The organism is Arenibacter sp. F26102 (assembly GCF_023015865.1).
GTDB lineage: Bacteria > Bacteroidota > Bacteroidia > Flavobacteriales > Flavobacteriaceae > Arenibacter.
In genome coordinates this window covers 173,014-220,427 of record NZ_JALKBC010000008.1, presented here as the reverse complement: position 1 = coordinate 220,427, position 47,414 = coordinate 173,014, and the positions used below count along the sequence as shown (strand labels likewise).

Below are 47,414 nucleotides of genomic sequence, written 5' to 3'. Positions count from 1 at the left end.
TTTGGGCGTGACCACCCCAAGAAAGATAGAATATGTTCGTTTATATTTTATATAGCGAGAAACGTTCACGGTATTACGTAGGTCAGACTACGGATACAATAAAAAGATTGAAAAGACATAACCTCGGGATTGTTCCTTCTACCAAGAGTGGAGCCCCTTGGAAATTAGTTTTGCAACTGGAAGTATTGTCCCGCTCGGAAGCCTTAATTTTAGAGCGGCGAATAAAGAAAAGGGGAGCAAAACGTTTTATAGATGACCATTTCGGGGTGTAGCGTAGCCCGGTTATCGCGCCGCGTTTGGGACGCGGAGGTCGCAGGTTCGAATCCTGCCACCCCGACCAAGAAAATCCGATCACTTATGTGATCGGATTTTTTGTTTTCCACTGCGTAGCACCGATAGGTGCTTAAGCAGTGGAAAACAAAAAAGACGGACAGGCGCTAGCCTGTGCCCGATTTTCATGAGCACCGACCCCACTACAGGTTCACCGAGCGCAGTGAGGTAATCCTGTATGGAGGTCTAATTTTATTTTATTGTCAGCACTGATAGGGGGTCAAGAACAATTTCTGGGTATTTGAATGTTTATGCAAATAATTGAGTTAATCTAAACAGGAAGAATTCTGTATTTCTAACACCTCTGAATTGTGCCCTAAAAGCTTTTATTTTTGCATTGAAGGATTCTGCCGATGCATTTGTACTCCTGTTTAAAAATAGTTCAGGATCGATCTATAATTGAGCGATATCGTATTTGCAATAGCATTGAATGCCCTAAAGCCTGTGTTCTGCTTAACGATACCATAATTTCCAAGTAGTTCAGAGGTGATTGCTCTACCTCTTTATCTATATAGGGTAAAGTTGCCTACGAATTCCCGGGAATCCTGATCTCCATTTAATTTAATAATATACCAATAATCGCCAACCGGAAGATTGGAATCCTGATACGCTCCTTCCCAGGGTGCTGTGTTTTGCAGCATACTGTAAATTTTCCTGCCGTATCTATCAAAGATCGATATGGTAATGTTAGGGAATATTTCGATATTTTTAGGCTTCCAAGTATCGTTTAATCCGTCCCCGTTTGGGGTAAAGAAATTGGAAATTTCGATATCGATAAATTCCACAAATATTTCATGGGTGACGCTACATCCAGTTTCGTCGAAAACCGTAATACTATAGGTGTCCGTTCTTTTTATAAAGAAAGTGTTGTCTTCCGTTACAGGTTCATCATTTATCTGATAGGTATAGTCCGGATTGCCACCCAATGCCTCTGCTTTGATCTCATTGATGTTTTCATTGGTCAATTGAAGGGTCAGTGGTTCAAAGTCTTCCACAACGACATCAAAAGTCCTAATACAACCATTGGCATGGGCAACATAGAGCGTATGGTCACCCGGTGTTAGGTTGGCAAAATCAGGATCCATTACCATATCATTCGGGTCAGTGGAATCTATGGCGTATAGTACATCCGGAACCACGGTTTGGTCCTCAAACTGGATCGACAGATAATTTGTGGGTATAATGCCATTACATTCGTAAACCACTTCAACAGAACCAGCTAGGTTGTATCCAGGTTCAATGGTAAAAACACTATTTGCCGTACAACCGTTGGCGTCTTTAATGAATATCACATAGGTGCCACTGGCCAAATCTCCATAGCTCATTATTCCTTCTGCAAAATCACTATCTGCATTGGAATTTATACTGGTGCTATATGGCGCCGTTCCGCCTTGAATATCAATAGTTACCAGACCATCCTCACTACCAAAACAAATCTCATCCTCAGTTGTTAGGGTTAATGATAGTTCTTCGGGCTCCTGTATGGTTATTTCAAGGATTTCAAAACATCCGTTGGCATCCTGTGCAATTATGGTATAATCTCCTGCAGCCAGATCAGTAAAGGTACTTTCATCATCAAACTTGTTAAGGTTGGGCGAAATGGCATATTGGTAGTCTTCGGTTCCTCCGGTTACCGATAAAACAATGCTGCCATCATCAGCGCCCATACAGCTTACATCGGTAATTTCAGTGGTTATTACAAGTGGGTCAGGTTCGGATATAACAATACTAGTTGAGATCCATTCGCAATCCCTACTGGTAATTCCAACATAATATGTACCCTGGGGCAAGCTTTCAAAATAACCCTCGGTATTGGTAGGTGCAGCAGATAGGGTCATGTCGCTATCGTAATACAGACCATAAATATAAGCTCCAAGTCCACCGGAAGCTTTCGCCGAGATTGATGCCGTGCTATCCCCATTACAATTAATAAAGGCTGCATTCAGATCCACTGCTGCGGTCAAAGGAGTAATATCGTTAATGGTAATGGCATTGGAAACTACTGGCGTACAACCATTGGCATCCTGAACATAGTATTGATATGGTGTGCTGTTCGGAGCCACGTCCAACACCTGGGTGTTACCGCCGGACATATTTGTAAACGGTCCCGTTTCGGAGGTACTCCATTGATATACATTTCCCGTAAAAGGGGTTCCTCCAGTTACGGATAGTGTTAATTGGGCCTCTACATCACAGGTCAGGGATCTGGACATTACCAGACTTCCTACTACCGGTTCTGGATCGTTAACCAATACTTCCGATGTGGTATAGGAACATCCTGCATCATCGGTGATATTGATGCTGTAGGTTCCTGAGTTCAAACCGCTAAATGTGGCCGAAGTCTGTGTAGTGGAGGTTGCCACTACTGTTCCGTTTTCTAGGGTATTAAGACTGTACAATACGGTACCGACACCACCCGAAGAAAGCGTTGCATAGATACTTCCGTCGGCATCGCCAATACAGTCCAAGGTCTGGGTAGCTGGATCAATATCCGCCACTAATGGATCTATAGTTTGTATGCTGCCGCTCAAGGTACTATTGGTACATCCTGCGGCATCGGTAATGGTAATGGTGTAATTTCCGTCGGATAAATTGGTGAACACATAACTGTATACAGCACTTTGGGTCAAGCCCAGTGATGGGATGGAAATGGTATAGGGAGCTATGCCGCCAGTAGGCTCCACGGATAATCTTCCTTGATCATTGGAACAGGAAGCGTTTCCAATTTCGGTTATATTGGCGTCCAAGGGGGTGTCGGCACCTCCAATGGTTACCATAGTTTCTTCGGTACAATATGGGAAATCGGTTTGTTCCACAATGATGCGATAGGAGCCCTTGGGCAAGTCTATGTTGCCGCTTAATGTTGCATTTCCACTACCATTCACGACATGGGTATCATCACTACTATCGGATAAAGTTCCATTGGCATCGTAAGCCGTCCAATTAAAATTACCCGTATATCCAGAGGTAATCTCTATATGGTTTTGACTGTAGTCACCAGCGCATACTATGGGGCTATCTTCAATGACATTGATATCAAAATCTTCAATTTCTTCCACCGTATGGGTTACGGTAATGGAACAACCGGTAACCGTATTGGTCACACTAAAGGCATGCATCCCTACTTGAAGCCCATTAAAAGTTCCAGTGTTGTTAGTATCGCCTGTGGCCAAATACTCAAAACTATAATCATGTCCAGTAGTGGATGAATTCGTCAGGGAACCATTGGCAGTAATGCTAATGGTCTCCCCGCTGTTGGCACATGAAATAGCATCGTCTATCACAATATTGGCATCCTGTAATTCATCGAAAGGACTTATGGTTACGGTAGTTGTTCCCATACAACCGGTATTGTCATATACATTTACGGTATAGATGCCTCCGGAATGGTCTGTAACAATTAATTTGTTGTTAGATCCGTCTTGTACCTCTGTACTGGATGGGTTTATGAACTGGTAACGTACATAGTTTCCGGTACCTCCTGTTAAGGAAGCTGAGGAGACCTCAATAGAGGCGTTATCCGGATTATTGCCAACCGCACAACCAAATTGTTCAATATCTGTAGCCGGAATAGTAACAATTATGGGTGTGGGTTCATCAATAGTGATTGTTGTAGAATCTGATGTACAACCATTGGTTCCAGTCGCCCTAACCAGATAATCGCCCGGAGCCAAGCCTTCAAAAGTTCTTGAAGCAGCAACATAGGTATAATCTCCAGATGGGATAGGGTTCCAAGCACTGTCAAAAAGCTCATAGGACAATGGCGATATTCCGGTGTCCGTTTGAGTCAATGCAATACTACCATCATTCGCACCATTACAACTAACATGTGTTGGTGAGGCCTCAAACACGGGTTCTATGCTTTCGGGAACCTCAACCGTAAATGTTCTTTCACAGGCAGCGTGATCACCAGTGGCATCCACATACACCTTAATTTCATAGGTTCCAGCCACTGTTGGATGGTATTCAATATAATCACCTCCCATTGATGTCTTAGCAACCTCCGTCGAAGCGGTAGTTAAATTCTCCACGGAATACTGATAGGTACCAGACCCTTGAAGTGCTTCAATTTCAATTGTCGCGTCTACGGAACTTGAACAATCGAGCAATTTGGTCAATTGTGCCTTTGCCTGCAGTGATGGGTGAACTGTAATAGATTGGGTTGTGGAACATCCGTTGCTGTCGATAATACCAACAGTATAGTTACCAGCAACAATGCCTTTAAATATACCTCCGTTGTCCAAGTAAGTGTTGCCGCCATCTATGGAGTAGAAAATATTCGCAGCAGCAAGGCTGGAAGCACTGATTGTTACCGTTGCTTGTGTCGAACAGTTATCATAAATAATGTTATCAATTGTCGGATTTGGAGACAAATCTAAATGTATTGATCCCAAATCCATAGGGCATCCATATTGGTCCTCCATGATAACCGCATAATTTCCCGAAGGTGAATTGGATGGAATCTCAATAGGGTTGTCCGAGGTATCTGTAATCATTGTAAACGAGCTAGGTCCGGTTATCGTATAGGTGTACAATCCACCTCCGCCAATAGGATTTTGCACTTCAATAAGTCCTGGATTATTACAACTTATATCTTGAAGTATATTTAATGTTCCATTCAATGGATCAAGTTCTTCCAATAACTCATTTTCTGAAGCACTGACGCAGCCAGATGATGCTCCATTCTTTTTAGTTATTTCTAGGTAATAATTTCCTGCTCCCAATAATTCAAACTCCAAGGTCTGTCCAGATGTGAAGGAAGTATTTCCGATACTTTGCTCAACTACCATTGGAGTACCTGATGAAATATCATAAAAAGACCATTCCATTTCTGACCCTGGTGAAACTACATTTTCAATTATTTCATAGGTTATACTTCCATTGTTACTTCCATTACAAGAAGGAACAATTGTCGAGGTAATACCTATAGGTTCGGTGATAAGGTCATTTACATTCACGTTACTTTGCCTTACGCATCCGTTTGTATCTCTCACATAGAAAACATACGTTCTACCAGGAATTAAATCTTCCCATCTATGCATACCTTCATTAGTGGGGACTGGGTTGCCTAAATTGTCCTCATTTCCGCCTAAAACCCATGTCGCTGTCAAAGGATCAAAGTTAGATGGGTCATCACTGTAAGCATATTCGTAAGGAGCAACGCCTTCGGAACCTTGCACTGTTACCTGTAGTTCAGAGCAATTTACCACAACTGCATCAATGGTGATATCTAAATCATCCAAGGGGTAAGGAATAATAAATGGAGGGAAATCTGTTTGGCACAAATTATTTCCAAAACCATCTACAGTTCTCATAGAAGGATAAACGGTTTCACCGGAATTATATCCAGTTAATTCATCCGATGTTCCAGGAACCGAGTTATCAGAAATCCAAGTAGTTCCTCCATCATCACTAAACTCTATTGTACCTAAAGTTGTAGGGTATCCTGAAAAACGAAAACCAAAATCATTCACATCCCCTGTACAGTTAGAAGGTGTAATACCTGTTATGGTCGCGGTCAATTCATCAGGATTATTTATAGTCTGATTATCAGTAATGGTACACCCTGTCGCATCAGTAATATTAATTGTATAATCCCCTGGTAATAAGTTATAATATGTTTTGCTCGTCGCCAATACGTTGGTATCTGTCTGATTGGAAGCTCCTCCATTATCTATATCAACTATTTGAACAGTATAAGGACTTATTCCTGTTGTGATATTGATGGAAATGTTACCATTTCCATCATGGCATTGAGGTGCCGTTGGAGTAGCTGTCATGGTTAATGGAGTAGCTGGATTTATGGTGAACGTTTCCATATACTCACAATATGGAATGCCAGCTGAGTTATCACGTACATATACATCATAATCGCCTTCATCTCCAGCAGCAACAGGAAATATATTTGTTGTTGAAAAATCACCTGCAGCAGGTGTGCTTCCGTTGGAAACAAAAGCATACACAAGTGTGCCATTACCTCCAGATGCCGTAACTTCTATAGATCCATCTGCACAAGTGCTAACATCTGTGGTGGTTATATTGACTACAAGTTGGGCATCAATGGTCACAATTTCCTCACCACCATCACATCCGTAGGAATCTTTTACATTAACGGTATAGGTTTGGTTTGACAAACCGGAAAAAGTAAAGGTGTTTCCTGTTGAGGGGGATGGTGCTTGCCATGGATTTCCACTTCCACCTATTTGGAAAAGATAGCCTCCATTGCCCGTATTGGCCGTAAGTGTAATAGTAGCATTGTTTCCGCCATCGTAGCAACTGGTAGCGGCAACACTATAGGTAAGTGCCTCCGGACCTTCCAGTACAACTGCGGCGCTTTTTTGTGTACATCCATTGATATCCCTCACTATGATCACGTAATTCCCAATGGTTAATCCGGTAAATGTATCGCCATTTGGGTTGGGAAAGGCGACAACCGTATTGCCCAAGTCATCTTCCAGGGCGTATTCGTAGGTTGGGGTTCCCCCATTGGCAGTTGCCTTTATGGTCCCGGTGGGATCACCGCAACTAAGTTCTTTTACAATACTACCTGATACCAGAATAGGATCCGGTTCCGAAATAAGCTGATCTAAGCTAGTCGTACAGCCGTTATCATCCGCTTTGCGCACCAAAATGCTTTGGGTTCCTGCTGTAAGTACGGTGGCGGTAGTTACCGGTGAGGTTGTAGAGGCAATCCAATTACTTCCACCATCATTGGAATACTCAAAACCTGCACTGGGGTCAAAGTTCTCTACTTCAAAGGAAATGCTTCCATCATTGGCGCCCTTACAGCTAATGTCGGTATAGCCAACAACATTGGCTTCAAAGCTTTCTCCTGCCTCAATTACCACGGGAATTTCCATTGTGCGGGGACAGGATTGAGGAATCTGTTCTACCTTAATATCATCTATAGCTACATCATTACCGCTATTTCCGAATTTTTTGGAAATAATGACAAAATCCAATTCGGTATAGGTGCCTGGATTCATTGGGAATTCGTAAACGTTCCAAATTTTATTCTTCGGGATATCGCTGGTTTGTACCTCACCCACAGCGGTTTCCGTTCCGGGAATACGCATCTGAACAAATAGATTTGGATCCAATTGACTACCACTCTTTAGCAGATTGATGGCTGCGAAGGATACTCTCATATCTTGATTTGGAGTAATATCCTGAATAGGTTTTTTATATATGACCTGTCCTGGAGATGGCGAGCCCACATTGATTACCAAGTAGCGGCCACTAGTATCGGTACCACCTGTGGTGTTGTCTTCAGGGATAAGCCAAGATCCATAAGGGGATACAATGGAACTTGTTACCGAGTATTCAAAATCATTGATGTAGGTATTGCTGCCCACTTGGTCTTCATACGTATAGCCATATACGTAATCACTATCCACTGTGGGTCCACTTCCGAAATCCTCGTGCAGTAGCACACTTGGATTAGGAGGATTGTTTTCCGTATATTCTGCAGTGACGGAATATGATCCTGGGGCTATACCGGTAAATTCTCCATCTGTGACCGAAATATTCGGTGTAGTGTCTATGGTATATACATAATTGTAAATGGTTTGATTTGTGGTAATGCTGATGTTTCCATTGCCGTCACAATCATAATCCAGATTTGCATCAAACACCGGAATTGGAGGTACCGGATCAATGGTAATGGGCAGGGATATTTCACATCCCCTAGCATCTTTGGCGATAAGGATATGGCTACCGGACGGTAATTGACTGGTTCTAACACTTGGATCCATGGGGTCGTCCGTAATGAACGTGCTTCCCCCATCAAAACTGAACTGATATGGTTGCGTACCACCTTCAACATTGGTAAAACGCACTTCGGAATATTCGTTAACATCACAGGTTCCCGTACTTGAAACACCGGCATTGGCCTTAAAGGTTTCCGGATCGTTCAACGTAAATATTACTTCTTCTTCACACCCATCGGCACTTTGCACCTTTATGGTATAGGTGCCTGAGGTAAGGTTTACAAATGTCGGGTCGCTCTGTTGGGTGGCCCAATCATCAATGGTAAAGGTATAGGGTGTTTGTCCTCCGGAAACATTCATGGTCACCTTTCCTGTGCCAGAACCTTCGCACTTCACCTCGGAGTCTATGGTCGGTGCCAAAACGGTAAGGCTTCCCAGATCCTCAATGGTTACCACATTGGATATGGACCAGCAGTTATTTCCATCAACCACAACAAAGCGATAGCTGCCTTCTTCCCCTGAAGGAAAATTAAAAACTCCGGGCGCTATGGTGTCGCGCTGAAACTCGGTGGTCGGAATATCGGAAATATCGGTATACGATGTTGAACCATCTTTTTCCCAAATGGCGTATAGGTAAGAGGGGTCCGGATATCCTTCAGATGCACTCAAAGTGATGGTGCCGTCCGTACAAGTAATTTGTTTCGTAGTTACCGCAGTAACTTCGGGGTCCGGGATTTCTTCTACGGTAACAGTTTTAGCAACCTCACAATTATCGTCAGTTTTTACCACCACTACATAATCTCCGGCATTCAAGCCGCTAAAAGTATAATCACTGGTTGTTTGTGCCGGTTCATTGTCAATTAGTGTACCTGGGTTACCTGAACCATCATCGGTATAAAGTTCGTAATGGTAATTTGCCCTTCCCTGGCCAACTTGAATACGAACACTGCCTTTGTCCGTACAATTGACGGCCTTGGTGGTCAGGTTTAGCGTAAGTTCTTTTCTGCTGATTCCGATATCTTCCGTACTGAATACGCAAGTATCCTCAAGGGGAATACCACTGCCATCCAATTGGGTAAACTCCACACGATAGGTACCAACTGTGCTTATAGTGAAGTTGGGGCCATTTCCGGCAGAATAAGGAACCAGTACGGTTTCTGTAGTAGTGTCTACCAATTGGTAGCCATAACCTGAGCCGACTCCGGAAATCCTTATAAACCCATCTGTGGAACAGTAAATATCTTGGCTGTCGGATTCAAAGTCCAGGTTGTTCTTGTACACATCAAAATAAAACCTGCTGCTACATCCCCCGGAGTAGGTAAGGACCAAACGGAACCTACCTTCCTCGTTGGCGGTATAACTGTTGCCACTGGCCACCTGGTTCCAAGTACAAGCTATCTGGTTGGTAGCACAATCGGAATTTGTTATTGAACAACTGGTCTCATCCAGCTTTTCCCATGCAATACTGGCCGCATCGGTTATATTAAGGATTAGCTCTTGGGTATCATTTACACCACAGAGGAATATTTTAGGAAGTTCGGATCCGTCATTGGAACATTGAACGATTTCTCCTTGTATGTCATTGGTTGGGTCACTGTCTCCGTTTAAAGTATTGAAGTATGTGATGATAGGGTTGACCTGGGTATTGCCAAACCGGGTCACTTCCATAGACTCAATTGCTTCACCACAGCTTGCTGATTCTTTGCGAACCAGGTAGAATCCCGTTTCCTGAACCACCACGGTGGATGGATCTAAATCTGGGTCATTATCGTCATAAACCGTGTCCGAACCATCTATTACTCGGTTTTCATTTAAATCTTTATACCACGTATATGTTTGATAACCGGACCCCGCAGTAATCTCTGCATTATCCCCGCATATTTGGATTTCGCTTTTAAACACACAGTCCGTAAGGTCATCCAATAAAAAGTTGGTTACACCAGGGGTTAGAAATCCGCAACTACTTACGTTGGACACACTGGGGTCGTTGGTAATTGTATTGCCACTTGTTTCACCTTCGTAGGTGGAAAAGGCAATATTATCTATTGTGGAACTACAGGCAGCTACAAAATCGTTACAATTGTTGGAGACCTTTACCCGGATACGTATCTCATAGGTATTGCTCCCTTCGGTAACAAGGTTATCAGGTACATCGAATGTCAATTCTGTTGGGTCGGTTCCCGAGGTTGTCCAAGTGGTACCCAGCGCATTGTCAAGATCTACGCTTTCCAACTCAACATTATTGGGTAGAACATCCCTAATAGTTAAATTCTGGGCATCATCGTTGCCCCGGTTCCAAAAACGAAGAACGTATTCTAAAGACTGGCCTAGATTAACACCAGCACCTGTAATGTCGTTTTCGGCCAGGTCTTCCACTTTTTTCTCAACTATGATCTCTGGGTCAATGATTTCTACAGAAACTGTAGTCAAGAAGAGGATTACCCCTTCGCTTGAGGTACTTATCTTTATTTCTCCACTGTCGTGGTCATTTGGAAGAACGTTGTTACTTGGGTTGGGCAACTCTAAAAGATCGGCGTCCCACCCCAAGGTATTGCGGCTTGCAGGTGTACGGGTGTCTACCCAACTGCCTAAATTACTTATGGTACTGTTGAAAACATTGTTGCTTGGATTTATACCATCGCTCAAATAAGTCCAGCTGTCCGTGGTGTTGGCCCTAAATGCCATACTTGGCCCGGTACTTCTATCACCATCCATGGTACTGGCACCTAAAATTGCATTAACCGGTAGGGGAGAAGGTACTGTTTTAAAACCACTAAAGTCGAATTCGACAGATTTGTACGTACTTCCCATGGCAGCGTAGCCATCAAAGGTTGATATATACTTACTTGTTGAATTCAGGTTTTCATAAATGACCACCATGGTCCAACCCGCACTAACATTTTTTTCGTTGGTCGAGGCTACAATATTGGCCACGGTATACTCACCATTAGGGTCGCTTAATCCAGACATCAGATGGGTCACATTGGCGTAATTGAGATAAGAGGTCATATTGACCCCGCTTAAATAATCCACGTCAACGACCCCAGGGTCCGTGATACCATCCCCATCAAGGTCCCCATCCTTATCATAAATTTGTTCGTATTCAAATAAGGAGCTGCTACTTGGTCCAATATCCACATATGACCCACCGGGAATCTTGAATTTTACCGATTTGTGTTGGCCGTCCCTATTGGTATCCCTATATATTCCACCCCAATACAAACCTGCATATATCACCGCCGAACAGGAAGGTGCGTTTAGTTCTGCACTACTGGAGCTAAATGTACTAGAATCCCCATCAATATCAATATAGTCCATATAGACATCCTGGTTACTGGAATTACCACTATAGTCAGAATTTGGGTTACTTCTAATACTAACAATATTGTTGGCAACATAAACAAGGTCCCCTTTAACTTTAATGTTGTCCTCTGGTAAACGAGGTTCAAAGGGAACTGAAAGCTGCGCATACGAAATGGATATGGTACACAGGAATAGTAATAAGGTTAATATAGCTATAAGATTGTACTTTAGAGACTTAGGGTGTTTAGTTAATGGCATTTTAGTGTCAATTCAGGTAGTTATGTATGGTGCAACCAAATGTATTTAACACCTGTTAATTGTTAAAAAGAATGTTGTGAATATGGTAAGTTTTGTGGTGTAACTTTTTGTAGACGATGTTGTAGTCTTCCCAAAAAATAGGACGGTATAAAGGGAGGAGGTCAGAGACCAGTAACTAAAAATAAATTATAATACATGAGATAGAAATAAGGCTAGCTTAAACTATGGACCTTTCAGTCCATAGTAGCTGATTTTTTATGGATCGAATAACATTAACTTTAAGTATTTCTTAGAAATACAAGTTATTACTTAGGGAATTGAAGGAAACCAATTGCCATTTCGTTAAGTGTACCGTAAATATTGAAAGAGGCTAACTGCCTATAAAAACAACATTTTGAATGGTGTATAGCTGACAGAGGATGTTCTTCATGAGGTTTTTGCCAAAATCTGAATCAGGAGGGATGTGTTGGGTTCCATACCGCTCAAGGCCAAAAAAGCTAACGAATCGTTAGCTTTTTGCCTGTATTTTGCATATTCGTATTTTGTAATGTTAAAATTTATTAAATCTACAATATACACAGCCTATATTGCGATATATTTAATAAGTTTGAATAGTAATAGTAAAAAAACAAATTAAAATAATCCTAAAAATATGAAAAAGTCAGTATTTATCTTAATGGCTGCAATGTTATTGAACGTGGTTCAAGTATTCGCCAGCGATCCACAAAAAGGCGAGGCAAAACCGGCGAAAGCGGTTACGACCCAGATTTTCCAATTGTTGAGCGATAATGTTATTCCCGATGAGATTCGTGGCGCAACAGCCGAGGTACGCGTTGCATTGGATAATGGGGATTATTTACGGGTTCTGAGTGTTAAAACAGAAAACGAAGCGTTGGAGACCTATATTCGCAACAGTATAGATTTTCAGAAAGTTTCCAAAGGAACTTTCGAGCAGGGAGTTATATATCGTATTCCATTGGAAGTAAGTAAAAAGGGAAGTATCCTCTAAGCTGATCCAATCAAATAATAATAACAAAAGGCCCCTGAAATAAATTCAGGGGCCTTTTGATTTTTGCGGAGAACTATAATTCTTTTTTGAAAGCTACAACTACCATGGGTCGAGTCTTATTTAACAATTTTATCGACACTGCATAGCGCTATAATACAGCTATAAGGTGGCTTGTGACCTTTAATTGAGTATTAATGATTTTCCGATGAATGTGCATTGGTATTTATTCCAAAAAAAGTATTGTAATTAACAACTTCCTCGGATTTATTACTCCTTTTCAATTTCGTGATCAAATAAGGAATGTAGGTTACAGCCATCATAATAATTCCTGTAACCACTAGAACCACTGGGTTCACGAAAAATTCGCTGAAAGAAAAAATACTAATGATCAAAATGGTGGAAAACGGCATGGAGCAAGCCAAAATATTAACAGCAAAGTTAATATCGAATGTGGGCTTTTTCTGTTCGTCCTTATCCTCCAAGGTGCTTACGGCACTCATGTGGGCAAACGGCCAAAAGCTGCATGCACTCTGTGGGAATACCACAATAAATAAAATCATTGGGGCGGCCAAGGCTGGGAACAAGGAAATAAAAATAGCCGATAGCAAAAAAGTGATACCAGCGCGCCTCATTAAAAGTGAAAAGATGAATCCAAATTCCCTAAATTTTATTCGTACCGCCATACCAATAAAAAGGAGTACCAAAGGTGTCATGATTAAGCTCATTTTAACTATGGTATTCTCCAAGAACTCAGGAAAAGAATTAAGGGTTAGTCCTAACCCCAATAACACCATGGCTATTATTATAACCAGGTTAATAGGTTCATTCAGCATTGAAAGAAACAGGCCTTTTAACTTGCTTGATGTAGTTGCAACCAAATCTTTGACTGCCCTGGCATGATACCAGTGCATCCCCAACATATACAATAGAATAAGGACAAAGATTTTATTCCCAACGTCTGCCAATGCGGCCAGAGCCAAATATTCGTCGCCCAAGTAGACTATGATAAATGGAAAACAGGAGAGTCCAGGAGCCAAAGAGGGGAGGAGCATTGTTAATGTTCTTTTTTTTGCTCCTTCATTTTTAGGTAGCGACGATGCCAATAGATACTTAGTGGCTATAGCCATTATAAAATTAAACACTAAAGCCATTAGGGGAAAGATCAATAATGACCCTTTGAGCTCTATTTTTAATAGGGCTACAAAGATTGTAGCAGGCAATGCAACACTCAGTATCAAAGTTTTTATCCCCTTTAGGTCTTCCTTAGCTACCTTTTTTTGTAGCAATAGACCCAAACCTATGATCAGTAGGAGTTCTAAGGTTTTTTGTAAAGCATAATTCATATTATATGTTCTTAATAATTCACTATTCCGTTTGGATTTTTCGGTAATAAGGAACCCAACAAAAGTTGGATCAAAGAAACATCGAGACAACGTTCCTATAGATCCAACTCGTGGGCAAACTCAACTTAAACCAATACTTTTTCGAGGGCTTTTGTAAAAAGCTTCATCTCGTCCATGGTGCCCATACTTACACGGCACCAATTTTTACCCATAATCTCGAAGGCGCGAACACCTACTTTTTGGGCTGTCATTTTTTCAAGAAAAGCTTTTCCTTCCATTTCTATGGGGAAGATTATGAAGCTCGTGTATGATGGAATGTACTCAAAGCCCATTTTATCCAAGCTTTGGTAGACATATTCGCGACATTCAGCGTTAAGCTTTCTGGATTTGTCCTGAAAGGCTACATCATCCATACTGGCAATTGCTGCAAAAATGGAAGTGTAAGCAATGCCCATACCCCCACGGGTAACTTTTTCAAGTTTGGCCAGAGTCGATTCCTGCGCCACTATGTATCCTACCCTTAGGCCGGCCATACCGTGTATTTTTGAGAATGTACGGGCAATTATTACGTCTTTACCCTCATTTATTAGAGACACCATACTATTCTTGTCAGCATCCTCTAAAAAGCCCATATAGGCCTCATCAACAAAAACAGGGACTTTTTCTGAAACCCTGGAACAGAAATCTATCAATTCTGCACTATCTGTCATTGCTCCTGTAGGATTGTTGGGATTACAGATGTAAACCAATTTTGTATCTGCGTCAATGGCAGCTTCCATGGCTTTTAGGTCATGGGACCAATCTGCCTTACAAGGAACGGCTTTCCAAGAAGCACCTGTTGCTTCCGCTACACGAATCAATGACATATAAGTAGGATCTGCGGATACTACATTACCACCATTGGCAAAAAGGACCATTGCTGTTTTTTCCAATAGATCGGATGATCCAGGTCCCATCATAATGTTCTTGATGTCCACACCTTCTTCCTTGGCTATTTTCCCCATTAGGTCAAAAAGCTCGTACCAGGCATATCGATTGCCTTTAAATGCTACTTTCTGTAAGGCAGAAATTGCCTTAGGAGATGGACCGTATGGATTTTCGTTAGCGTTCAATTTGGCATCCAATACCGGCATTTCACGACTATAGTCTGGTAAAAATTCCTTAAAAAATGGAGTGTAAATAGCATTGCCCTGGGCATCAAGTGCCAAAGGTGCTTTGGGCATCTCAGAGATTCCAAAACTCAATTGAGGCATTACCATTGCGCCTGCTGCTGTCAAGGCACCCCTTTTTAACCATGCTCTTCTGTCTAATGTTTTCATAATGTTATTGTATTTAAGTTTTTGAGTTTAAATTTTTAGTTACTTTCAACTGGGTCGGAATTTCCGCCTATATTTCCTGAAGCTACTATAGTATTATCCGTTTCACTTAGGTAAATATTGATGTGCGCATCCAAGTCTAGGAGCCCATCATAAAAGGAGGTGTCGCTAATGACGTAGAACTTGTTGTCATTTAGCTCGCCCGTATCTCCAGAAACGGTATCCAGTGTTAGTAGGGTGGTTGTTTCCACTCCTGTAGCACCTTCTAAAATGAGTGCAGGATGCTGCTGGCCTTCAATGGTGTTATAGAGTGAAACCTGAACAAGTGTTTTGTTTAGGGTTCCTTTCCAAAAAACCACGCGACCATATACGTTGGACCCGCTAGGATCGGCAGCATCTATGGTATAGGAAGTGTAATTTCTTAAAGTACCTCCGCCTTCGGCGACTTCTAATGCAGCTTCTGGCATTTCTTGCTCACAGGAAGCAGTGAAGAAAACAAGAAATAGCAAACTAATTATTTTTATAGATGTATGTGTCATATCTTTTATTTTTTATAGCGTTAACAGATTAGAATCCAAAAGTTAGCCTAGCGAAATAATATGCTCCGTTAGAACCTTGCTGATAATTGGAGTAGAGGTAGAACCCTCTTTCCTCAGCTCTTAGAATATCTGGGTATTTATTAAGGATGTTATTGCCCCCTACAGTTAATGCAAGCTTATCCGTAAAGTTGTGGGTAACTCCTATATCGGTAACAAATTGAGCAGAGAAGGTTTGATCGGAATATCCTTCAGAACCATCATTAAGAGTTCGGAAAGTGTTGTCCAATGAAGTTACTTCCCCAAAATAGGATCCCCTTAGCATTCCTGACCATTTACCCCAAGAATAGGTTCCAGAACCAATAAAGGTAGTATTTGGTGTACCTGATTCGAATTGACCTATGGAAGACCTATTTACGTATTTTGTTTCCAATTCCTCATTGGATAATATGGTATTAAGATCGGGAACACTTGCTCCTTCAAAAGTGTTCTCACGTAATACACCTGAAAGTGTTAGGCCTAACATGCCTTCACCCACTTTTTCTCTATAGTTGGCCACTATTTCAACACCTTTTGTGCTTATGTCGCCACCATTAATTCTAAAACTTGCCAATCCGGAACCAATAATAGGTGCCAATACAGGAGCTTCGCTAGCATCAAAATTATCGGTTTCAAAGATGCGATCTTTTATATCAATTTTATAGGCATCTACTGTTAGGTCTATTTTGTTGAAGAGACGGGTAGTGAAACCTATACTTATATTGGTGGACTGTTCCTGTCTTAGGGTTTCTATACCAATAGCTCTTGCGGCACTACTTGTATTTGGATAAAGAGTACCATCAAAAGGATCAAGACCTACAAAGAAGGTAAAGGTGTGTGAATAATTCAATTCTTGTAGAGAAGGAGCCCTAAAGCCCGTGCTCAAAGACCCTCTCAAAGCAAAGTTGTCCAAGATGGAGTATCTAGTAGCTATTTTCCCAGTATAGACATCTCCAAAATCTGAATAGTTCTCTGTACGCAGAGCACCTGTTAACAGCCATTTTTCGGTAACATCAAGTTCTGCATCCAAATAAGCAGCGGTAACGGAGCGAAATTCGTTGGCCTCATTCTCAGGGGCAAAGCCTCTAAAACACTGACAGTTGGGGCTGTAGAACTTATTTATGTTAGTACTTGCTTCACCATAAGGAAGAACTACCGGGCTGCCATCTGCATTTAAAATAGGCTCGGAGTTAAGATCTTCCAAGGGAAAACCATCAGGACCTAATAATGCTTCGTTGTCTGTTGTTGCCGTATATATCCCTGCATCACCAATGGCGTAGCTTTCTGGCTGGCCAGCCTCAATTTGATAATTTTCAACCCTTAATTCTACTCCTATAGCAACGTTTAGTCCAGATAATACATCATCAAAATATTTGGATACATCAAAGTTGGTGGTGTTCTGGTAGAAACTATGTGTTCCCAAATCCATTGTAGTGGGAGACTCGGATTGTAAACTCGCGTTGAAGGTATTGAACATGTCATAATTCATTTTGTTTCGTCCAAATGTATTGCTGAAATCAAAATTGAAATCGCCTAGGGTACCATCAATTCCACCTGTAAAGGCTATGTTGGTCTGGGTACTGGCAATCTGGGGCCTAAATCCATTCGGGAAAAGGTCAAAATTGGCACGATCCGCCTGTGCAGCTCTACGGTAAAAGCAGCTGTACCCAGCTGTGTATTTATAGCCAAAATCGCCAAAAGAATAGAAATCTAGATCTTCATTGATGGGAAGTTCCAAATTGTAGGCCACGACTCCTAGATTGGATGCCGCGGTACCTGCATAGGAGGAAAAATCCTTGGCAGTAAGGCCTCTCGCATCCGAAAGTCCGGCATCAGTCCTAAGTTCATCGGCTAGTGCGGTATTGCCAGCAGCCTGTGCCGCCACTAGTTCTGGGTTGGTTATGATAATATTCCCTTGAGCATCTGTACGCTCGTTGTTAAGGTATGCATCCCCATAAGGAGAGGCATTACTTATATTGGGGCGAATTGTTGCTTCTGCCTGGCGGTAAAGTCCTGTAAGGTTTAAGTAGCCACCTTCTTCAAAGGATACCCCATAATTTCCTGCTAATTGATAATTGATTCCATCTGGTTCTGTATCTTTCAACAAAGCCTGATTATCTTCACTTATATCCGATCCGCTAAGATCTGGGGCGGAATTTGGGAATCCGCCCACAGTAAAATTTCCGGTAAACTCTCCAGTACCCTTTTTTAGTACAACGTTCATTACACCGGCAATGGCATCGGAACCGTATTGTGCCGAGGCACCATCCCTTAAAATTTCGACCCTGTCGATTGCATCTGGGACTATGAAGCTCATATCGGTAGCGTTCGCTGCTGATCCCGTTTGTGAACCTGCCAAAAGTGCCGAGGTATGTCTTCTCTTACCATTTATGAGTACCAGCATTTGGTTTGGGGCAAGCCCACGAAGGGTAGGGGGGTCGACAGCAGATGAAAGGTCACCACCCTGGGAGCGAAAGGCACTGAAAGAGGGAGCTGAAGCAACCAGCATTTGCGCCAGGTCCATTTGAGGCATATTAATAGCCTGTTCCTTTATACTTATAACATCAACGGGGGCTGTAGTTTCCAATTTGGTCCTGCCCTTACTTCTAGAGCCTATAACAATGGTTTCCATTAACATTTCCGCAGCTTCGGGAAGGGTTACGGTAATATTGCTTCTTCCACCGATAAGAATTTCCTTATTGGCGTAACCTAAAGAGGATAATAATAAAACTGCGTCGGATTCCGCGTCAATGGAAAAATTTCCGTCAAAATCCGAGATACTTCCTTTAGTGGTACCCTTGATTACTACATTCACGCCTGGTAGGGGGGTACCGACTTCATCTGTAACTATTCCAGATACAGTAATTTGTTGGGCGTTCATCGCAAGCATACTGAATAGTGCGAGTGATAGTATTAGAGCTTTCTTCATATACAATAGTTTAAGGTAGTTAGTAAACAATGTTTTAGGCATACCAATTTCAATCGTTTCCATGGCCATGGAAAAATCAATAGTACACTGGGCAAAAGGAAAGTTCCGGATACTTAACTATCATAAAACAGCTAGTTGTTGTTGTTAAATGACTTCACAAATTTAACGATACATTATGATAAACAAAAGTTCGAATCTATTCTAAGACCCTGTATTATAGCTAGTTATAGAGATAAAGTTGAACGGAAAAGTATTTTTAAACTATTTTTCTACCGATATGTCAGGTTTTTGAAATCTAGAAGAATAAAAGCTACCAATATGATCAATTATCCAAATAATTCATTTTTATCATTATGATAAAAAGCCTCTTGTCTAAAATGTATTAAAATCAGTATTTGATCATTTTTCTTTTCATATTATTGGTGTTTTCTGCAAAACGATAAATTAAATTTGTTAAAATTGGCATCAAAAAGGATTTTATTGAATATAATTCATCTACAATTATGTAAAAACTGACTTATATGTTTATTATGATCAAAAAAGTGTCGAAACAATGGAAGTTGATCTTGAATGGATGTTTTTTCAAGTTTAGTTTAGCGGTAAGTCTTATACTCTATATACAATGGTTATTATTATACCCGTGTCCTAAGAGATGCCAGTAAGATCGGGTTCTATAATATGATTCAAGGCTACATATATATAAATAAAACAAAAGGACTAGCTTTTAATCCCTGGCCTTCGGAGTGAATACCAAGTTCACTCGCTAAGTAGGATTTGAATACTTAGAAATACGTGTCCAAATGTTATCGGTAGTTTCCTTCCTACGTCTCATGGGCTTTCCCTGGGGGAATTGACGCCAAAAGCTGCATTGTCTTTATTGCTTTAAAAGGATATTGACATTGTTTCTTATTCAAAAGGTGTTATTGGAATTCCAAAATGTTTTAAAGTTAGTTTTGACTAATGAGGGAATGGGTAAGTATCCTCCATTATATATGGATAATATTAAATTACAACTATATCAATATTGGGAAATGTATACCTATTATATATAGTAGTCGATATTTTATATTGAACAACAGCTTTGGCCAATGCCAAAAGTACCAAAAGCCGATTGAGAAAAGTCCTTTTAGTTATTGTCAATTATTCTGATAAAGTAATGGAATAAAAGTACCGCCTCTACAAAACTATCTTAGTCTTCAGTTGAATGTTGCTAAATTCATATTTAGAATAAGTATATGCTCCAATTTACCGCTAAGCGAGGGTTCCATAAATTTATTATATAAGAGAAGCGGTAGTTAGAAGTTAATGATCCCAAGAATTGGCCAAAAGATTTCAATAAGGGTTATGGTTGTTATCCAAATCTAAATAATTGACATTTTTAATAATATTTATGTGTCATATAAACATATTACACCATTTTTTTTTAATGATTTTTTAAAATTTTAAGTGCAATATTCAATGGCGTTGCTAGGAGCAAAAAAAAAGAATAAATGATTTTTAATAATATGAAAAATCCTACTTCTGAAAAATAACATAAAATTATTTTTGCATCATTTTATTATCATATTATTAGTGTTTTTCATTAAATGATGAATTAAATTTACTGAAATCATTATTTATCAGAATAAAACACAGTATTCTGTCATAATTATTCTAATAGCAACAGATTTATAATGGTCTTGATAATCTAAAATTGAGCAATATGAAGGACAGAGTAGATGAAATGGATTTCAAAATTTTAAGTTTACTGGCAGACAATGCACAGATGCCTTATACAGAGGTAGCTAAGAAGGCAGGCATTTCCCCTGGTACAGTTCATGCCCGGACCAAGAAAATGATAAATTTGGGGCTTATAAAAGGTGCAACCCTTAATCTCGACTACAGTAAGATAGGTTGGAAAATGACCATTTTTTTAGGGGTTTACCTGCGGGAAAGTTTTATGTACAAACAAGTAATTGAAGCACTACAAAAGGTACCAGAGGTAGTTAAAATTCACCATAGTACTGGCAAGTATGATATATTTCTTAAAATGCATGCTAAGGACAGTATGCACTATAGGGATATATATCAAGATACTATTTTAACCATAGACGGGATAAAGGGTGTGGAATCGTTTATGTCCGTTGAGGAAAATATGAGCCGACATATTTCTTTTGAATAATATGTATTTTTCCAACTCTCGTGTATCCTCCTAAGCTAAAATTAGGTGTGTTTTGGCACTAATCGTTTGAATTGTCCTTATTGAAATGGACCGCAGCAAGAGATTAGCGGTAAAGATTATTTATTTCAAGAAGGACCAAGGCGTGCACGAAAACCTTGAACCCTTAGTATTGTATTTACAAAGTCAAAATCGGAGTCGAAATCTCTAAAAATATAACGCTCCATAAAATTAAGCTGCTATACCCAAATGGATTATTACATGTTTTTCAATTCGGCAACCAAATCTGTCAATGCTACCTTTGCGTCACCGAAAAGCATAGAGGTTTTGGAATTATAGAACAATTCATTTTCTATTCCGGCATAACCTGCGTTCATACTTCTTTTGTTTACGATGATATGTTTGGCATTTTCCACATCCAATATTGGCATTCCGTAAATGGGACTCGCTGGATTGTTGTGTGCTGCAGGGTTAACAACATCGTTCGCTCCAACAACCAGTACTATATCGGTATTGCTAAACTGGGGATTAATATCTTCCATTTCGACCAACATATTGTACTCCACATTGGATTCGGCCAATAATACATTCATATGGCCAGGCATACGTCCCGCTACGGGATGGATCGCATACTTTACATTTACCCCTTTTTTTGTCAACATCTCTTCCAGCTCATGAATAACATGTTGCGCCTGTGCAACTGCTAAGCCATAGCCGGGAACTATGACCACCTTGTTTGCGTAATTCATCATAATGGCAGCATCGCTGGGGTTAGTACTCTTTATTGATCCTAAAGCCTTATTCTCACCAGGAGTTATAGCCGCTCCCCCAAAAGCACCAAAAATTACAGAACCCAAAGTCCTATTCATGGCCTTGCACATGGCTACCGTTAGAATAATACCGGCAGAACCTACCAGAATACCCCCTACGAGCATCACCATATTATTATACAAAATCCCGGTTATTGCAGCCGCAATACCTGTCAAAGAATTCAACAAAGAGATTACCACTGGCATATCTGCTCCCCCAATGGGAAGGACAAATAATATTCCATAGATTAGACCAATGGCCAATAGTGCATACAATAACAACTGACTATCTACGCCAGCACCGACCATAAATGCGGCAAAAATGACAATTCCAATAATTACTAGGTTGTTTATAATGTTGTAGTAGGGTATCCTTATCACACTTTTTAACGAGCCGTTTAATTTGCCCCAGGCAATTAAACTACCGGAAAAAGTAATGGCCCCGATTATTATGCCAGAAACTATGGTGGTGGACTGGGTAGCGTTGTTTACATTTTTACTGTATTCCACCAACCCTATAAGTGCTGCACTGGCACCCCCAAAGCCATTGAACAAAGAGACCAATTCTGGCATTTTCGTCATTTCCACCTTTATCGCTATCAGCCAGCCAATTATGGAGCCTATGAGAATGGCCGCGCCAATAAGGATATAAATAAGAGGCGAAACCTGCTGTCCATGAACAAAAATGGTTCCTACAATGGCCAATCCCATACCGGTGGCCGCAATTAAGTTGCCCTTTTTAGCCGTTTCTGGATGCCCCAGCATTTTTAGACCCACAATAAAGGTAATGGTAGCGATCAGGTATATAATATTCAATAAAATCCCCATTATTTTTTTCTTTTAAACATTTGTAACATTCTATCGGTGACGGCAAAGCCACCTACTACATTTAAGACCCCCAAGACCACCGCAACGAAGCCCAAGGACAAGGCCACATAATCGGTTGGGTCGGCATGCAACATCACTAAAATAGCTCCAACTATTACAACACCGCTTAAGGCGTTTGCGCCCGACATCAATGGTGTGTGCAAAACAGCCGGAATGCTCTTTATTACCTCTACACCAACAAATACGGCAAGGATAAGGATATATGTAATCTGTAGGTTGTTCTCAATAAATTCCAAAAACTCATTCATCATTTATTTTTTTAATTTTTTCTAATAGTTCCATTTTGCACAATTAGGGTCTCATCCGTAATTTCTTCATCCAGATCCCATTTAAAATTGGTGCCTTCTGTTAAATGCATAATATAGTTGTAGATATTCTTCGCGTACAGATCACTGGCATTTGTGGAAACGCTTCTTGGATCAATACTGGTACCAATAACCTTTACTCCATTTTTGACTATGGTCTTATTTATCTGGCTTACTTCGCAGTTTCCTCCTTGGGCAGCGGCCAAATCTATGATTACTGCTCCATTTTTCATTTGCATAACCTGATCTTCCGTAATTAAAACTGGAGCTTTTCTGCCGGGGATGTTGGCCGTGGTAATAACCAGGTCTGCCTGGAACAATGATTTATTTACAGCCTCTTTTTGTCTTTTTTGGTAATCTGCCGACGCTTCCTTGGCATAACCCCCTTCTGATTCCTCCCCCTCATTATCCACCAAAATAAATTTCGCCCCAAGGGATTCCGCTTGCTCCTTGGTTTCGGATCTTATATCCGTAGCCTCTACTACGGCCCCTAGCCGTTTGGCAGTCGCTATGGCTTGTAAGCCGGCAACACCAATACCGTAAATCAATACTCTTGAGGGGGCTATGGTTCCTGCAGAGGTCATCATTAGTGGAAAGATTTTGGTCATTTCAATGGCTCCCAAAATCACGGCTTTATAGCCTGCTAGATTGTTTTGCGAACTCAACACATCCATATCCTGGGCCCTTGATATTCTAGGGATAGCATCCATGGAAAATGCTGTAACCCCCTTATTGGCAATCGCTTTGATTAGTTCAGGGTTGGACTTATGGTACAATTTACTGATCAAAATCTGCCCTTCGTCCACCAATTTTAGATCTTCTTCATCAAAGGGGTTTATTTTTAGGAGTACCTGAGCTTCATGGAAAATGACGGCTCTTTTTTCAACGGCCACCCCAACATTTTTATAATCCGAATCCAAAAAGGAAGAATACTCACCTGCACCTTCCTCTACAAGAAGTTCAAAACCTGAGGCAATTAATTGTTTTGCAATGATCGGCGTAATGGCAACACGTCTTTCACCATCCAAGGTTTCTTTTAATATGCCTATTTTCATATTGGTTAATGGTTTGGTTAAAACTGATGTGTGTTAACTTAATGGTGATAAATTATTAAAAAGCCTCAAAACTAGTGAATCAATAAAATTATTGGGATGTTTTAAAAGAAAGATTACAATTTTATTAATAAATGTTGAATTATTTGCAATAAAGCCTTTCGTTATTACAGCTCACTATTAAGCTTTATTCTTTTATTAATGTTTATTGTTACCGTTTTGAACATCAATATTAAGCATGATTTGATATAAGCCATCCTGTAATGTCTACCTCTTATGAATATGGGAGTAAATAGACTAATCGTTTAAATAGGGCTGGTATTTTAGTAAATGAACTATTCCTCTTTTGTATTCCTTACAGACTGGTAACATAGCCTTATAATATGCATTATTCCTTGGTTTCGCTAGGGATGCAGTTGGTATTGAGATAAAGGAAATGCATTGCCATAAATATTTGCTAAGTGGATAATTGTTTCTATGACTTTGTATGGGTTTTACCATTACTATTATGTTAATTGGATCATCGGAAAGTATTGCAACTTGAGAACCGTTGGTAATTCTATTATTGTAAACTTGATTTTTATAATGCAGGCTGTTGTTCCAAGTCAGAGGAAAAAGTTGGAATCGCGTTAAATTAAATCAATAACATTATTTATAGCCTTTTTTGAATTCCAGCGGAGTTGTATTTGTTTTTATTTTAAACAATCTGGAGAAATAGGCATAATCCTGATATCCCAAAATCTCTGAAATAGCGGATAAAGAATTACCAGAATGAACTATTAATCGTTTGGATTCCAATATTACGCGATCTGTAATCAGATCTGTTGTGGTTTTACCTAAAGTCGTTTTAACAATTCTGTTTAAATGTTTGGATGTAATATTTAATTCATTCGCGTAAAATTGGGCGGACTTTTCAGTTTTGAAATTCTTTTCTATGTTTTTCTCCAATAACCGCAGAGTTTCTGAATAGGTGTTGGAAGTTATTTCTTTAGTGTTTTCTTTCGTTATGTATTGTCTTGCCAAATCGATGTACACCAAATTTATAAGACTTGCCATTTTTTGACTCTTATATGGCTTGTCTGTCTTATATTCATCATTAAGTTCCTTAAACCTGGATTCCAGAAAATTAACCCCGATCGATGTTAATTGTAGTAAGGGCTCATTGTCATAGGAATAGTAGAACGGAAACTGTTCCAGTTTACTCCTTGAAAAATGAAGCTCATAAAAATTTTGGGTATGAAAGAAGATATAACCCTCCGGGGCACTTTCAAACTTCCAAAAATGGGTCTGACCCGGTCTTAAAAAAAACACAGTCCCAGGGGATATATTATAGCAGTTAAAATCGATTTCATGTACACCTGTACCCTTAGAAAATAGGACACATAGAAAAAAATTGTGCTTATGTGGTTTGTGAAAGTGATTCCTATTTCTTTCCAAATGCTGTTTTATATCGTTGCTGTAAAAATTGGAAAGGGGTATATCAGGCTCAAATTCTTGGATGTTTAAAATGGGGATGACCTTCATACATTTGGTATATGTCCTAAAAGTACAAAAAATGGCGATTTGGCTACAAGTGATATGTAACCTTTTTGGATTAAATTTGCGTAGTCAATAATTTTAATTATATGCAGATATTATCCATTTTGAAGGGTGAATGCCCAAATTGTAAGAAAACGAAAATTTTTGGTTCAAAAGGAAACTTATTGCTTTTTCAAATTCCAAAAATAAATGATAAGTGTAATAACTGCAATTTTAAGTTTGAAAGGGAACCAGGTTTTTTCTTTGGGGCCATGTTTGTTAGCTATGCCCTTACGGCCGCTGAATTTATTGCCTTTTCGGTTATTTCTTATTTTATTTTTGGGATGTCGCTGTCCGTGATATTCTTTGGAGTTGTAATACTGGCAATTGTCCTGAGTACATTAAATTTTAGGATGTCTAGAATAATTTGGATATATATTTTTGCCAATACCAAGAACACCAAAATTCCTGTTTCAAGAAGAATCTAGACTCAATGTGCAGTTAGGTTTTAAACCATACACAAGCACTTGGTGAGTACTTCATATTCAAAAAAGAGGGTTGTTTTAATTAAATGGTCTTTCATTGTAGGTCTGTCAAGAAGCTAATGTCTTTGGATGAAAGAATATATATATGGGAATTATCATTGACCCTCTTATGATTTCAAAATGGTTTATTCCTTCTCGGGCAGTTTATGGGCTGCCTTCATTTGTTCGCTATCCCAGTGGTTATCATATTCAATAATACCTCTTTGTAGGTCTTCCTCTAACTGTTTCTCTTGTTGTTTGATTTCTTGTTTTGCCTTAAAAATATATTCGTCCCTAGTTTTGGGTTTAACGGATAATCTTCTCAGGCCTTCTTCATCATATTGGATAAATTTTTGCGCTTGCCTGTGAACAGTGTACCTTCTAAAACCTAAATGCTGAAGTACGTCACCGGCCATCTTAACGGAAGTTTCCAAAGATTCCCTGTACACATTTTCTAGGCCCATGTTTAATAATTCATAAGCGTCATATCTATTTTTGGCACGTACCATCAACTTTACCTTTGGATATTTTTCTTTAACCATTTTCGACAATTTGATTGTGGTATCCGGATCATCTATAGCAGATATCAGAATCTTGGCTTCGGCTATTCCAGCCGATTCCAATAAATCCATTCTACTGGCGTCGCCATAATATACTTCAAACCCCATTTTTCTTAAAAGATCCACCCTGTTGGAATCACTATCCAAGATAGTGGCTTCAATACCATTAGATCTGAGGAACCTCCCTATGGTACTCCCGAAATGGCCGAAACCTACTAAAATAACCTTATGGGTTTTTGCTATATGATCTACCGATCTGGTTTCAGCTTTTTTGGTCCCAAATCTGGGTAAGATAAGTCGCTCATTAAGTATTCCAAGTATCGGTGTTAGGGTCATAGTTAGCGCGGTTACCACTAACATTATATCCAATTCAAACCGATTTAAAATATTAAGTTGAAAGGCGAATGATAGGAGTACAAAAGCAAACTCCCCAATTTGTGCCAGGCCTATGGTTAGTAGAAGTCTTTGGTCTACCTTGAGCTTGAAAATGACAGCCACCAAGAATAAGATTACAGCTTTTAATAGGATTACAGCAACAACCAAACCACTTATCATTAATGGGTTTTCTCCAAGAACAATAAAATTGATAGAGGCACCGACCGCCATAAAGAACAGGCCTAGCAGTAGGCCTTTGAAAGGTTCCAGATTACTTTCCAATTCATGTTTAAACTCACTGGTAGCCAACACCACGCCTCCCAGAAAAGCTCCCAAAGCCGGACTTAGTCCAACCAATTCCATTAGATAGGCAAGGGCAAAAACAATTAGTAAAGCGGAGGCCGACAATAACTCCCGTACCCTAGTTTTGGCTACAAGGCGTAACATGGGTACGAAAATATAACGTCCAGCCAGAATCACTAAAACAACCGAAAGGAAAATAGCCATGGCCTGAAATCCAAGTGGTAGATTTTCAAGCAAATAAATATGATCTGCTTGTTCAGCGGCAACTGCGGTTTTTTCGGTATCGGTCAGTAGTGGAATTACCGCCAACATAAGTATGACTATAATGTCTTGAAAAAGAAGAATGGAAAACGAAGAAGCCCCATAGGTAGTGTTCATTAATCCATTTTCCTTAATGGTCTGCAGCGTAATGGCAGTGGAGGAGAGGGACACTGCCATGGATATGATCAAGGAGACTTTCCAGTCAAATCCAATAAAGATAAATAGCAGGTAGGAAACCATCATGGTACCTAGTACCTGGGCTCCGCCCATCCCGACTATGGTTTTTCTCATTTGCCAAAAGTTCTTGGGTTCTATTTCAAGACCTATCAGGAAAAGCATCATTACAACACCAAATTCGGCAAAATGAAGAATGTCCTGGCCTTCATCCCCAACAAAACCCAAAATATAGGGGCCAATTAGTATACCTGCCAGCAAATAACCAAGAACAGAACTCAATCCTAACTTCTTGGCAATTGGTACGCAAATAATGGCACCGGCAAGAAATACAATCGCTGCGAAAAGAAAGCTACCACTCATTAGGATTCGACTTTATTTAGTTGGGGGGTATCATTTAAGAATTCACAATCACTTACCGTTCCCAAAGGCATGTTTTTCCGCAGGCAACCTATCAATTGCCGGTATTGGAGGGTATGTTTCTGCAACTCTTGATCGCTTATATTATGGGTTCCCATGACGGTGAATGGAGGCATATATTCCATCCCACAGAGTCTGGCGGTTTGCTCAAAGGGTCGTAAAAATTCATTTACCGAGTAGTTATTAGAACCTGTTGGGCAATAGACTTCCCTAGTACCACCTGTGGTGATTACATTTAAACACTTTTTTGTGTGCAGTGCACTTGCGTTGGGGCCATATGCCCAACCAAATTCAAGAACAACATCCATCCATTGTTTCATTAAGGGTGGACAACTGTACCAATAAAAGGGGTGGTGCCAAACTATGACATCATGTTCTTCCAATAATTTTTTCTCACCAATTACATCTATATTAAAATCTGGATAGCGCTCATAAAGGTCATGAAAGGTAACACCCTCCAAATTTTCAATTGTTGAGACAAGAGCTTTATTTGCCCTGGATTGTTCAAATTTTGGGTGGGCAAATAAAATTAATACACGTTTCATATTTCTAATTTAATGGAAAAAATTTATGTTAGGTGAATCTGGGTGGTTATTTGCTAATCAATAAAGCCTTATTCGCCCTTTTCATTTCTTACCTTGTCCAAATAAACCTCCATGGAGGTTGGCAGTTCAAAGACTTCTAACTCAAAATACGGAAGTGCCGCCAACAAATGGTCAAAAATATCGGCCATAATATATTCGTAGTTCTCCCACCGCTTATCATTGCTAAAGGCATATATTTCCATTGGTATACCCTCGCTAGTAGGGGGCAATTGCCTAGTCATTAGTGTCATGGTCTGGTTAATAGCAGAATGGTTCTTTAGGTATGTTTCTACATATTTTCTAAAAACGCCCAGATTAGTAAGGTTTCTTCCGTTTATGGCTATTTTTTTGTCAATGCCATGTTCCTTGTTGTAGGTGTCTATATTGGTATTTCTTGTCTCCATGTATTTGGAAATTAGCTGTATACCTTTAAGGGTTTCAATATTTTCTGCAGTCAGGAATTTTATACTTTTTTGTTTTAGAAGTAGGGCACGTTTGATCCGACGACCGCCGGATGCCTCCATACCTCTCCAGTTTTTGAACGAATCCGAAATCAGGGAATAAGTAGGAATAGTAGTGATTGTCTTGTCAAAATTCTGGACCTTAACAGTGGCAAGGGAAATTTCGGTAACATTGCCATCTGCCCCAAATTTTTCAAAGGTTATCCAGTCGCCAATACGGACCATGTCGTTGATGCTTACCTGTATGCTGGCCACAAGGCCTAATATGGTATCTTTAAAAATCAAAAGGATTACTGCCGAGGCTGCGCCCAAGGCAGTGAAGAATTTCCAAATGGTAGTGTCGGTCAGGACAGCAAAAAGGGTTAAGAGGCCCCCGATCCAAGCAAATATCATAAATACCTGTGTATAACTATCCAGGGGTTTGTCCTTCAAATGGGGCAGGGTCTTCAGATAATCCTTTATGCTCCGCAGCAGGCTTCTTATCAACAATAGCACCACTATAACCGCTAGTATTTCAATAGCCTTTAATACAACGCCTTCTGCATATTCAAAATCTAGAAAGGCAAGCGGAAGTAATTCATATAGTAATAATAAGGGAAAGATATGTGCGACATATCGAGGTACTTTATTAACAACTAAGAAATTGTCAAAATTGGTGGAGGAACGTCTTGCGAAGTTTACCGAAGCAAACCTCAATACTTTCCAAATAATATAATCCAACAAAACAACGACTAAAACTATTCCAACGAAAAGTAATAGTGCATTTAAATAGGAGGCGGTATTGGCGTCCATTCCGGTTTGTATTAGGTAATCGTACACTATTCGTATTAAACCATTGTTCATGAACAGAATTCTATTATTAATATTTGACAAAAATAAGAATTGAGGTTCAGTTGTGGCAGCAGATAGTTAAAAAGTGTCGCAGTCTTAGATCAAAATGATATTTTGTAATAACTTTAGTCACTTTCCAAGCTAGTTTCCAATAGCTCTTATACTAAAAGTATGGATGTAACACCAGCTTTTTAATTTCATCTATGGCGCTTTACGTAGTAATATTAAAGGACAGAGTGTTTAATTGGTCAATTTTGCCCTACAGGTGTTTTTGCCATTGTTACAAATATTTCTGAAGGTTGGTTTTAAAATATTTGGCACTGTCAGCGGCACTTTTCATTGGATTGGTTTTAAAATTGCCTCCTTGTTCCAGATAATAGAATTCCAATCCAGATTCTTCTGGATCGGGAAGAATTTCCTTGTAATCAATGGATCCGTTGCCCACTTCGGAATAATCCCGGCTTACTTTATCCATGTCCTTTATATGCCACATGACATAGCGGCCAGGTTGTTTCCTAATTAATTCCTTTGGAGTAAATTTAGAGGAGTGCATAACCCAATACATGTCCATCTGAAGTTTTACCAGTGAAGCATCGGTTTCATTAACTATGATATCAAAACCATTCTGACCGCCGTAATCCTCAAACTCATATCCGTGATTGTGATATGCAAAGCCCAATCCGGCCGAATTTACCTGTTCACCTATAAGGTTAAGTTTACGGGACATCAGTTTAAAATTATCTAAGTTGCGCTGTTCGGGAGCTATATAAGGCCATGTGATATATTTGCTATCCAGGGTCTTTGCCGCCCTAATGCATTTATCTACAAAACGTTTTAACTCATCATCGGATTTTTCCAAATAAGGAGAAAAACCGTAATGACCACTGGTGATCGATAGTTGCAGGTCGTCCAAAATATTCTTTAATTCCAATGGCGAAAATCCGTAAATAAGGTTCTTGTCCGCATCAAAACCGTAGAATTCAAAGTCTTCATAGCCCATTTCCTTTAAGGCCTCTAGGGTTGCAAGTGGGTCTTTCGCCATATCGGTACGTACCGAAAATAGCTGATAGCCCATCTTGTATTTCGGTTGCCCCAATAGGGAAAATGAACTTAGGGGTAATAAAGTCGAGGCACTTAGGACTGCTGTTCTCCCTATAAATTTTCTCCTGTTCATTTAGCAATATTTTAAGTCGTAGGGTGTAGAATGGCTTAATAATGTTTGAAGTTAGTTAATTTTTTACCTACTTATGGTTTCCTTGTTCACAATATTGCCATCAACATCATAGTGAATAAACTCTATCACAGGGGTATTCCCTTTCCAGATCAATTTAATTTCATAGTTGGCAATGGCATCCATAGAATGGAAGTCTGGCACCAAAGCCAATCCATTATCATTGCTCGGACATCTGATAATTGAAGTTATACATGGCAAAATAAATATTGAAAACTGTTAAAAAAAGCCCTATATTGAATGAGAAAAAGAGAGTTTATAAAACCAACCATTAAAAGGATCTTTATGAAATTTACCAAATTATTCCTTACAATCGCCATAGCAATTGGTGTCTTCCTATCCAGTGACAAGATTTTTTCACAGACTACAGAAATTGCTGTAGTGGATAGCACTTCCAAAACGGAAAATAGATTGAAATTTGGCTGTGGGTTTGGACTTAGTTTTGTTGGAGGAACCAATATTAGCTTAGCTCCCAATTTAATATATGCGGTAAGCAATAAAGTTAGTCTAGGTGGTGGAATCCAGGGCAGTTATACCTCTATCAAGGATTTGCAGAATACCACCACTTTTGGAGCCAACATCATAACCCAATATAGGCCGATCAAACAATTGACCACCTTGTTGGAATTCGCCGAGCTCAAGGTGAATACCAAAACAGAGACGCCCACCGGAAAAGTTACCGATGATTATTGGGACTCGGCTTTATTTGTTGGAGTAGGGTGGAATATTAATGAGAAAATATCTATCGGGGCTAAATACAATTTACTTTATAAGGAAGATGAAAGTGTCTACACTAGCCCTATACTTCCTTTTGTAAATATTACTTTTTAGAGAATTGCTAATATCAGGGAGCGATACAATACCCAGCTTTGGTTAATTGTTAAGCCTAGGGTTAGGCCGGCATTATCTCTATTCTATAATTATTCGAAATCGTAAGATAATCTTTGCTATTTGGATTGGATTTTGAATGTTTTGGATAAGAGCAAACATATTTAGCCTCTTAGGTTATAATTAAACCTGGGTACTCAATATTAACATTTGTTTAAGATTCATTTTGATTCCAAGGATAAAATAACACATAAATTGGAAAATCCTCTTGTTTTATGAGTAGATGCTTCCCCATAATTTTGTACCTGTATTCTTTAAAATACATCGTTATGAAAAATATTAATTTTTATCCCAAGACTTGGCAAGTGGTTCCTCTTTTATCCGATAGGTATCAATTGGATTCAGATGGAAAATGCATAAAGGATCTGGTATTACGTAACATCTACGCCACGGATATGAAAGTGTCCGAAATGGATTTGAACATAAATAAGTTTTCGGCTATAGATAATAATGGGCAAGAGCATTTTATTAGTGACTTCCCTGGTCAAAATTCAATACCCATTAAAGGGATGCACACAGGTCTATTTTTAAAATCTAAAAGTGTGCTTACTTTGACCCCTGGTAATTATAGTGTTTTCAGATTTTATCTTGGCAAATCCGGTAACAGTATTATATATAGTGATCGCTTGGAAGAACGTGCGGACGGAATCAAATTTTTGGATTTTGAGATTGTGGACGGACTTACCATAAAAGGTGAGGAGTCGCCGGAAGCTATTCTCCGATTTGATTTTGTACCCTATAATACAAGTGGACTTTTCAAATGGTTCGGGCAATTATTTAAAGGGCCCACTGTTTTTGGAGGAAAGCTAGTCAACTCCTTAAGTCATTAAAAAATAAGTTCAGCTTTGTGATTTTTGGTCGGAGTAGTTCATGGATCTTCAAAATCTGGTTGAATGAAGGGGTTTGATTGTCAGAAGTGAGAAGGCAGACGATAACAAAATTGAAAAAAACATTATAAAGTTCCCTCCTGTAATCCATTTTCAGCCTTATATTTCATGAGCAAGACTTAGTTCTATAAATTGCAGGATATAGAAAATAAGGACTACATAAAATAACCCTCAAAACAAAGTTATAAAGTTTTGAGGGTTTATTCATATTAGGTATTACGAATGGATTAGAATTCCATATCTACTAGATTAGTCACTTGACAAAAATCAATTGCTTTTATGGTAAGTAAAACTATTCTACTTCAGCTATCGTTACTACAGTGCCAAATAATCGGATTGGAGATGTTAAGGTTGGGATTTTATTTTTATTAAATAAACCTGCTAGGTTTCAAAAATAAATAGGTCAAAGCCATTATGGTTCAATTGTTCCCGGCCTTCACCTTAGGACATCTGATTTAAAAACCGCTGCCGAATTGCCTTGCGATCTATTTTTCCGGTATCATTTTTGGGAATTTCGTTCACAAAATTAAATTGGGAAGGGATTTTGAATTTAGCTAAATGGGACTTGCAATGGGATATTAGTTCCTGTTGGGTCAATTCTTTTTCGGTTACCAAAAAGGCTATGCCGCATTCTCCCCATTTAGGGTGTGGTGCAGAAATTACTACCGCCTCTTTTATGGCGGGGTGATGTAACAATGCCCGTTCCACTTCAGCGGGATATACATTTTCGGCACCACTGATATACATATTTTTTTTGCGATCTAGTATATAGATAAAACCATCTTCATCTATCCTCCCAATATCTCCTGTGCGCAACCATCGGTCCAATTTGGCTTGCCTTGTGGCCTCTTCATTCCGCCAGTATTCGGGCATTACCATAGGACCTCCTATTAAAATCTCACCTGGCTCATTTGGTCGCACATCCTTATTGTCCTTGTTTAATATCCGTATTTCCACATAAAAGTTGGGCTTGCCAATAGATCCCTGTTTACGTTGTGCATCATTTTGGTGCAAGGATGTGAGATTGGGACCTGCCTCGGTAAGACCATATCCTTGTCGAATCGGAACTTTCTTATGGTGAAAGGTTTCGATGAGTGTCAGGGGCATACTCTCTCCTCCCACAATAATATAATTTAAACAACTAATATCGGCTTGTGCAAATTGGGGTAATTCCACCATCATTTTCAGCATGGTAGGAACCGCCATAAAAAGATCTAATTTTTCTTCGATGATACAATTGAGAACAGCCAATGGATCAAATTTTCTGAACATTATCACCGTCCCGCCGCGATGTAGAACAGGGGTCAACAAAACATTCCATCCCCCGGTGTGAAAAAGTGGCATGCAGTTAAGTGTAATTGTATTATTGGTGATCAAAAGACTTTGGGAGGTATTGACGCTGTTCCAAAAAAGCATTTTATGCGTGTATACCGTTCCCTTGGGCAATCCGGTAGTTCCACTGGTATAGAGGATGAATATAGGGGAGTCTTCAGTTAATTTTGGTGGTTGTATTTCATTTGTCTCCTTTCCGATAAAATCATATACGGAAAAAAGATTCTCATATTTCGTATTGTATTCAAGGTTATCTGCTGCTATGGTACCATCGGTATACGCTAATTTACATTGGGAGTCGCTTAAGAGTGCATCTATTTCTTTCGGGGCCAACCTAAAATTTATCGGGACCAATATGATACCACTTTTTTGCGCCGCTGCAAATAGGATCACCTGCGCCAAATGATTTTCGGCGATGATTGCCACCCGGTCCCCAACAGTTAAACCGTGCTTTTCAATAAAATGGTTGGCCAAAGCGTCCCCTGCAGTATGAATAACATTATAGGACAGGCTATTTCCAGAATCTGCGTCTTTTACAGCAATTTTATTCGGGGTATAGCCTGCCCATTTTTTAAACCAATCAAAGATATTTATCATAGTATAAAAGCATTTGCCGCAAACGCCAGTCCGCCTCCTGATCCAATAAAAAAAAGAGTATCCCCTTCCTTTATCTTTTGTTGTTCCCAAGCCTCATGGAAGGCCATAGGAATACAGGCCGACCCTGTATAACCATAATGTTTCATAACGGTATGGGCCTTGTCTTTGTCAACTTCCAAGATACGAAGGGTTTCGTAAATAGCATTGATATTGATTTGCGTAATAAAGAATTGATCAACTTCCGATGCATCAATTTTCATATTATTGGCCAATTCCTTGGCCAAACCGCTCCACATTTTCGGATTTAATTCCGGAGGAAATTTCTTTACGAACTTTAATTTATGGTCTTTTTGATCAAGCACTTTTTGACTTAAAGGTGTTTTTGTAGCTCCTGCATATATGCCCATCCAATCCGCATATTGCCCTTGAGAGATCAATTTTCCCGTCTGGTGGCCCTTGTTTTTTTCTTCGGTCGCAGTAAGGACTACCGCTCCGGCACCGTCTGCAAAAAGGGTTACCGTTTTTTTGTCTGTTTTATCCAGATATTTGCTCATGGCATAGGCACCAACTACCAGAACATTGTTCACTGATCCACTGCGAATATAATGTGTGGCAGTTTCCGTGGCCGTAACAAATCCAGCGCAGGCTGAGTTAAGGTCGAACGTCCCCGCGTTTTTCGCCCCGATACGGTGCTGTAGGACAGCTGCTGTTGAGGGGGATATATATTCTGGAGTATCCGTAGCCACAATGATCAGATCTATATCTTCTGGCCCCAAACTGGCATTTTGTAAGGCATCCTTGGAGGCGGCCATGCACAGATCGGCAGTAGATTCGTTATCCCGGCACCAATGGCGCTCGTATATATTTACATTTTCCCGTAACCATGTATCTACATCCTCACCCAACAATTCGTTAAAATAGGAGTTGGGCAAAGATAGCTCAGGGACATACATCCCTGAGGCAATTATTTTAGCATTCTTCATAAATGATATTTTCCGTTCTTTTAGTCCAAGTGAATTTTAGTTTCCAAAACATACAATCCTCTTGTTGGGGGGGCTGCGGTAAACTCACGTAAATCTTGGTTGAAGAGGTTGGTAGCCGCTAAGGAAATGGTGACCTTATCGCTTACCTTATAACCAATATTCAGGTCCATGGTTACAAATCCGCCCAAAGGGCCGTAGTTGTAAGAATCACCACTAGGCGCGTCTTCTACAATTGGACGCCCTCTATAGTTCATCCCCGGAATGGTTTCTGATGCGATCTGAAAACTGGAGAAGTAGTTATACTTTTGTACCGTTCTTCCAAAAACGGAACCAAAAAAGCGTGATCCGTGGTAATTGATTCCAAGACCTCCTTTGTTTTTTGGAGCATTTACCAAGAAATCCAAGAAATTTACTTCGCCGTTCTTATCAAAGTCATTTTCCATATTGTTTTCATCAAAGGAATAATCAAAATAGGAATAATTGGCCGTCATGTTCCATTGTGGGGAAAGTACATAGGTAAGGCTAAGGTCTGCACCATAGGTGTTTACCTCGCCAAAATTGACGTAAGTAGCCACCAATCCGTTGTAGATGGCGTAGCCGGACTGTACCTCCTGGATAGGCGTATCGCCGCGATGGGTGGTTACGCCAATGACGGTTACAGGGCTTAGAAAGTCCTTGTTAATGTTGTAATAGGCATTGACATCCGTATATAATTTTTTGGCTAAGGCACCTCGGTAACCAACTTCGTAGGTACTTACTTTTTCGACATCCTGAGGTGCTATTTTTGAGCCATCGGCCAATGTAAAGCCTTCCGCATTTCCAAGAATTAGACCGGAAAACAGATCACCGTACATATTTAGGATGGTTGGGGAGGCAATACCTTGTCCGTAGGTCAGCCTAAAACTGCCTTTTTCCAGTTCCTTGACCACTCCCAATTTAGGGATGAAGTTGGTCCCGTAGATTTCGTGATGGTCTACCCTAGCAGCTGCAAGAGCTTTAATTCCACTTCCAAAATTATAGTCCAATTGAAGGTACCCACCCAATTGTGTTACGTCTATGGTATCATCATCAGTCTGGTCCAACAAATAGGTGCTCTTACTATTGGCCATATCCTTTTGGTATTGCAGACCGGTAATCAGCTCCATGTCTTCAAATAGGGTATTGTTATATTGTATTTCAGCATTCCATCTTTTGGAATCGTCCTTAAATAACGCCCCACTGGCATAAGAAAAATCTCCTGCAGCTTCCTCGGGAGTCATTCCGGCATCGATTCCTCGGTAATATTGCTTGGTACGATCATCTATAGAGTATGTATCATCGGTCTTACTGGTAGTAAAATAGGTTTGTGCAAAAAAGTTTTTTGTATTAAACCTTAACTGGTAGAAACTTATTCTCCAATCTATGATCTGATTCCGTCCCACATTGGTAGGGGAGAGGTAGGTGCTATTGCTATGGCCATAAGTGGCTATTATATCTGTACCCGCTGTTGGCGTGAAATACGCACTGGCTTCCGTTTTAAAGAATTCTACCTTGGGATCCAGTTCAAATTCCGGATAACCTTCCTTAACACCATCGGCTCCTGGACTTCCGTCCGCTGCCTTACGATCTATATAAACTGTATCTGCATAGTGAAATTCAGTAGCCTTGGTATATTCCCCAGTTGCTTTAAATGCCCATTTTTCATTGAATTTTTTGGCGAAGCGAAGTCTTCCCGAATAATAGGCGTCCCCATCCCCGGTAACTCCAAGATTACCAGCTATGGTAGTTCCCTCATATTTACGGGGGTCTTTGGTAATGGTATTGATCAGTCCGTTATGGGCATTGGGACCGTAAAGGGTGGCATTCGGGCCCAATATCAATTCTACCTGCTCTATGTCTTCCTTGATGGTGGTCGTTAAAGGCCCCATGGGAAGTCCGGTGGCAATAAGGGAAGAAAATCTATTATCCACTACCTGCAGGTTTTTAGAGTTGAAGTTGGAATTAAAACCTCTAATATTAAATGCAGGTGCCGCGATACCTGCCCTAAAATAGTCGATTCCTTTTTCTCTTGCCAGCAGTTCTGCAGGATTACCGGCGTACTCACTAATTTCGCGAGCGCTAATGGTAATGATGGTAGCAGTAGAACTTGTGAGTTTTTCGGCTTTTTTGGAGCCTGAATATATAACTACCTCGTCTAGGGCACTACCTTCTGTTAGGGTGAAATTTAGGATAGTTCCTTCGGTGACATCAACTTTCTGCGAGGAAGTGGAATAACCTACATAGGAGGCCTCAATTATATGTCGGCCAGCAGGAACTGTGAATTGGTAATTACCATCCATATCAGCTGTGGCCCCGGCCCCTACTTCCACTGCGTAGACATTTGCTCCGGATAGGCCGGCACCTTCCTCATCGGTCACCTTTCCGGTAATCGTTACTTGTTGTGCGTTCATTGCTAACAAGCCTGCAAAGAATAACACTGCTACTGCTAATTGTTTCATTTTAGTTGAATTTAGTGGTTAATTTAATTTTGTGATTTCCATTTATTTACTGCCAATGGGCACTCGTTTTTATTCGGTAATCTTTTTTAGGATGATATTATTTACTGAATCGCTTTGGTCCCAATGCACAAAATGTCCGGCCTGGTCCAATTGAATGATACTAACTTGCGGATAATCTGTGTTGAGGACTTCTAAGAGGTTGTCAATACTTAGCTGCGGGTGTAATATTTTATTGGGAATCAACTTGTCATCTTTCCCGTATATGACCGTTATAGGTACTTTGATTTTGCTGATTTTATCGTATACCGGTTCGTTCAACATGGCATAAATGCTTTTGACCACTGTAGCGATATAGGTCTTATATATTTCCAGGTCTTCTTTTATGACCAGGCGATCCTCCAACATAAACTGGGCATCTTGTGGAAGTTGCCCCCCATAAAAGTTAAGGTCGAAATTCTGCTTTATCTGAGCATCGGTTAAGTTGAGATAGAGTTGTTCGTTCACTACTGCATAAAACCAATTCTTTTCGGTATCAGTAAATTTCTCCACTCCGGCAGGGGCCAGCAATATCAATTGATAAAGCCATTCGGGATTATTTTTGGCCGCCAATTGCATGGCTAACTGTCCGCCCATGCTATGGCCTATCAAAGTAACCCTAGTATATTTTTTAAGGGTGATAAATTCTGCTATGGCTTCTGCATAATTCTCTATTCCAGGTACAAATTCGCCAAGTTCCGTATCTCCAAAACCAGGAAGGTCCACGGCAATGACCAATGCTTTTTTGGACAGCTCTTTAAAGTTTTTATCAAAAGCTTTGGAATTACTACCCAAGCCATGTATCAATACAATGGTCCGGTCTCCCATTCCTGCCTGGGTATAGCTAAGAGACACTTGGCTTTGGGGTAGGAATAATTCCGATTTTTCAACATCCTGACTCATTAGCGTCGTTAGGGTTAGAATAAATGTCCAGAAGGGAATTAATTTAAGTTGCATAGGCTTCTGATTTCATTGGTTTAGTATAATATATTAGGGTACCCGCTGCAGTGGATGCCAATATGGCAAAAGCCGATGCAATTGCCGGATTCTTTACCGTGGCACCGTCCATGTAAGGGGTGAGTTCCAAATAATAGATTCCAAAATGTGTCAGTACGGCGACTAAAGAGGCTACAATGGGCACATATACATTGGTTGTTTTGGTGAAAATGCCGAAAAATACGGGTACAAAGGCAGCTGAGAAAAAGGCGTAGACTCCATTTTGCGCAAAAATACCCACACTAAGGCTTGGACTTACCAATTGTTGGTACGATAGGAGGATAGAGGCAACGGCAACAAAAAAGGTGATTGCCCAATTGATCTGTATTGCAGTTATGCCTTTTTTATATTTTCCTAAAATTGGTATAATAAGATCATTGGTCAAAGTAGTTGGTATAGCCTGAATAAGTCCTTCCAAGGTTGATAGTCCGGCTGCAATTAAGCCCAAGATTACCAATATGCCTATATAGATAGGAAACCTATCCACTACATAAGCAGGGATAATGCCGTCCATTTTAAGCAGTTCACCGCTGTATATAAGGTCGGGGAAATTTAAACGAGCATAGAACCCGGTGATAACAACGGAAAAGAAAACAATTAAAATTAGAATGGAATAGGTCAAAAATTTATTGACCTGCTCATTTTTCTTAATGAGGAGCGACTTTGTAAGGATATGTGGTTGACAAACAATAGCGATACCAACAATGGCATTACAGACCACTACCTCAAAAAAGTCCCGGAAAAGTGGACTTTTGGAATTGAAGGTCGTTGTCAAGTTGGGGTCTATGGCAGCAAGTCTTTCAAAAATTCCTTCACCGCCGCTACTAATTAAATACTCTACCCCAGAACCTAATAATATAATAGCCACCACGATCATCATCACTGCTTGTAGGGAATTGGTATACACCATGGAGTTGGTCCCTCCAGCTAGCATATAGGAGAATACCACTACTACCAGTACAATGAGAATAGTGAGTTCATCGGCGTTCAGCGCTTTGGACAAAACCTTGGTAATCCCTACACAGATGAGTACAATAAAAGTAATCAAGAGAGTACTCAGCAACCCGAAAAATATTTTTAAGAAAGTAGAACCGTATCTTTTTCCTACCCAATCCGCAATGGTGAGCGACTTTACATTAATGCCGTATTGACGGAAGCGTTTCATTAACACTACCAGTGCTACAAATATGGACAAAGGCATTACTACACCAAAGGCCAAATAGGCACTTAGACCGTATAAAGCAATAAAGCCGGGATTAATAATAAAGGTCGCCGCACTGGTGAGAGAGGCGGCTAAGGATAGTGCTACGGAAAAAGAGGAAAAGCTCTTGCTTCCTAAAGCGTAGGTTTCTATACTTTCGTTTTTTATTCTTGACTTTAGAACCAAATAGAACAATATACCCATAAATAGCATGAGGGAGATAAGTGTCAGTAAGGGGTAGTGTTCATTCATATTTTATGGAATGGCTAAAATTATAGTATAATAAATCTGATATCCGTATTAATTATTATAAATGGTTTTAATTATTGCACCCTCCAATATAGAAACAAAGAAATCAGAAACTACATCCATTCGCAAAAATTATGGCATGGACTTTTTTTGGATTAAATGTTGATTTTACTAGCGAATATTGAAGGATGGCCAAATGAATATTCTGTATTTTTATCTATTTTTTTCTATATTACAACAATAAAGACAGTAGTTTGGAAGTGTATTGTCTTTTTTATTATTATAACATTCTATTACTCACTAAAGCGTATTTGTGTGGGGTAAGCAATATAATTTATAATATGGTATACTAAAATGGACAATAGTCCATGGTAATTTAAATTTATTTAATATACTTATAATCAATTAGTTATAATATGCATAATATGTATTATATATATTAGTCTATAGTTAATATTTGATTTTACTTATTTTCTCTGACCAAATAAACAATAGATTTGAGGTAAAACTTCAAAGATGAACAGATTAAAGGGTAAAATAGCCGTGATTACGGGAGGTGCAAATGGTATCGGTAAAGTAACCGTGAACAAATTTTTAAAGGAAGGGGCGACAGTTATATGTTGGGATATCAACATGGAGGCTGGCAATAGGTTATTGGAAGAAAATAAAGGTAAAAACTTACAATTTAATAAAGTCAACACCGTAAAAATAGCGGAAGTGGAAAAAGCTGTTGCCAAAATTATTGAGGAGTTTGGCAGTATAGATGTACTTATCAATAACGCTGGGATTACAAGGGATGCCACCTTAAAAAAGATGACCCAGGAACAATGGCAGTCTGTGTTGGATGTTAACCTCACGGGGGTTTTCAATTGTACCCAGGTAATTTCTGGACATATGATAGAAAAAGGAAGTGGGAAGATTGTTAACGCATCGTCCGTTGTAGGGTTATACGGAAATTTTGGGCAGAGCAATTATGTGGCAACAAAGGCAGGTGTAATTGGGCTTACCAAGGTATGGGCTAGGGAATTGGGTAGAAAGGGCATCAATGTAAATGCCGTAGCACCCGGATTTATTGCTACCGAAATGGTAGAAACCATTCCCGAAAAGGTAATTGCCGATCTAGAGGCCAAAACCCCGCTGGGACGTTTAGGGAAACCTGAGGACATAGCCAATGCCTATGTGTTTCTATCATCGGAAGAGGCCAGTTTTATAAATGGCACCACCCTAAGCGTGGATGGGGGATTGGTGATGTAGGCTCTAGGAGGCAGCAGAGTTTTTTTAAGGGCCTTGTGAGCTATGTTGGTTGTTGGCCATGGGATATTTGGCAGTGTAATAAAATGGCAATTAAGTTTACACCAAACTGCCGGGAATTGGCAAATCCAATTTTATCCCGCATTAGGTTTTTTTAGTTGATAATTGAAACATTATAATGTCCAAACGTAAATGAAACTAAAGAAATTTTCGGATTACGTAGGTACCCTGTTACCCCATGAAGTGCTTCTGTTGGAACGTTCTGGTCGGTTTCAGGATGTTGACCGTACCCGTATCTTTAAAATTGTAAAGTACAACGTACTAAGTAAGGAACAGCCAAAGGATTATATTGCTGATATAGATAAACGAAAATATTCCCACCTGATGAACTGGATGCAGTTGCGTTTAGATGAATACTGTACAGATAACTACTATAAGAGGCTTAACTATTTTGATAATAAGATAAAGACAGATACCGTTTCCTCCGAGGAGGAAAGAGAACTTTTAAAGCATATAAAAAACTACGCTCCACATCACTTTCATTTTATTCGATTTTATGAAGTGGTGAAAAATTATCTTCATTTTTTATTGGTCCGGGTTAGGCTCAACGATTACGAATTAATCAACAAGTTCGTCCATAACTACCATGACGATTATATTCGTTGTAAGGATATCAATAACCGGATGACACAGGCCACTTCCGATATTGTTACCGATTACCACAGTACAAAATTGACGCAGAACGCAGAAAAGTGGGTGCCTTGGTTAAAGCGATTGTACCGTGCCGATGACCTGGATGGATATAATCGTTACCAGGCTTTGATATTACTGTCCTATTTGGCACTGTTAAAGAACGAACTTTTAGAGGAGACCATAGCCTGTTACGATGATCTGGAAGAACAATTGAAGGATGGTTCTTATTATTCCCGTAAGTTGCTGCTCAACTTTTACGGTAATCGTCAACTGATACTTATGAAGCTACATAAATATGACCTGGCCTTGTATTACGGTCGACTTTCCATAAGTGAACAGGGGCATGATTATATTATGTACCTGAACAATTATTGCTTTAATCTTTTAAAATTGGGGAGACCCCAACTAGCCTTACAATTACTGAAAGAGGCCCATCCCTTTGCTAGGCAGATGTCCAATAAATATAACAAATCTCTTTTTATTTCCTCTCTGATGAAATGCTATAACGATAACGGGGAATATAAGAATGCCAAGCAGTATGCCGAAAATCAAATTGCACTAAACGAAAAAGATATTTTGGAACATAATTGGAACCGTTTTTTTAGGACTTATCTAGAAACGCTTCTCCACTTGGGTGAATATAAGCAGGCAAAAAAGACATTAAACCGTTTTAATCTGTTGGAAAAGGAAAACACCATCCTTAAAACCTATGAATCCTTTCCATACTTCAAGTGGTTTATGGCACTGATTGATTTTAAAGAGGGCAATATCAGCGGCAACCGGTTTAAGAACCTTATCAATAAGGAAAGGGAGCGATTGGCCATTACGAATAATGCCGAACCATCAGAAAGTGTCATGGTACTTATTAAAGCGGCATTGGACGAAACCTCCTAGTCCCACTACACCACGAACCTTGGGAAATATAGGACACAAAAGCCCCAATTCTTTGCAATAAACTGATAAATATCATAGTTATACCCTCACGATTTCCGAACTTTGATAATTGGACTTATCCTCCAATGTCAACTAAAAAGGAAGCATGTGGACTGCAGTTTTTCTTAGTTTTTATTTACTTATTGCCTTAGCCATTATCATAAGTATTCTTTTACACGGTGCCAAACCTTCAAAAAGTTTAGCTTGGCTATTAGCTATTTTTACCATTCCGGTAGGTGGGATGTTCCTTTATCTTCTTTTGGGAAGAAATCGCAGAAAGAATAAACTGTTGAAATTAAAGAAGAAGGCGTTTCTAAACTTGCCGGAGCCCTTAATGCAACATATGACATCCATGAGCGGGAAGTACCGCAAGCTTATGACCTTGGTTTATCGAAATGCACATTTCCCTCCCACACAGTACAACGAATTACGATTGTTAAAAGACGGAAAAACAACCTTCGAATCCATCTTCGAGGCTTTGGAAAATGCCCAGAACCGAATAAACCTTCAATATTATATTTTTGAAGAAGGGGAACTCACCAATAGGTTAATACTTCTTTTTGAACGTAAAATTGCGCAGGGAGTCCAGATAAGAATGATTTACGATGGTATTGGCAGCTTTTCATTAAGCAAGGCCTATTTAAAGAAATTAATGGCAATTGGAGTAGAGGTATATCCTTTTCTCCCTTTCAAATTTGGTCGTTTTTTTTCATCCTTGAATTATCGAAATCACAGAAAAATAATTGTGGTCGATGGCAAGGTGGCATTTACCGGAGGAATAAACGTATCGGATAAATACTTGAAAGGCGATGTTGAATTAGGCAACTGGCACGATATGCACTTAAGATTGGAGGGTACGGCAGCGAGTCATTTGGACTTTGTTTTTGCAATGGATTGGTATTTGGTTTGTCAAAAGACAATTCCTTTACTACCCTTGGATAGTGATAAAGGCGTCATTGAGAATAGTGAAGGTAAACTTGTACAAATCGTCTCTGGGGGCCCGGATGATGATTTTCCTTCTTTGGAACAGACTTATTTCACCATTATTAATAAGGCGAAAGATTATCTGTACATAACCAACCCTTATATTATCCCAGGGCAGGCCATTATGCAAGCCTTACAGACTGCAGCACTTGGTGGTGTGGATATACGATTAATGGTGTCCGAAAATGCGGACAACAAAATAGTAAGCTGGAGTGTGAGATCCTATTTTGAGCCTATGCTTAAATCGGGTATAAAAATCTATCTATTTCCTGATGGATTTTTGCACAGTAAAATTATTGTTAGTGATGATGCCATTGCAACAATAGGTACGGCCAATTTGGACGATAGAAGTTTTGAACAGAACTATGAAGTGAATGCCATTGTTTACGATGAGCCATTTGCTAAATTGTTGAAGGAAGATTTTCTAAAGGATGCCAATCTTAGTAGGATGCTCTCCTATGAAGAATACCTTAAAAGACCATGGGCCGAAAAACTAAAGGAAGGTTTTGGTAAAGTTTTTAGTCCGTTGTTATGAACGGTTCGTAGCAAGACCTAATTCATTTTTACATGGTTTACCTTCTTCCCAGCTATTTAGATTCTCAAAAGTAACTTCGGCTATATTGGTCAATGCTTCTTTGGTTATAAACCCCTGATGGGGTGTAAGCAATACATTTGGAAACGACAATAATTTCTTTAGTTGCCCGTCTTTAATGCCTTTGGCGGAATTATCCTTAAAGAAGGTCCCTTTTTCCTTTTCATATACATCTGTACAGTAGCCCCCGATCTTCTTGTTCTCCAAGGCAATTATCAATTCTTTGGTTTCTACCAAGGCTCCCCTTGCCGTGTTGATTAAAATGGCTTCTGGTTTCATTAAGTTCAGTTTCTGCCTATTGATCATATAGTGGTTTTCCTGGGTAAGTGGAATATGAAGGCTTATAACATCCGATTTTTGACATAAGTTGTCCAATGAAGTATAGGTAAGATCATACATTTGGACCAATTTGTAATCCGGTTTTAAATCGTTGGCCAATATTTTACAACCAAATCCGGCCATAATTTTGGCCATAACACTGCCGATCCTGCCTGTTCCAATGATGCCTACGGTCTTACCATTTAAATTGAAGCCCATAAGATTATTTTGCAAAAAATTATAGGTGCGTACCTGCTTATCTGCCAGTATAATTTTTCTGTTAAGCGCCTGTAATTGGGCAACGGCATGCTCAGCAATGGAGTGGGGGGAATAATCGGGAACATTTGCCACCTTAAAACCGAATTTATTTGCCATTTTTAGATGCACGTTGTTATGTCCGGCCGAACGCAGTGTAATGAAGCGTACCCCCAAATCCCATAATTTTTCCAGAACAACGGAAGAAGCATCATCCCCTGAAAATATGGAAATCGCCTTATATCCTACCGCTTGGATTGCAGTTTCTGTATCCAGGGCATCTTTGGTATAGGTTACCTTGTGTGCGTTTTTGTTGGCGTTGCTTAAAAAAGGGACTTCGAACTCTTTTGCACTATAGACCAGTAATTTCATTTTTTCCTTCTTTGATAAAGATTAGATCTTGATCTTCCATGGCCAATACAACCAATTTTATATAATCTTTTATGGTTTTTTGAATGTTTTTGGGATCGGCGATGTCTATACTTCCCCTCCAGATCATGGCCCTTTCCTTGCCCTCGCAAATACAGTAAAGAGTGGTCTCCGCGTGGTAGACGGTAAACTTATCATAATATCCTTGGTCATAATAAATGTCCTGGTTGTTTAGATAATCATCATTGAATCTTCCCTGGTAATTGTTCCACTTGGAAATGGATTTTAAAAAGCTCTCCCTATCCTCCGAACCGGTAACTTTAGTGAACAGAATGGCATCAAAATCTTTATCCAATAGACTTTGTTCCACATCGTCCAGTTCTTTTTCCGTTTTTCTGGTATCGGTAAAGGAGACGTCAAAAACATCTAGGCTTCGCATAGCTTCCACATTTCTTTTGCTGAACTCCTTCTGTAGGCTTGTTTCGAATTCGGTTCTGGCTTCCTCGTTTTGTGCCATGCCTACAATTAATACTTTATTGGCATGGAACAATACAATATCAGGATTTTTCCAGTTTTCTACCAAACTTATAGAAGAGCATCCCGTTAGTAGTACTGCGAATAAAATAAATACTTTTTTCATGTTATAATTTTTATTGAAATAATTGACTAATGACTGTACATCATAAAACATCATTAAGATTTTGTTGTGGCAGGCGCTCTGCTATGGGGAACAAGTTCAAAAGCCTTTGGCCATTCTCCCCAATTAAATCATGAAATTAATTTATGTCAACAGTTTTTTCAATTAATCATTATTGTTTGGAACGGTGGTCAAGTTACCCCATGCTCTGAAGAAATAATATGACGATGGTCAGTTAAACAATTATTTCCTTTCTGGGTTATTATTTAAAAGAATGCCACCAGTATAATTAAAAATTTCGGATTTCAAGTTTTGAAAATCACCCAAGCATGCATCAACTTCTACCTGAATTTGATCATTTTTTTTATTAATGTTTAAACCACTTGAACTCTCCGACTTATCCGATATGCCGCCCAAATTGTTTTCATGTGTTGAAATTTGAGTTCTTATTGTTTCACTTCTACTATTTATTTTTTCCAAACGGGTTTTGTAATCCATTAGGTGTTCAAA

At 39.7% G+C, this 47,414-nt stretch carries 31 protein-coding genes, 1 tRNA gene and 1 pseudogene (1 of these 33 running past the window's edge); 10 read left to right on the top strand and 23 right to left on the bottom strand.

The window, feature by feature from the left end; translation table 11 throughout:
• Positions 1-32 precede the first annotated feature (32 nt).
• The gene (locus MWU78_RS13650; protein WP_246998612.1) at positions 33-272 is read left to right on the top strand and encodes a GIY-YIG nuclease family protein; all 240 of its coding nucleotides are present in this window, start codon (positions 33-35) and stop codon (positions 270-272) included.
• A tRNA-Pro gene (locus tag MWU78_RS13645) sits at positions 263-340 on the top strand. The genes MWU78_RS13650 and MWU78_RS13645 overlap by 10 nt, the downstream gene beginning before the upstream one ends.
• Before the next feature lie 239 nt (positions 341-579).
• On the opposite strand, the pseudogene MWU78_RS22580 reads toward MWU78_RS13645, so the two are convergent.
• Positions 580-767 (bottom strand): annotated as a pseudogene (locus MWU78_RS22580) (transposase); the annotation flags it as partial.
• Between the two features lie 66 nt (positions 768-833).
• Entirely contained in the window at positions 834-11,600 is a 10,767-nt protein-coding gene (locus MWU78_RS13635) for a T9SS type B sorting domain-containing protein (protein WP_246998609.1), read from the bottom strand.
• 652 nt (positions 11,601-12,252) lie between these two features.
• On the opposite strand from MWU78_RS13635, the gene MWU78_RS13630 reads away from it, so the two are divergent.
• Positions 12,253-12,609: a hypothetical protein gene (locus MWU78_RS13630; protein ID WP_246998607.1), complete on the top strand. Its 357-nt coding sequence runs from the start codon at positions 12,253-12,255 to the stop codon at positions 12,607-12,609.
• Between the two features lie 191 nt (positions 12,610-12,800).
• On the opposite strand, the gene MWU78_RS13625 is transcribed toward MWU78_RS13630, so the two are convergent.
• From MWU78_RS13625 to MWU78_RS13610, 4 genes are all read right to left on the bottom strand, one after another.
• The gene (locus MWU78_RS13625; protein WP_246998605.1) at positions 12,801-13,952 is read right to left on the bottom strand and encodes a permease; all 1,152 of its coding nucleotides are present in this window, start codon (positions 13,950-13,952) and stop codon (positions 12,801-12,803) included.
• Positions 13,953-14,077: 125 nt separating this feature from the next.
• Positions 14,078-15,271 (bottom strand): histidinol-phosphate transaminase, encoded by a 1,194-nt coding sequence (locus tag MWU78_RS13620; RefSeq protein ID WP_246998603.1) that lies wholly within the window; start codon positions 15,269-15,271, stop codon positions 14,078-14,080.
• Positions 15,272-15,306: 35 nt separating this feature from the next.
• Positions 15,307-15,807 carry a hypothetical protein gene (locus MWU78_RS13615; protein ID WP_246998602.1) on the bottom strand — a complete coding sequence of 167 codons (501 nt, stop codon included), beginning with the start codon at positions 15,805-15,807 and terminating at the stop codon, positions 15,307-15,309.
• A 28-nt stretch (positions 15,808-15,835) separates the two neighbouring features.
• Positions 15,836-18,772 carry a TonB-dependent receptor gene (locus tag MWU78_RS13610; protein WP_246998601.1) on the bottom strand — a complete coding sequence of 979 codons (2,937 nt, stop codon included), beginning with the start codon at positions 18,770-18,772 and terminating at the stop codon, positions 15,836-15,838.
• A 1,702-nt stretch (positions 18,773-20,474) separates the two neighbouring features.
• Between MWU78_RS13610 and MWU78_RS13605 the strand changes: the two genes are divergently transcribed.
• Positions 20,475-20,933, top strand: a complete 459-nt coding sequence (locus tag MWU78_RS13605; protein WP_187584808.1) for an Lrp/AsnC family transcriptional regulator — start codon at positions 20,475-20,477, stop codon at positions 20,931-20,933.
• A 254-nt stretch (positions 20,934-21,187) separates the two neighbouring features.
• Here MWU78_RS13605 and MWU78_RS13600 read toward each other — a convergent pair whose 3' ends face one another.
• From MWU78_RS13600 to MWU78_RS13585, 4 genes are all read right to left on the bottom strand, one after another.
• Positions 21,188-22,567, bottom strand: a complete 1,380-nt coding sequence (locus MWU78_RS13600) for an NAD(P)(+) transhydrogenase (Re/Si-specific) subunit beta (protein WP_246998600.1) — start codon at positions 22,565-22,567, stop codon at positions 21,188-21,190.
• Positions 22,567-22,875, bottom strand: a complete 309-nt coding sequence (locus MWU78_RS13595; protein ID WP_348647090.1) for an NAD(P) transhydrogenase subunit alpha — start codon at positions 22,873-22,875, stop codon at positions 22,567-22,569. The genes MWU78_RS13600 and MWU78_RS13595 overlap by 1 nt, the downstream gene beginning before the upstream one ends.
• An 11-nt stretch (positions 22,876-22,886) precedes the next feature.
• Positions 22,887-23,987, bottom strand: a complete 1,101-nt coding sequence (locus MWU78_RS13590) for a Re/Si-specific NAD(P)(+) transhydrogenase subunit alpha (RefSeq protein ID WP_246998598.1) — start codon at positions 23,985-23,987, stop codon at positions 22,887-22,889.
• Between the two features lie 645 nt (positions 23,988-24,632).
• Positions 24,633-25,508, bottom strand: coding sequence for a helix-turn-helix domain-containing protein (locus tag MWU78_RS13585; protein WP_246998596.1), 876 nt, complete (start codon positions 25,506-25,508; stop codon positions 24,633-24,635).
• Between the two features lie 101 nt (positions 25,509-25,609).
• On the opposite strand from MWU78_RS13585, the gene MWU78_RS13580 reads away from it, so the two are divergent.
• Positions 25,610-25,990 (top strand): DUF983 domain-containing protein, encoded by a 381-nt coding sequence (locus tag MWU78_RS13580; RefSeq protein ID WP_246998594.1) that lies wholly within the window; start codon positions 25,610-25,612, stop codon positions 25,988-25,990.
• 182 nt (positions 25,991-26,172) lie between these two features.
• On the opposite strand, the gene MWU78_RS13575 is transcribed toward MWU78_RS13580, so the two are convergent.
• From MWU78_RS13575 to MWU78_RS13555, 5 genes are all read right to left on the bottom strand, one after another.
• Positions 26,173-28,062 (bottom strand): monovalent cation:proton antiporter-2 (CPA2) family protein, encoded by a 1,890-nt coding sequence (locus MWU78_RS13575; protein ID WP_246998593.1) that lies wholly within the window; start codon positions 28,060-28,062, stop codon positions 26,173-26,175.
• Positions 28,062-28,664: an NAD(P)H-dependent oxidoreductase gene (locus MWU78_RS13570; protein WP_246998591.1), complete on the bottom strand. Its 603-nt coding sequence runs from the start codon at positions 28,662-28,664 to the stop codon at positions 28,062-28,064. The genes MWU78_RS13575 and MWU78_RS13570 overlap by 1 nt, the downstream gene beginning before the upstream one ends.
• Positions 28,665-28,732: 68 nt before the next feature.
• Positions 28,733-30,007, bottom strand: a complete 1,275-nt coding sequence (locus MWU78_RS13565; protein WP_246998589.1) for a mechanosensitive ion channel domain-containing protein — start codon at positions 30,005-30,007, stop codon at positions 28,733-28,735.
• A 268-nt stretch (positions 30,008-30,275) separates the two neighbouring features.
• A complete protein-coding gene (locus MWU78_RS13560) occupies positions 30,276-31,169 on the bottom strand; it encodes a sugar phosphate isomerase/epimerase (protein ID WP_246998587.1) in 894 nt (297 codons plus the stop codon).
• 63 nt (positions 31,170-31,232) lie between these two features.
• Positions 31,233-31,427, bottom strand: coding sequence for a hypothetical protein (locus MWU78_RS13555; RefSeq protein ID WP_246998585.1), 195 nt, complete (start codon positions 31,425-31,427; stop codon positions 31,233-31,235).
• Positions 31,428-31,511: 84 nt separating this feature from the next.
• Here MWU78_RS13555 and MWU78_RS13550 point away from each other — a divergent pair, with 84 nt between their 5' ends.
• On the top strand, positions 31,512-32,057 hold the full coding sequence (locus MWU78_RS13550; RefSeq protein ID WP_246998583.1) for a hypothetical protein: 546 nt from the start codon (positions 31,512-31,514) through the stop codon (positions 32,055-32,057).
• A gap of 326 nt (positions 32,058-32,383) precedes the next feature.
• Positions 32,384-32,944: a hypothetical protein gene (locus MWU78_RS13545; RefSeq protein ID WP_246998581.1), complete on the top strand. Its 561-nt coding sequence runs from the start codon at positions 32,384-32,386 to the stop codon at positions 32,942-32,944.
• 498 nt (positions 32,945-33,442) lie between these two features.
• Here the strand turns inward: MWU78_RS13545 and menE are convergent, their stop codons facing one another.
• From menE to MWU78_RS13520, 5 genes are all read right to left on the bottom strand, one after another.
• Positions 33,443-34,930 (bottom strand): o-succinylbenzoate--CoA ligase, encoded by a 1,488-nt coding sequence (gene menE, locus MWU78_RS13540; RefSeq protein ID WP_246998579.1) that lies wholly within the window; start codon positions 34,928-34,930, stop codon positions 33,443-33,445.
• Positions 34,927-35,913 carry a ketoacyl-ACP synthase III gene (locus MWU78_RS13535; protein ID WP_246998577.1) on the bottom strand — a complete coding sequence of 329 codons (987 nt, stop codon included), beginning with the start codon at positions 35,911-35,913 and terminating at the stop codon, positions 34,927-34,929. The genes menE and MWU78_RS13535 overlap by 4 nt, the downstream gene beginning before the upstream one ends.
• 20 nt (positions 35,914-35,933) lie before the next feature.
• Positions 35,934-38,390, bottom strand: a complete 2,457-nt coding sequence (locus MWU78_RS13530) for a TonB-dependent receptor (RefSeq protein ID WP_246998575.1) — start codon at positions 38,388-38,390, stop codon at positions 35,934-35,936.
• Positions 38,391-38,459: 69 nt separating this feature from the next.
• Entirely contained in the window at positions 38,460-39,383 is a 924-nt protein-coding gene (locus MWU78_RS13525; RefSeq protein ID WP_246998573.1) for an alpha/beta hydrolase, read from the bottom strand.
• A complete protein-coding gene (locus tag MWU78_RS13520; protein WP_246998571.1) occupies positions 39,373-40,875 on the bottom strand; it encodes a sodium:solute symporter in 1,503 nt (500 codons plus the stop codon). Before MWU78_RS13520 ends, MWU78_RS13525 begins: the two co-directional genes overlap by 11 nt.
• Before the next feature lie 513 nt (positions 40,876-41,388).
• Between MWU78_RS13520 and MWU78_RS13515 the strand changes: the two genes are divergently transcribed.
• The 3 genes from MWU78_RS13515 to cls all read left to right on the top strand — a co-directional run bounded on the left by MWU78_RS13515 (position 41,389) and on the right by cls (position 45,268).
• Positions 41,389-42,126 (top strand): beta-ketoacyl-ACP reductase, encoded by a 738-nt coding sequence (locus MWU78_RS13515; RefSeq protein ID WP_246998569.1) that lies wholly within the window; start codon positions 41,389-41,391, stop codon positions 42,124-42,126.
• Between the two features lie 189 nt (positions 42,127-42,315).
• Positions 42,316-43,710, top strand: a complete 1,395-nt coding sequence (locus tag MWU78_RS13510; RefSeq protein ID WP_246998567.1) for a hypothetical protein — start codon at positions 42,316-42,318, stop codon at positions 43,708-43,710.
• Between the two features lie 145 nt (positions 43,711-43,855).
• Entirely contained in the window at positions 43,856-45,268 is a 1,413-nt protein-coding gene (gene cls / locus MWU78_RS13505) for a cardiolipin synthase (protein WP_246998565.1), read from the top strand.
• On the opposite strand, the gene MWU78_RS13500 is transcribed toward cls, so the two are convergent.
• From MWU78_RS13500 to MWU78_RS13490, 3 genes are all read right to left on the bottom strand, one after another.
• Positions 45,263-46,270: a 2-hydroxyacid dehydrogenase gene (locus MWU78_RS13500; protein ID WP_246998563.1), complete on the bottom strand. Its 1,008-nt coding sequence runs from the start codon at positions 46,268-46,270 to the stop codon at positions 45,263-45,265. The two genes, cls and MWU78_RS13500, sit on opposite strands and share 6 nt — an antisense overlap.
• On the bottom strand, positions 46,251-46,907 hold the full coding sequence (locus MWU78_RS13495; RefSeq protein ID WP_187584790.1) for a hypothetical protein: 657 nt from the start codon (positions 46,905-46,907) through the stop codon (positions 46,251-46,253). The genes MWU78_RS13500 and MWU78_RS13495 overlap by 20 nt, the downstream gene beginning before the upstream one ends.
• Before the next feature lie 240 nt (positions 46,908-47,147).
• On the bottom strand, positions 47,148-47,414 hold the 3' portion of the coding sequence (locus tag MWU78_RS13490) for a hypothetical protein (RefSeq protein WP_246998561.1). The gene runs 141 nt beyond the window's last position; 267 of the gene's 408 nt are visible here — the last part of the coding sequence; its start codon lies off the right edge, out of view — the gene reads right to left on this strand; its stop codon occupies positions 47,148-47,150.

Coding starts and splice junctions, on each gene's coding strand:
- MWU78_RS13650 (WP_246998612.1), top strand. CDS start 33: ATGTTCGTTTATATTTTATATAGCGAGAAACGTTCACGGTATTACGTA.
- MWU78_RS13635 (WP_246998609.1), bottom strand. CDS start 11,600: ATGCCATTAACTAAACACCCTAAGTCTCTAAAGTACAATCTTATAGCT.
- MWU78_RS13630 (WP_246998607.1), top strand. CDS start 12,253: ATGAAAAAGTCAGTATTTATCTTAATGGCTGCAATGTTATTGAACGTG.
- MWU78_RS13625 (WP_246998605.1), bottom strand. CDS start 13,952: ATGAATTATGCTTTACAAAAAACCTTAGAACTCCTACTGATCATAGGT.
- MWU78_RS13620 (WP_246998603.1), bottom strand. CDS start 15,271: ATGAAAACATTAGACAGAAGAGCATGGTTAAAAAGGGGTGCCTTGACA.
- MWU78_RS13615 (WP_246998602.1), bottom strand. CDS start 15,807: ATGACACATACATCTATAAAAATAATTAGTTTGCTATTTCTTGTTTTC.
- MWU78_RS13610 (WP_246998601.1), bottom strand. CDS start 18,772: ATGAAGAAAGCTCTAATACTATCACTCGCACTATTCAGTATGCTTGCG.
- MWU78_RS13605 (WP_187584808.1), top strand. CDS start 20,475: ATGAAGGACAGAGTAGATGAAATGGATTTCAAAATTTTAAGTTTACTG.
- MWU78_RS13600 (WP_246998600.1), bottom strand. CDS start 22,567: ATGGGGATTTTATTGAATATTATATACCTGATCGCTACCATTACCTTT.
- MWU78_RS13595 (WP_348647090.1), bottom strand. CDS start 22,875: ATGAATGAGTTTTTGGAATTTATTGAGAACAACCTACAGATTACATAT.
- MWU78_RS13590 (WP_246998598.1), bottom strand. CDS start 23,987: ATGAAAATAGGCATATTAAAAGAAACCTTGGATGGTGAAAGACGTGTT.
- MWU78_RS13585 (WP_246998596.1), bottom strand. CDS start 25,508: ATGAAGGTCATCCCCATTTTAAACATCCAAGAATTTGAGCCTGATATA.
- MWU78_RS13580 (WP_246998594.1), top strand. CDS start 25,610: ATGCAGATATTATCCATTTTGAAGGGTGAATGCCCAAATTGTAAGAAA.
- MWU78_RS13575 (WP_246998593.1), bottom strand. CDS start 28,062: ATGAGTGGTAGCTTTCTTTTCGCAGCGATTGTATTTCTTGCCGGTGCC.
- MWU78_RS13570 (WP_246998591.1), bottom strand. CDS start 28,664: ATGAAACGTGTATTAATTTTATTTGCCCACCCAAAATTTGAACAATCC.
- MWU78_RS13565 (WP_246998589.1), bottom strand. CDS start 30,007: ATGAACAATGGTTTAATACGAATAGTGTACGATTACCTAATACAAACC.
- MWU78_RS13560 (WP_246998587.1), bottom strand. CDS start 31,169: ATGAACAGGAGAAAATTTATAGGGAGAACAGCAGTCCTAAGTGCCTCG.
- MWU78_RS13550 (WP_246998583.1), top strand. CDS start 31,512: ATGAAATTTACCAAATTATTCCTTACAATCGCCATAGCAATTGGTGTC.
- MWU78_RS13545 (WP_246998581.1), top strand. CDS start 32,384: ATGAAAAATATTAATTTTTATCCCAAGACTTGGCAAGTGGTTCCTCTT.
- menE (WP_246998579.1), bottom strand. CDS start 34,930: ATGATAAATATCTTTGATTGGTTTAAAAAATGGGCAGGCTATACCCCG.
- MWU78_RS13535 (WP_246998577.1), bottom strand. CDS start 35,913: ATGAAGAATGCTAAAATAATTGCCTCAGGGATGTATGTCCCTGAGCTA.
- MWU78_RS13530 (WP_246998575.1), bottom strand. CDS start 38,390: ATGAAACAATTAGCAGTAGCAGTGTTATTCTTTGCAGGCTTGTTAGCA.
- MWU78_RS13525 (WP_246998573.1), bottom strand. CDS start 39,383: ATGCAACTTAAATTAATTCCCTTCTGGACATTTATTCTAACCCTAACG.
- MWU78_RS13520 (WP_246998571.1), bottom strand. CDS start 40,875: ATGAATGAACACTACCCCTTACTGACACTTATCTCCCTCATGCTATTT.
- MWU78_RS13515 (WP_246998569.1), top strand. CDS start 41,389: ATGAACAGATTAAAGGGTAAAATAGCCGTGATTACGGGAGGTGCAAAT.
- MWU78_RS13510 (WP_246998567.1), top strand. CDS start 42,316: ATGAAACTAAAGAAATTTTCGGATTACGTAGGTACCCTGTTACCCCAT.
- cls (WP_246998565.1), top strand. CDS start 43,856: ATGTGGACTGCAGTTTTTCTTAGTTTTTATTTACTTATTGCCTTAGCC.
- MWU78_RS13500 (WP_246998563.1), bottom strand. CDS start 46,270: ATGAAATTACTGGTCTATAGTGCAAAAGAGTTCGAAGTCCCTTTTTTA.
- MWU78_RS13495 (WP_187584790.1), bottom strand. CDS start 46,907: ATGAAAAAAGTATTTATTTTATTCGCAGTACTACTAACGGGATGCTCT.